General features: G+C 54.5%; 59 protein-coding genes and 1 pseudogene (2 of these 60 running past the window's edge). 29 read left to right on the top strand and 31 right to left on the bottom strand.

Features of this window, described 5'->3' with window-relative positions; genetic code table 11:
- Positions 1–485 carry the 5' portion of a serine protease gene (locus tag N438_RS03960; RefSeq protein WP_012968314.1) on the bottom strand. Its footprint begins 328 nt before the window's first position, so the window shows 485 of its 813 coding nt (coding positions 1–485); it begins with the start codon at positions 483–485; its stop codon lies beyond the left edge, outside the window.
- A 626-nt stretch (positions 486–1,111) separates the two neighbouring features.
- Between N438_RS03960 and N438_RS27775 the strand changes: the two genes are divergently transcribed.
- Positions 1,112–1,249: a hypothetical protein gene (locus N438_RS27775; RefSeq protein ID WP_153690771.1), complete on the top strand. Its 138-nt coding sequence runs from the start codon at positions 1,112–1,114 to the stop codon at positions 1,247–1,249.
- Between the two features lie 173 nt (positions 1,250–1,422).
- Here N438_RS27775 and asr read toward each other — a convergent pair whose 3' ends face one another.
- Positions 1,423–1,842: an acid resistance repetitive basic protein Asr gene (gene asr, locus N438_RS03955; protein ID WP_043875352.1), complete on the bottom strand. Its 420-nt coding sequence runs from the start codon at positions 1,840–1,842 to the stop codon at positions 1,423–1,425.
- A gap of 175 nt (positions 1,843–2,017) precedes the next feature.
- The gene (locus N438_RS03950; protein ID WP_116696095.1) at positions 2,018–3,505 is read right to left on the bottom strand and encodes a carboxypeptidase M32; all 1,488 of its coding nucleotides are present in this window, start codon (positions 3,503–3,505) and stop codon (positions 2,018–2,020) included.
- 216 nt (positions 3,506–3,721) lie between these two features.
- Here N438_RS03950 and N438_RS28690 point away from each other — a divergent pair, with 216 nt between their 5' ends.
- Positions 3,722–3,814: a hypothetical protein gene (locus tag N438_RS28690; protein ID WP_004206050.1), complete on the top strand. Its 93-nt coding sequence runs from the start codon at positions 3,722–3,724 to the stop codon at positions 3,812–3,814.
- A gap of 30 nt (positions 3,815–3,844) precedes the next feature.
- On the opposite strand, the gene N438_RS03945 is transcribed toward N438_RS28690, so the two are convergent.
- The gene (locus tag N438_RS03945) at positions 3,845–5,095 is read right to left on the bottom strand and encodes an MFS transporter (protein ID WP_116696094.1); all 1,251 of its coding nucleotides are present in this window, start codon (positions 5,093–5,095) and stop codon (positions 3,845–3,847) included.
- A gap of 130 nt (positions 5,096–5,225) precedes the next feature.
- Here N438_RS03945 and N438_RS03940 point away from each other — a divergent pair, with 130 nt between their 5' ends.
- From N438_RS03940 to bioD, 3 genes are all read left to right on the top strand, one after another.
- A complete protein-coding gene (locus N438_RS03940) occupies positions 5,226–6,128 on the top strand; it encodes a LysR family transcriptional regulator (protein ID WP_008805022.1) in 903 nt (300 codons plus the stop codon).
- 124 nt (positions 6,129–6,252) lie between these two features.
- A complete protein-coding gene (mlc, locus tag N438_RS03935; RefSeq protein ID WP_032691385.1) occupies positions 6,253–7,473 on the top strand; it encodes a sugar metabolism global transcriptional regulator Mlc in 1,221 nt (406 codons plus the stop codon).
- A gap of 127 nt (positions 7,474–7,600) precedes the next feature.
- The gene (gene bioD, locus N438_RS03930; protein WP_012541855.1) at positions 7,601–8,296 is read left to right on the top strand and encodes a dethiobiotin synthase; all 696 of its coding nucleotides are present in this window, start codon (positions 7,601–7,603) and stop codon (positions 8,294–8,296) included.
- Here the strand turns inward: bioD and clcB are convergent.
- From clcB to N438_RS03900, 6 genes are all read right to left on the bottom strand, one after another.
- The gene (clcB, locus tag N438_RS03925; protein ID WP_012968309.1) at positions 8,249–9,544 is read right to left on the bottom strand and encodes a voltage-gated ClC-type chloride channel ClcB; all 1,296 of its coding nucleotides are present in this window, start codon (positions 9,542–9,544) and stop codon (positions 8,249–8,251) included. The genes bioD and clcB overlap by 48 nt on opposite strands.
- A gap of 133 nt (positions 9,545–9,677) precedes the next feature.
- On the bottom strand, positions 9,678–10,286 hold the full coding sequence (gene dmsD, locus N438_RS03920; RefSeq protein WP_008805018.1) for a Tat proofreading chaperone DmsD: 609 nt from the start codon (positions 10,284–10,286) through the stop codon (positions 9,678–9,680).
- 41 nt (positions 10,287–10,327) lie between these two features.
- Complete coding sequence (locus N438_RS03915; protein WP_032732946.1) at positions 10,328–11,185, bottom strand: dimethyl sulfoxide reductase anchor subunit family protein; 858 nt, start codon at positions 11,183–11,185, stop codon at positions 10,328–10,330.
- Between the two features lies 1 nt (position 11,186).
- Positions 11,187–11,804: a DMSO/selenate family reductase complex B subunit gene (locus N438_RS03910; RefSeq protein WP_008805016.1), complete on the bottom strand. Its 618-nt coding sequence runs from the start codon at positions 11,802–11,804 to the stop codon at positions 11,187–11,189.
- A gap of 10 nt (positions 11,805–11,814) precedes the next feature.
- Positions 11,815–14,250: a selenate/tellurate reductase subunit YnfE gene (ynfE, locus tag N438_RS03905; protein ID WP_023297555.1), complete on the bottom strand. Its 2,436-nt coding sequence runs from the start codon at positions 14,248–14,250 to the stop codon at positions 11,815–11,817.
- A gap of 150 nt (positions 14,251–14,400) precedes the next feature.
- Positions 14,401–14,670: a DUF1161 domain-containing protein gene (locus N438_RS03900; protein WP_008805014.1), complete on the bottom strand. Its 270-nt coding sequence runs from the start codon at positions 14,668–14,670 to the stop codon at positions 14,401–14,403.
- Between the two features lie 101 nt (positions 14,671–14,771).
- On the opposite strand from N438_RS03900, the gene N438_RS03895 reads away from it, so the two are divergent.
- A complete protein-coding gene (locus N438_RS03895) occupies positions 14,772–15,482 on the top strand; it encodes a YnfC family lipoprotein (RefSeq protein WP_008805013.1) in 711 nt (236 codons plus the stop codon).
- Here N438_RS03895 and speG read toward each other — a convergent pair.
- A complete protein-coding gene (gene speG, locus N438_RS03890) occupies positions 15,476–16,036 on the bottom strand; it encodes a spermidine N1-acetyltransferase (protein WP_008805012.1) in 561 nt (186 codons plus the stop codon). The two genes, N438_RS03895 and speG, sit on opposite strands and share 7 nt — an antisense overlap.
- A 78-nt stretch (positions 16,037–16,114) precedes the next feature.
- Positions 16,115–16,456 carry a DUF1283 family protein gene (locus tag N438_RS03885; protein ID WP_004206035.1) on the bottom strand — a complete coding sequence of 114 codons (342 nt, stop codon included), beginning with the start codon at positions 16,454–16,456 and terminating at the stop codon, positions 16,115–16,117.
- 108 nt (positions 16,457–16,564) lie between these two features.
- Between N438_RS03885 and N438_RS03880 the strand changes: the two genes are divergently transcribed.
- The 4 genes from N438_RS03880 to N438_RS03865 all read left to right on the top strand — a co-directional run bounded on the left by N438_RS03880 (position 16,565) and on the right by N438_RS03865 (position 20,773).
- Positions 16,565–16,927, top strand: a complete 363-nt coding sequence (locus N438_RS03880) for a YnfA family protein (protein ID WP_162493261.1) — start codon at positions 16,565–16,567, stop codon at positions 16,925–16,927.
- A gap of 114 nt (positions 16,928–17,041) precedes the next feature.
- Complete coding sequence (locus tag N438_RS03875; RefSeq protein WP_023322553.1) at positions 17,042–18,325, top strand: MFS transporter; 1,284 nt, start codon at positions 17,042–17,044, stop codon at positions 18,323–18,325.
- 287 nt (positions 18,326–18,612) lie between these two features.
- Positions 18,613–20,076 (top strand): fructuronate reductase, encoded by a 1,464-nt coding sequence (locus N438_RS03870; RefSeq protein WP_023322555.1) that lies wholly within the window; start codon positions 18,613–18,615, stop codon positions 20,074–20,076.
- 265 nt (positions 20,077–20,341) lie between these two features.
- Positions 20,342–20,773 carry a universal stress protein gene (locus tag N438_RS03865; RefSeq protein ID WP_008805007.1) on the top strand — a complete coding sequence of 144 codons (432 nt, stop codon included), beginning with the start codon at positions 20,342–20,344 and terminating at the stop codon, positions 20,771–20,773.
- 50 nt (positions 20,774–20,823) lie between these two features.
- On the opposite strand, the gene N438_RS03860 is transcribed toward N438_RS03865, so the two are convergent.
- Both N438_RS03860 and ydfG read right to left on the bottom strand, forming a co-directional pair.
- A complete protein-coding gene (locus tag N438_RS03860) occupies positions 20,824–21,510 on the bottom strand; it encodes a GntR family transcriptional regulator (RefSeq protein ID WP_008805006.1) in 687 nt (228 codons plus the stop codon).
- A 91-nt stretch (positions 21,511–21,601) separates the two neighbouring features.
- Complete coding sequence (ydfG, locus tag N438_RS03855; protein ID WP_008805005.1) at positions 21,602–22,351, bottom strand: bifunctional NADP-dependent 3-hydroxy acid dehydrogenase/3-hydroxypropionate dehydrogenase YdfG; 750 nt, start codon at positions 22,349–22,351, stop codon at positions 21,602–21,604.
- Positions 22,352–22,481: 130 nt separating this feature from the next.
- Between ydfG and dcp the strand changes: the two genes are divergently transcribed.
- From dcp to N438_RS03830, 5 genes are all read left to right on the top strand, one after another.
- A complete protein-coding gene (dcp, locus tag N438_RS03850; RefSeq protein WP_116696093.1) occupies positions 22,482–24,527 on the top strand; it encodes a peptidyl-dipeptidase Dcp in 2,046 nt (681 codons plus the stop codon).
- Positions 24,528–25,009: 482 nt separating this feature from the next.
- A complete protein-coding gene (locus tag N438_RS03845; RefSeq protein ID WP_016160970.1) occupies positions 25,010–25,906 on the top strand; it encodes an SLATT domain-containing protein in 897 nt (298 codons plus the stop codon).
- Between the two features lie 17 nt (positions 25,907–25,923).
- Positions 25,924–27,435: an alkaline phosphatase D family protein gene (locus tag N438_RS03840; protein ID WP_116696092.1), complete on the top strand. Its 1,512-nt coding sequence runs from the start codon at positions 25,924–25,926 to the stop codon at positions 27,433–27,435.
- 19 nt (positions 27,436–27,454) lie between these two features.
- Positions 27,455–28,378 (top strand): alpha/beta hydrolase, encoded by a 924-nt coding sequence (locus tag N438_RS03835; protein WP_012968299.1) that lies wholly within the window; start codon positions 27,455–27,457, stop codon positions 28,376–28,378.
- Positions 28,379–28,858: 480 nt separating this feature from the next.
- A complete protein-coding gene (locus N438_RS03830) occupies positions 28,859–30,553 on the top strand; it encodes a thiamine pyrophosphate-binding protein (protein WP_049156991.1) in 1,695 nt (564 codons plus the stop codon).
- On the opposite strand, the gene N438_RS03825 is transcribed toward N438_RS03830, so the two are convergent.
- The 3 genes from N438_RS03825 to N438_RS03815 form a co-directional block, all read right to left on the bottom strand.
- Positions 30,550–31,470 carry a LysR family transcriptional regulator gene (locus N438_RS03825; protein ID WP_116696091.1) on the bottom strand — a complete coding sequence of 307 codons (921 nt, stop codon included), beginning with the start codon at positions 31,468–31,470 and terminating at the stop codon, positions 30,550–30,552. The genes N438_RS03830 and N438_RS03825 overlap by 4 nt on opposite strands.
- Positions 31,471–31,537: 67 nt before the next feature.
- Complete coding sequence (locus N438_RS03820; protein WP_023322564.1) at positions 31,538–32,170, bottom strand: histidine phosphatase family protein; 633 nt, start codon at positions 32,168–32,170, stop codon at positions 31,538–31,540.
- Between the two features lie 292 nt (positions 32,171–32,462).
- Positions 32,463–32,867, bottom strand: a complete 405-nt coding sequence (locus N438_RS03815; protein ID WP_023322565.1) for a carboxymuconolactone decarboxylase family protein — start codon at positions 32,865–32,867, stop codon at positions 32,463–32,465.
- Positions 32,868–32,968: 101 nt separating this feature from the next.
- On the opposite strand from N438_RS03815, the gene N438_RS03810 reads away from it, so the two are divergent.
- Both N438_RS03810 and N438_RS03805 read left to right on the top strand, forming a co-directional pair.
- Positions 32,969–33,880 carry a LysR family transcriptional regulator gene (locus N438_RS03810; RefSeq protein WP_032733467.1) on the top strand — a complete coding sequence of 304 codons (912 nt, stop codon included), beginning with the start codon at positions 32,969–32,971 and terminating at the stop codon, positions 33,878–33,880.
- A 271-nt stretch (positions 33,881–34,151) separates the two neighbouring features.
- The gene (locus tag N438_RS03805) at positions 34,152–34,535 is read left to right on the top strand and encodes a hypothetical protein (RefSeq protein ID WP_116696090.1); all 384 of its coding nucleotides are present in this window, start codon (positions 34,152–34,154) and stop codon (positions 34,533–34,535) included.
- 23 nt (positions 34,536–34,558) lie between these two features.
- On the opposite strand, the gene N438_RS27445 is transcribed toward N438_RS03805, so the two are convergent.
- Positions 34,559–34,780 (bottom strand): hypothetical protein, encoded by a 222-nt coding sequence (locus N438_RS27445; protein WP_133246596.1) that lies wholly within the window; start codon positions 34,778–34,780, stop codon positions 34,559–34,561.
- Positions 34,781–34,926: 146 nt separating this feature from the next.
- Here N438_RS27445 and N438_RS03800 point away from each other — a divergent pair, with 146 nt between their 5' ends.
- The 3 genes from N438_RS03800 (at position 34,927) to N438_RS03790 (ending at position 36,983) form a co-directional block, all read left to right on the top strand.
- Positions 34,927–35,508 (top strand): cytochrome b/b6 domain-containing protein, encoded by a 582-nt coding sequence (locus N438_RS03800; protein WP_008804998.1) that lies wholly within the window; start codon positions 34,927–34,929, stop codon positions 35,506–35,508.
- Positions 35,509–35,561: 53 nt separating this feature from the next.
- A complete protein-coding gene (locus tag N438_RS03795) occupies positions 35,562–36,251 on the top strand; it encodes a VIT family protein (protein ID WP_012541806.1) in 690 nt (229 codons plus the stop codon).
- Positions 36,252–36,395: 144 nt separating this feature from the next.
- On the top strand, positions 36,396–36,983 hold the full coding sequence (locus N438_RS03790) for a LysE family translocator (protein ID WP_012968292.1): 588 nt from the start codon (positions 36,396–36,398) through the stop codon (positions 36,981–36,983).
- 10 nt (positions 36,984–36,993) lie between these two features.
- Here N438_RS03790 and N438_RS03785 read toward each other — a convergent pair whose 3' ends face one another.
- A complete protein-coding gene (locus N438_RS03785) occupies positions 36,994–37,887 on the bottom strand; it encodes a LysR family transcriptional regulator (protein WP_049156981.1) in 894 nt (297 codons plus the stop codon).
- 219 nt (positions 37,888–38,106) lie between these two features.
- Here N438_RS03785 and N438_RS03780 point away from each other — a divergent pair, with 219 nt between their 5' ends.
- Positions 38,107–38,652, top strand: coding sequence for a GNAT family N-acetyltransferase (locus tag N438_RS03780; RefSeq protein ID WP_038422502.1), 546 nt, complete (start codon positions 38,107–38,109; stop codon positions 38,650–38,652).
- Between the two features lie 467 nt (positions 38,653–39,119).
- On the opposite strand, the gene N438_RS03775 is transcribed toward N438_RS03780, so the two are convergent.
- Together N438_RS03775 and N438_RS28955 are read right to left on the bottom strand one after the other, a co-directional pair.
- On the bottom strand, positions 39,120–39,749 hold the full coding sequence (locus tag N438_RS03775) for a helix-turn-helix transcriptional regulator (RefSeq protein WP_012541798.1): 630 nt from the start codon (positions 39,747–39,749) through the stop codon (positions 39,120–39,122).
- 428 nt (positions 39,750–40,177) lie between these two features.
- A complete protein-coding gene (locus N438_RS28955) occupies positions 40,178–40,273 on the bottom strand; it encodes a YnaM/YnfT family protein (RefSeq protein ID WP_272481883.1) in 96 nt (31 codons plus the stop codon).
- Between N438_RS28955 and N438_RS27765 the strand changes: the two are divergent.
- The 3 genes and pseudogenes from N438_RS27765 to N438_RS03760 form a co-directional block, all read left to right on the top strand.
- A pseudogene (locus N438_RS27765) lies at positions 40,233–40,325 on the top strand (hypothetical protein); the annotation flags it as partial. The gene N438_RS28955 and the pseudogene N438_RS27765 overlap by 41 nt on opposite strands.
- Before the next feature lie 453 nt (positions 40,326–40,778).
- On the top strand, positions 40,779–41,252 hold the full coding sequence (locus N438_RS03765; RefSeq protein ID WP_008804992.1) for an Hsp20 family protein: 474 nt from the start codon (positions 40,779–40,781) through the stop codon (positions 41,250–41,252).
- 167 nt (positions 41,253–41,419) lie between these two features.
- Positions 41,420–41,932 (top strand): 2-oxo-tetronate isomerase, encoded by a 513-nt coding sequence (locus N438_RS03760; protein ID WP_032739867.1) that lies wholly within the window; start codon positions 41,420–41,422, stop codon positions 41,930–41,932.
- Positions 41,933–41,952: 20 nt separating this feature from the next.
- Here N438_RS03760 and N438_RS03755 read toward each other — a convergent pair whose 3' ends face one another.
- The gene (locus N438_RS03755) at positions 41,953–43,170 is read right to left on the bottom strand and encodes a diguanylate phosphodiesterase (RefSeq protein ID WP_023322569.1); all 1,218 of its coding nucleotides are present in this window, start codon (positions 43,168–43,170) and stop codon (positions 41,953–41,955) included.
- A 338-nt stretch (positions 43,171–43,508) separates the two neighbouring features.
- On the opposite strand from N438_RS03755, the gene N438_RS03750 reads away from it, so the two are divergent.
- Complete coding sequence (locus N438_RS03750; RefSeq protein WP_071787621.1) at positions 43,509–43,691, top strand: small membrane protein; 183 nt, start codon at positions 43,509–43,511, stop codon at positions 43,689–43,691.
- A gap of 28 nt (positions 43,692–43,719) precedes the next feature.
- On the opposite strand, the gene kbvR is transcribed toward N438_RS03750, so the two are convergent.
- On the bottom strand, positions 43,720–44,331 hold the full coding sequence (kbvR, locus tag N438_RS03745; protein ID WP_008804989.1) for a LuxR family transcriptional regulator KbvR: 612 nt from the start codon (positions 44,329–44,331) through the stop codon (positions 43,720–43,722).
- A 310-nt stretch (positions 44,332–44,641) separates the two neighbouring features.
- Between kbvR and N438_RS03740 the strand changes: the two genes are divergently transcribed.
- Entirely contained in the window at positions 44,642–45,541 is a 900-nt protein-coding gene (locus N438_RS03740; RefSeq protein WP_022065600.1) for a helix-turn-helix domain-containing protein, read from the top strand.
- Between the two features lie 55 nt (positions 45,542–45,596).
- Here N438_RS03740 and N438_RS03735 read toward each other — a convergent pair whose 3' ends face one another.
- From N438_RS03735 to ltnD, 5 genes are read right to left on the bottom strand one after another with little or no spacing between them, the layout of a single operon-like run.
- A complete protein-coding gene (locus N438_RS03735) occupies positions 45,597–46,961 on the bottom strand; it encodes a GntP family transporter (RefSeq protein ID WP_008804987.1) in 1,365 nt (454 codons plus the stop codon).
- A 57-nt stretch (positions 46,962–47,018) separates the two neighbouring features.
- Complete coding sequence (locus N438_RS03730) at positions 47,019–47,801, bottom strand: HPr family phosphocarrier protein (RefSeq protein WP_040968490.1); 783 nt, start codon at positions 47,799–47,801, stop codon at positions 47,019–47,021.
- A 4-nt stretch (positions 47,802–47,805) separates the two neighbouring features.
- Positions 47,806–48,426 carry an aldolase gene (locus N438_RS03725; RefSeq protein WP_012541792.1) on the bottom strand — a complete coding sequence of 207 codons (621 nt, stop codon included), beginning with the start codon at positions 48,424–48,426 and terminating at the stop codon, positions 47,806–47,808.
- Complete coding sequence (otnK, locus tag N438_RS03720) at positions 48,419–49,684, bottom strand: 3-oxo-tetronate kinase (RefSeq protein WP_116696089.1); 1,266 nt, start codon at positions 49,682–49,684, stop codon at positions 48,419–48,421. Before otnK ends, N438_RS03725 begins: the two co-directional genes overlap by 8 nt.
- A gap of 11 nt (positions 49,685–49,695) precedes the next feature.
- Positions 49,696–50,598, bottom strand: a complete 903-nt coding sequence (ltnD, locus tag N438_RS03715; RefSeq protein WP_008804983.1) for an L-threonate dehydrogenase — start codon at positions 50,596–50,598, stop codon at positions 49,696–49,698.
- Between the two features lie 260 nt (positions 50,599–50,858).
- On the opposite strand from ltnD, the gene N438_RS03710 reads away from it, so the two are divergent.
- Complete coding sequence (locus N438_RS03710; RefSeq protein WP_008804982.1) at positions 50,859–51,620, top strand: DeoR/GlpR family DNA-binding transcription regulator; 762 nt, start codon at positions 50,859–50,861, stop codon at positions 51,618–51,620.
- Positions 51,621–51,637: 17 nt separating this feature from the next.
- On the opposite strand, the gene N438_RS03705 is transcribed toward N438_RS03710, so the two are convergent.
- Complete coding sequence (locus tag N438_RS03705; protein WP_023340103.1) at positions 51,638–52,498, bottom strand: class A beta-lactamase LEN-2; 861 nt, start codon at positions 52,496–52,498, stop codon at positions 51,638–51,640.
- A 294-nt stretch (positions 52,499–52,792) separates the two neighbouring features.
- Here N438_RS03705 and N438_RS03700 point away from each other — a divergent pair, with 294 nt between their 5' ends.
- Both N438_RS03700 and N438_RS03695 read left to right on the top strand, forming a co-directional pair.
- A complete protein-coding gene (locus N438_RS03700) occupies positions 52,793–53,053 on the top strand; it encodes a hypothetical protein (protein WP_008804980.1) in 261 nt (86 codons plus the stop codon).
- Between the two features lie 86 nt (positions 53,054–53,139).
- On the top strand, positions 53,140–54,228 hold the full coding sequence (locus tag N438_RS03695; RefSeq protein WP_023322574.1) for an AAA family ATPase: 1,089 nt from the start codon (positions 53,140–53,142) through the stop codon (positions 54,226–54,228).
- 30 nt (positions 54,229–54,258) lie between these two features.
- Here N438_RS03695 and N438_RS03690 read toward each other — a convergent pair whose 3' ends face one another.
- Together N438_RS03690 and N438_RS03685 are read right to left on the bottom strand one after the other, a co-directional pair.
- Positions 54,259–55,524: an MFS transporter gene (locus N438_RS03690; protein ID WP_008804978.1), complete on the bottom strand. Its 1,266-nt coding sequence runs from the start codon at positions 55,522–55,524 to the stop codon at positions 54,259–54,261.
- Positions 55,525–55,578: 54 nt separating this feature from the next.
- Positions 55,579–55,622, bottom strand: the final stretch of a protein-coding gene (locus N438_RS03685; RefSeq protein ID WP_116696088.1) for a beta-galactosidase. Its footprint extends 3,064 nt past the window's final position; only the last 44 of its 3,108 coding nucleotides appear in the window; its start codon lies off the right edge, out of view; its stop codon occupies positions 55,579–55,581.

Here is a 55,622-nt window from a genome sequence, read left to right as displayed (position 1 = left end):
GGGAAGAGTGGGATCGGCGTGATGCCCGAGGGAGCATAGCGCAGTACGATCAGGCCAAAATCTGACGGCGCCGCGGCGGAGGGCACGATCCAGCCATCGCCATCGGCCTTCAGGCGCTTACCTAAGGCCGGATCCACTCGCCCTTCAATGCCGTGAATTTCATATACCCAGCCGCCCTTGCGCGAAATAAAGCGCAGAGCAACCGCTTTGTCCGGTTTGCCGCGCGGAGGCGTCAACAGACAGTGGCCAGCGGTCAGCGCCAGGTGAGGGGAGATAAGCGTCGCTGTGCACAGATTGCCGCTGGCGGTTTCCAGTTGGCCGATCGCATCCCACGGGCTTTCCTCGGGGTGGCTCACCGCTTTTCGGTCATCATGGCCGAAAAACAGCGTCTTAATATCTTTGGCGCTCAGTCCGCTATCATCGGCATGTGCGCCCAGAGGTAACAGATAAAATGAACACAGCAATAACAGAACGTCTCTACGCATATCACTCTCTGGGGAGGCTATGATGTCTATTGACAGTAGCAGGAGATTTAAGTTTTTGAAAGTAAACAATAATTCTAATCAGACCAAACCGCTGCCATCAGGCGAGGCGGGCTGACGCTGCCGCTGGCAAAACCGTCTGATTTCAAACGGTTAATGCCAGCTGATTGCTTTAGCTATTTCCGCAGAAAGCGACGTCCGACGCAACAAAATTCGTGTATCAGAACGTACTGAACCCGGCGAATAATTCATCAGTCTGGCATTGAGATTATTCCTGGTTTGCCAGCGATTCGCTGAAAAATAATGCGCTTACCCGCCAAAACTTCACCAGAATTCGCACTTCTTTACGCCTCTCGTAATTATTTTCAATGCGAAACATTTTCTCACCGAAAACGTTGTTACCGTCACTCCGCCGTTGAGTAAATAGAGAGGTAATACCGGCGATGATAGCCTGAATTCTATTTCCCCGACGTTGGGAGGGTATATGTCTAAAAAAGGTATTCGCGCACTGGTTTATGTTTCCCTGGTCTCAGTCGCTATCTGGGGCGCGACCGGTTATCTGGTGATGGAAGCGGTGCGCGTACTGTGAAGCGTCTGGTCACCGCGAGGTGGCCGGCGCGCGCTAGTTTATGACTACAGTGTCTGGCGTCTTCGGGCGCCGGGCATTTTTTGTGCCGCAGGAATTTCAGGGTAATGAGACGCGGGAAGGTGTCGTCAGCGATCGCCGTACGGTATTTATTATTCTGCAAAGCCAGCAGAAGCAGTAAATGAGAGCGTGGCGGAAATGATTAATAGAGGAAAAAGCGGGTAGCAACCACTGCGCAAATGATTAACAGGATCAGGATGAGCTCGAAACGATAGCGCCGCAGCATAGTGCTCTCCAGAAAAAACGGCGCTGAAACAGCGCCGATTATTAAGAAGGTTAGTTCACCGGGAGGAATTATGCTGCCGGCTGTGCAGCAGGTTTAGCGGCCTGGTGTTTAGTGGTTTTGTGGTGTTTTTTTGCAGCCTGCGCTTTCTGTGCTACCGGTTTAGCCGCAGCTTTGTGGTGCTTTTTAGCCGCCTGAGCTTTCTGCGGAGCAGCGGGTTTAGCTTCTACTTTTTTGTGTTTTTTAGCGGCCTGGGCTTTCTGGGCAGCGGCTGGTTTAGCTTCTGCTTTTTTGTGTTTTTTGGCAGCCTGAGCTTTCTGCTCTGCAGCTGGTTTTGCCGCGGCTTTGTGGTGTTTTTTGTGATGGGTGGTCTTGGCAGCAGTGCTGTGGGTAGCAGCCGGTGCCTGAGTGGTGCTTACTGCGTCAGCAGCGAAAGCGGCGGAAGAGAGACCCATAGCAGCGGCAACGACCAGAGCTAATACTTTTTTCATTCTGATATCCTCGAAAAGTTTTCTTAATTTCAACCCCACTGCGGGGCCGGTGAAATCACTATATGCTTGTCTTTTCGAGCTTTCCGTGAGTGTTTGGTATCGGCGTGTAACCGAATGTACAACACGCCTGGCCGTGGGGAGTGGAAGGACGCGCCGGGTAGCCCGGCGCGTACGATCACAGATAGCGGGCGGTAAGGTGTTCGCGGAAGTAGCGGCTGTTGAGATCCTCGCCGGTGGCCTGCTGGATCAGCTGCGAGGTGGAGAAGCGGCTGCCATGCTGCCAGATATTCTGCCGCAGCCAGTCGAACAGGGCGCTGAAATCGCCCTCCGCAATATCGCGGTCTAACGTCGGCAGCGCGCGCCGGGCGGCGGCCATCAGCTGGGCGGCATACATCGCACCCAGCGTATAGGAAGGGAAATAGCCGAATCCGCCGTCGGTCCAGTGAATATCCTGCATGCAGCCGTCCCGGTAGTTGCCGGTGGTCGACAGCCCCAGCCAGTGCTGCATCTTCTCGTCCCACAGCGCCGGGATATCATCTACTTCAATCTCGCTGTCAATCAGCGCGCGTTCAATTTCATAACGCAGGATCACATGCGCCGGGTAGCTGACCTCATCGGCATCGACGCGAATAAAGCCCGGTTTCACCCGCTGATTCCAGGCGACAAAGTTGTCGCTGCTAAAGGCTGGTTGATCGCCAAAACGCTCACGCACCGCCGGTAACAGGCGGTTGAGGAAAGGCTCGCTACGTCCCAGCTGCATTTCAAAAAACAGGCTCTGCGACTCGTGGATAGCGGTGGAGCGAGCGAGTCCTACCGGCTGGTCGACCCACGGGCGAGGCAGATTCTGTTCATAGCGGGCGTGGCCGGTTTCGTGGATCACGCCGAACAGGGCGCTGAGCAGGTCGTTTTCGTTGTAGCGGGTGGTGATGCGCACATCCTGGGGGACGCCGCCGCAGAACGGGTGAGCGCTGATGTCGAGGCGCCCGCCGTCGAAGTCAAAGCCGAGGATGCGCATGGCCTGCAGGCCCAGCTCGCGCTGAGCGGCAATCGGGAAAGGCCCCTGCGGGGCGAGTAATGTCTGCGTCGCTTGCTTAGCGACCGCTTGCCGCAGCAGGGAAGGCAGCCAGGACTTGAGGTCGGCAAACAGGCTATCCAGCCGGGCGCTGGTCATATCTGGTTCGAAAATATCGAGCAGCGCGTCGTAGCGTGAGCCGCCTCTGGCATCGGCGCGGATCTGCGCTTCCTGACGGCTCAGCCTGACCACCTCGCGAAGATTGTCGGCAAAGCCAGCCCAGTCGTTAGCGGGACGCTGACTACGCCAGGCATGCTCACAGCGGCTGCCGGCAAGAGATTTTGCCTCCACCAGGCTCTCCGGCAGCAGCGCGGCCTGATCGTACTGACGCTGCATCTCCCGCAGATTGGCCTGCTCGACGTCGTTGAGGTCCTGCTGGCGGGCTTCCTGCAGCCATTGGCCCACTTTTTTATCGGTCAGGATCTGATGCTGCAGCACGCCGAGCTCCGCCAGCGCTTCGCCCCGGGCGGCGCTGCCACCCGGAGGCATCATCGCAAACATATCCCAGCCAGCGATGGCGGAGAGATGCGAAAAGCGCGACAGGCGCTGAAAGGTACGAGTAAGCTGCTGATAAGGCGTATTTTCAGTCATAGTGGCGTTCGGTCCGTGACAGGTGAATGAACAGGTTATCGGTATCCTTCTACACTATCCTGATACGCCCGGCGGGTCGAGCGTTGCGCACAGGGGAAGGGAAAGACACATGGCGGGAGAATAAGCTCACCTCTGTGATCGGTGTGACAGAAAACGGTAACATATCGGTACTAAACTGTGATCGATTACACAGGTCTGGAGGTTCGGGGGTGGTTTATGAATCCGTTCACCTGGCTGTTTATTGCACTGCTGTCCGTTGATGCCGTCAGAGAGTTGATGGGCTTGTCTTCCATTATGGGCATGTGGTGAACCGTGGCCCGCAGGCCACGTCACACGCGACTATTTCAGTCGTTGATGTAAGCAGGTGCCGGTCAACAGCGCGGCAAGGAGCAGCAGCGCGATAAACCCACCGACGCCGTTCCAGCCGTAGTGATGCCAGAATACCCCGCCTAACGTCCCGGCAAGACTTGAACCCAAATAATAGCTGAACAGATACAGCGATGACGCCTGACCGCGGGCGCGGCGGGCGCGTGGGCCAATCCAGCTGCTGGCGACGGAATGCGCGGCGAAGAAGCCAGCGGAAAACAGCAGCATACCGATGAAAATAAGCCACAGGGAAGAAAAGAGCGTCAGCAGCAGGCCGCAGAGCATGACAACGGTAAAGCCGAGCATCACCGGTCCGCGGCCAAAGCGTACGGTCATGGCCCCTGCCTTCGGTGAACTCCAGGTCCCGGTGAGATAAGCCACCGACAGCAGGCCTACCACCGCCTGGCTTAGCGACCACGGCGACATCATCAGCCGGTAGCCAATATAATTAAACAGGGTGACAAAAGCGCCCATCAGCAGAAAACCTTCGACGAACAGCAGCGGCAGACCGCGGTCGCGCCAGTGCAGACGAAAGTTGATCAGCAAGTTTTTCGGTCGCAGCGAGGTCGAGCGGAAATGGCGCGACTCGGGCAGAATGCGCCAGAACATGATGGCCGCGGCCAGCGCGAAGCCACTGATCACCGCCAGCGCCACGCGCCAGCCGAAGAAATCGGTAAAGACCCCGGTCAGCAAGCGGCCGCTCATGCCGCCGATGGAGTTGCCGCTGATATATAACCCCATCGAAAAGGCGACGAAACTGGGGTGGATCTCCTCACTCAGATAGGTCATGCCGACCGCCGCCACGCCGCTCAGCGACAGGCCGATCAGGGCACGCATAATGAGGATGCCGTGCCAGCTGGTCATCATGGTCGACAGCAGCGAGCAGCAGGCGGCCAGCAGCAGGGCGGTGACCATCACCGGCTTGCGCCCGATGGCGTCGGATAGCGGGCCGGTAAACAACAGGCCCACCGCCAGCATCGCCGTGGAAATGGAGAGTGAAATACTGCTGCTGGCCGGGGATACGCCGAACTCGTTCGACAGCACCGGCAGGATCGGTTGCACGCAGTAGAGCAGGGCAAAGGTGGCCAGACCGGCGGAGAATAGCGCGAGGGTGACGCGCATAAATTGCGGGGTGCCGCGCTTAATAAACTGATCCGGGCGGGATACACCAGCGACGCTGACCTCGCCCGCCGGCACGGTGTCAACGGTTGTTGTACGACTCACAGAGAATTCCTTGCGTAGAAGTTGCTGCTTACCAACAGAATGTTGTGACCATTCAGCTCACATTTTTAGGGTATGAAAATGTAAATATTCTGTCTAATATATTAATAATCTCAAATAAGACGTTTTAAATATGAATATCGAGTTGCGTCATCTGCGCTATTTTGTCGCCGTCGCGGAGGAATTACATTTTGGCCGGGCCGCAGCGCGACTGAATATTTCTCAACCGCCGTTAAGCCAGCAAATTCAGATCCTCGAGCAGCAGACCGGCGCCCGCCTGTTCGCGCGCACCAATCGCAGCGTCAGTCTGACGGCGGCCGGAAAGCAGTTTCTCGCCGATAGCCGACAAATTCTTGCCCAGGTGGATGACGCGGCCGCCCGCGCTGCGCGTCTGCATCACGGTGAAACCGGCGAACTGCGTATCGGCTTTACCTCCTCGGCCCCCTTTATCAAGGCGGTATCCGATACGTTGTCGATGTTTCGTCAGCGCTACCCGGATGTGCATATTTTGACCCGCGAGACCAACACCCGCGAACAGATTGTGCCACTGAGCGAGGGGGCTCTCGATCTGGGGCTCCTGCGCAATACCCAACTGCCGGACACCCTGGCGTGGGAGCGGGTGCTGCGCGAGCCATTGCTGGCGATGGTCCCTGCCGACCATCCGCTGGCCCGCCAGCCCTCGGTCAGCCTGGCGGCGCTGGCGCGCGAACCCTTCGTCTTTTTCGACCCGCACGTGGGTACCGGCCTGTATGACGATATCCTCGGCTTGCTGCGTCGTTACGGCCATACGCCGGTGATTGCCCAGGAGGTGGGGGAGGCGATGACCATTATTGGTCTGGTGGCCGCCGGACTGGGGGTGTCTATCCTGCCGGCCTCCTTTCAGCGCGTACAGCTCAGTGAAATGCGCTGGCTGCCGATCGACGAACAGGATGCGGTGTCGGAGATGTGGCTGGTGTGGTCGAAACATCATGAACAGGGAGCGCTGGCAAAACGCTTTCGCGAGTCGCTGCTGGCCTGGAAAACCGAGCACAATTGAGGCGAAAAGAGGCTGGAAATGTGCGGTAAATCACAAGGCTAAGTAAAAATTTGACGTTCACCATCGAAGTGCTTCACCATAGCCGAAAGTTTATTTCGAAGCGCGAAAATAAAGGGAGTCAATGGTGGTAGCGGATAGTCAACCAGGCCATATCGATCAAATTAAGCAGACCAATGCGGGCGCCGTGTATCGCCTGATTGATCAGCTCGGCCCGGTATCGCGTATCGACCTCTCCCGATTTGCGCAACTGGCTCCCGCCAGCATCACCAAGATTGTCCGCGAGATGCTGGAAGCGCATCTGGTGCAGGAGACGGAGATCCAGGAGCCCGGCAGCCGTGGCCGCCCGGCGGTGGGGTTGATGGTAGAAACCGAGGCCTGGCACTATCTTGCGGTGCGCATCAGCCGCGGCGAAATCCACCTTTCGCTGCGTGATTTAAGCAGTCAGCTGGTGGTGGAGGATCAGCTGGAGCTGGCCCTTACCGACAGCACGCCGTTTCTGACCCGTATTATTGATCATATCGATCGGTTCTTTATTCGCCACCAGAAGAAGCTGGAACGGCTCACCTCCATCGCCATGACGATGCCGGGTATTATTGATACCGAAAATGGCATTATTCATCGCATGCCGTTTTATGAGGATGTCAAAGATGTGCCGCTGGGCGATGTGCTGGCCAACCATACCGGGGTGCCGGTCTACATTCAGCATGACATCAGCGCCTGGACTATGGCGGAATCGTTGTTCGGCGCCTCGCGCGGCGCCCGGGATGTCATTCAGGTGGTCATCGATCATAACGTCGGCGCCGGGGTTATCACCGACGGACGCCTGCTGCATGCTGGCAGCAGCAGCCTGGTGGAGATCGGCCATACTCAGGTCGATCCCTACGGCAAGCGCTGCTACTGCGGCAACCATGGCTGTCTGGAAACCATTGCCAGCGTAGAGAGCGTGCTGGAGCTGGCGCAGATGCGCATGGCCCAGTCGATGAGCTCGCTGCTGCACCAGCGTCCGCTGAGCGTGGAGTGGCTGTGCCAGGCCGCGCTGCAGGGCGATCTGCTGGCCAGAGACATTATCAGCGGCGTGGGTAACCACGTCGGCCGGATTCTGGCGATCATGGTCAATCTGTTTAACCCGCAGAAAATTCTGATTGGCTCGCCGTTTAATCTGGCGGCAGATATCCTTTTTCCGGCAATTTCCAGCTGCATTCGGCAACAATCGCTCCCGGCCTACAGCCAGCATATCGCGGTTGAAAGCACCCAATTTTCCAATCGTGGCACGATGGCTGGCGCGGCGCTGGTCAAGGATGCGCTCTATAACGGATCCTTACTCATACGACTGTTACAGGGTTAACATTTTTTCATAGTCACACCAAAAATTGCGCTATCTCAAGCCGACCTCTGGCGGCATCACGTAGACTTTGCCCACTGTTGATTATTTCTCTCCCGTATATTTCATCGACAAAACTGTGGGGTTAGTGATGTTTAAGCGTTTCTTTATTACAGGTACAGACACCTCTGTCGGGAAGACAGTGGTTTCCCGTGCGCTGTTGCAGGCACTTGCTGCCAGAGGCAAAAGCGTGGCCGGGTACAAGCCTGTGGCGAAGGGCAGCAAAGAGACGCCAGACGGTTTGCGTAACAAAGACGCGCTGGTGCTGCAGAGCGTCTCCACGCTGGCGTTGCCGTATGAGGCTGTCAATCCCATAGCGTTAAGTGAAGACGAAAGCAGCGTGGCGCACAGCTGCCCGATCAACTACGGTTTGCTGTCGGATGGTTTGCAGCGACTGGCCGGTCAGGTCGATCACGTGGTGGTTGAAGGCACCGGCGGCTGGCGCAGCCTGATGAACGACCTGCGACCGCTCTCCGAATGGGTGGTACAGGAGCAGCTCCCGGTGCTGATGGTGGTGGGGATCCAGGAGGGGTGTATCAACCATGCGCTGCTGACGGCCCAGGCGATCGCCAATGACGGGCTGCCGCTGATCGGCTGGGTGGCCAACCGCATCAACCCCGGTCTCGCGCACTACGCTGAAATCATCGATGTCCTCAGTAAGAAGCTGCCGGCGCCGCTGATTGGCGAGCTGCCGTACCTGCCGCGCGCCGAACAGCGTGAGCTGAGCCGCTACGTCGACTTAGACATGCTCGGCAACGTGATGGCGATAGATCGAATCCCGGCGTAACGTCCGCGACAGCACCGACGCCACCACGCAGGTGATCAGCAGGCCGGGCAGCAGCGCATACTGCCCGGTCATCTCACAAATCATCAGGGTCGACATGATTGGCGCATGGGTGGTGGCAGCCAGAAACGCCGCCATGCCGGTCAGACCGATCATCATAGCCATCTCTTCATTCCCCGGTAGCCATAGCCCGCTGACGCTGGCAAAGAGCATGCCCATCGCCAGGCCGACAAACAGCGTGGGGGTAAAGACCCCGCCCGGCGCGCCGGAGCCGCTGCTGGCCAGCACCGCCAGCAGTTTGCACAGGAAAACGCCGGCCAGCAGTACGCCGGACGGCGGCATCTGCAAATAGCTTTGCACCACGCTGTAGCCGTTGCCCCACACCGTCGGGGTGATGAGCGATAAGCCGCCGACAATCAGCCCCCCCAGCGCCAGCTGCCACGGCGGCGTCAGTTTCAGTTTGACGAACCCGCGGTGGCTGTAGTCCATCAGCCAGATAAACAGCGGGCCGCACAGCCCGGCCAGCAGGCCAGTCGCCAGCATTAAACCATAGTGCAGCGCGCTGAGGTTCTGCTGCAGGACGACGTGGTACAGCGGCGCGGCGCCGCCGTTGAGAAACTGCGTCAACAGCAGGGCGATCACCGCCGAGATAACGACCGGCCCAAGCGAGGCCAGCATCAGCGTGCCAAAGAGAATTTCAGCAATAAACAGGCTGCCGGCCAGCGGGGCATGATAGGCGCTGGCCATCCCGGCAGCGGCGCCGCAGGCGACCCACAGCTTCCATTCAGTCTGCGGCGTGAAGCGGCGGGCGAACAGCGACGCCGCCAGCGCGGCCAGCAGGATCATGGCGCCTTCCCGGCCAATCGCGCTGCCGGTGACCACGACCAGCAATGACGCCAGCGATTTCACCAGGCTTGCCGGCGTATCGAAGCAACCGTCGCCGGTCTCCAGGGCTTCCATATAATCGGTGGCGGCATGCGGGCGCGCGATGCTGCGTCGCTGCCACAGCCAGAGAAGTGCCCCTGCCGTCAGGCCGCCCAGCGCGGGGGTAATCAGTCGCCGCCACGCCGGCAGCGACTGCGCCGCGTTGACCAGGCTCCCGCTGTCATTGCCGAGAAACAGCGTTTCCAGCACCACCATCGCATGGCGAAACAGCGCCACCGCCAGGGCGGCGAGAAGGCCAATCAGGGTGGCGATCAGCAGGCGGCGAAACATCACCTGCACATCAGGATAGGGGTGAAGACGGTGCATCAGTCACGGCGAGGTTCGGAAAACATGGTCTTATTTTGATAGGGAATAACCTTAGATGCAAAAGCGATAAGTGCGGGTGAGGGGCTGGGAAGCGGCGAAATAAAACCGCGCCGGATACCGGCGCGGTGAAGGGTTAACGATAGAGCGCTTTTTCCGCCACGGCGATCGGCAGATTCTCCTGCCACTGCGCCAGCGTTGCCTGCGCCAGCTGACCCAGCGCCTGGTAGAAGGGGTGGGCGGCATGGTCGACAAAGACGCTCAGAAAGCGCCCGGACCACGGCAGCAGGTGCCAGGCCAGCAGCTGGGCAAACAACGCATCCTGCTCCGTCTCGCACAGCCACGCCGCCAGCAGCAGCAGGGTGCCGAAATGATCTTCCGGTTCGTTACGCTCGGCGTCCAGTGCGATGCCGTTCGTGCGCATCCACTCGCGCAGGGCCAGCGTGGAATCGCCAAACAGCACTGACTCTTTATCCAGCCAGACGGATCCCCATGGCGGCGCCGGCAGGGCCCACGGGCCGATAAACAGGCGTTGCCAGGCTTCCGGTAATGACTCTTCCGTCGACGCGGCAAAGGCTGACGCCAGCGGGGCGGTTACCGGGAAGGGCCACTGTTGCTGCCAGCTGCCGTCCTGGAAGGCGGCGACCAGCGGCGCAATGTGCGCGCTATTCGGCGCATAAGAGAACAGCGCGCCCAGGGTGCGAGCGCTTAACGCGACAGCGTCGCGGTTTGGGATCGGCATCATTACTTATTCCTTTCTGCGGCGCGCGCCAGCGCGCCGTCTCATTAACCGGCAACCGCCATACCGACGGTCATATGCAGACCATAAAACAGGCCGCGACCAATACATTCCGCGATCAAGACCAGCAGCAGGCCGATCAGCAGCCCCGTAGCGCGCGGCGGTTGGCGGCGGATCAGCGGACACAGCCAGCAGCCAAGACCGAGAGCCAGCAGTATCAGGCGTAACGCCTGGAGTGTGCCGTAATCTGGCAGCAGGGTGGCTGCCTGCTGGACTGAACTGTGAATGGTACTGAGTCCGGCGCTTTGCATGATGATAACGGCGGCGCCGATCGCCAGCGCGGCCACGCTGAGTCCGGCAAAAAACCAGCCGTTAAAGTCGACTTTCGCCAGCCGCAGCAGCAGGGCGGCGAACAGCGGCCCGCTGAGGAGCACCGTCAGGAAGAACGCGCTGGTAGTGTAGCCATTGTACCATGTTGGCACAGTATCGATTTGGTAAACCCGGGTCATCGCCAGAACAAACAGCAGGCCTAACAGCATGGCGATCACCAGCCAGGCTTTACCCAGCGCCGCCGGCATTTTGCCCACTACCGCCAGCAGCCACCAGAATCCTCCCACGGCGAAGAACAAGGCGCCGCTGGCGATTTCATTGCTCAGCGCCGAGGCGCCGACGCGGTTCAGCGAGTTAAACGCGCGCAGCGGCGAACCGAGATGCATCACCGAAGCCAGAAAACCAATGCCCATCAGCAGCCAGATAAAAAACATGCTGCGCACCAGCCGCTGCTGCGCTTCGCGTTGGTTTGTCAGCGATAGCCAGCCCAGCCCGCTGACGAGGGTCGCGCCGACCACGCATTGCCCCAGTACCGTAAACAGCACCAGCGGCCATTCATGCCATCCGCTTCCCATCTCACACCTCCTTTGGATTTGCCAGATAACCGGTGGTATCGCCACACGGACGGGCATTGGCGTTAGGTTTGATCACGATACTCGGCCTGGTAAAGTGCGCCGAGGGCAGCGGGGCCACTGCGGCCAGCTGGCCGTGCTTGGCGCGCAGCTCGGCAATCGGCCCGAAATCGAGCGCGCGCAGCGGGCAGGACTCGACGCAGATCGGCTTTTTCCCCTCGGCGACGCGCTCGTGACAGCCGTCGCACTTGGTCATATGACCTTTGTCGGCGTTGTACTGCGGGGCGCCGTACGGGCAGGCCATATGGCAGTAGCGGCAGCCAATGCACACCGCTTCGTTGACCACCACAAAACCATCGTCGCGCTTGTGCATCGCCCCACTTGGGCAGACCTTGGTGCAGGCCGGATCTTCGCAGTGGTTACAGGCGATGGAGAGGTAGTAGGCGAACACATTCTGCTGCCAGACGCCGTTGTCCTCCTGCCAGTCGCCGCCGGCATACTCATAGATGCGGCGGAAGCTGACCTCCGGGGTGAGATTCTTGTAGTCCTTACAGGCCAGTTCGCAGGTTTTACACCCGGTACAGCGAGCGGAATCGATAAAGAATCCATATTGCGTGCTCATGGTTTACTCCTTAAACCTTTTCGATGTCGACCAGGTTGGTATGCTGTGGATTCCCCTTCGCCAGCGGCGATGGGCGGTGGGTGGTCAGCGTATTCATGCAGGCGCCATGGTCGATCCGGTCTCCGGCCATATTCGCGTCGTGCCAGGCGCCCTGGCCCATCGCCGACACGCCCGGCATGATGCGTGGCGTCACTTTCGCCGGAAGACGGACTTCGCCGCGCTGATTAAAGACGCGCACCATATCGCCGTTTTTAATCCCGCGTTTTTCTGCGTCAAGCGGATTGAGCCACACTTCCTGGCGACAGGCCGCTTGTAATACATCGACGTTGCCGTAGCTGGAGTGGGTGCGCGCTTTATAGTGGAAACCAAACAGCTGCAGCGGATACTGGCTGCGCAGCGGATCGTCCCAGCCTTCAAATGTGGAGGCGTAGACCGGCAGCGGGCTGATAACTTCGTCTTTCTCCAGCTGCCAGTGGGCGGCAATCTCGGCGAGCCGGCTGGAGTAGATTTCAATTTTGCCGGACGGGGTTTTGAGCGGATGCGATTCAGGATCGCGGCGGAAGTCGCGATAGGCGACGAAGTGGCCGTTCGGATCTTTACGCTTGTAGATGCCCATCTGTTTCAGGTCGTCGTAGCCAGGTAGCGCGGGGTCTTTCGCCACCATTTTGGCATACAGATGCTGCAGCCACTGCGCCTGCGTGCGCCCCTCGGTAAAACGTTGATGCACGTCGTCGCCGAGCCGTTTCGCCACTTCACTTAAGATCCAGTAAATCGGTTTGCGTTCGAACTTCGCCGAGGTAGCAGGCTGGATAAAAATGAGATAGCCCATATTGCCGGCGTAGTCGTTGGGAATAATATCTTCCTGCTCAACGGTCATCAGATCGGGCAGCAGCAGGTCGGCGTATTTCGCCGACGAGGTCATAAAGTTGTCGATAACCACAATGGTCTCGCACTTGCTTTCGTCCTGCAGGATCTCGTGGGTCTTATTGATGTCGGAGTGCTGGTTGATGATGGTGTTGCCCGCGTAGTTCCACAGGAACTTGATCGGCACATCCAGCTTCTCTTTGCCGCGCACGCCGTCGCGGGTGGCGGTCATCTCCGGGCCTCGAGCGATGGCGTCGGTCCAGGTGAAGCAGGAGATGGCGGTCTTCACCGGATTTTCCAGCACCGGCAGACGTTCGATAGTGATGGTGTAGGTTGATTCGCGGGCGCCGCTGTTGCCGCCGTTGATGCCGACGTTGCCGGTTAAGATCGGCAGCATGGCGATCGCGCGGGCGGAGAGTTCGCCGTTGGCCTGGCGCTGCGGTCCCCAGCCCTGGCAAATATAAGCCGGTTTACTCATGCCGATTTCGCGCGCCAGCTTAATGATGCGATCGGCGGGGATGCCGGTAATACGCGAGGCCCACTGCGGCGTTTTGGCGACGCCGTCGTCACCCTCGCCAAGAATATACGCTTTGTAGTGGCCGTTTGCCGGCGCCCCGACCGGCAGCGTTTTCTCATCGTAGCCAACGCAGTATTTGTCGAGGAATGGCTGGTCGACGAGATCCTCGTTTATCAGCACCCAGGCGATACCGGCGACCAGCGCGGCGTCTGTGCCGGGACGAATAGGGATCCACTCATCTTCCCGACCGGCGGCGGTATCGGTGTAGCGCGGGTCGATAACGATCATCCGCGCGTTAGAGCGCTCGCGAGCCTGCTCCAGATACCAGGTAATGCCGCCGCCACTCATCCGGGTTTCCGCCGGGTTATTGCCGAACATCACCACCAGCTTGCTGTTTTCAATATCCGAAGTACTGTTGCCGTCGTTGCTGCCGTAGGTATAGGGCATCGCGCAGGCAATCTGTGCGGTGCTGTAGGTACCGTACTGGTTAAGCGAGCCGCCGTAGCAGTTCATCAGCCGCGCTACCGGCGACGCTGAAGGCGACGAACGGGTGATGTTGCCGCCGACGATCCCCGAAGAGTAGTTAATGTACACGGCTTCATTGCCATACTGGGCAACGGTGCTTTTCAGACGGTCAGCGAGGATATCCAGCGCCTCCTGCCAGCTGATGCGTTCAAATTTGCCTTCCCCGCGCTTGCCGATGCGCTTCATGGGATAGTTAAGGCGATCCGGATGATTGATGCGCCGACGAATAGAGCGCCCGCGCAGGCAGGCGCGGACCTGGTGGTCGCCGTAGCGGTCGTCGCCGGTATTATCCGTTTCGACGTAAACCACTTCATCATCCCGCACGTGCAGCCGCAGGGCGCAGCGGCTACCGCAGTTGACCGAACAGGCGCCCCAGACAATGCGGGTGTTGTCGCCGGTAGCCTGTTGTACTGCTGCCGCGGCGCTGCGCAGTGTAAAGGGCAGGGTAAGCCCGCCGGCGGCCAGCGCCAGAGAGCTGAGGGCTGTGGATTTGAGTAGCGCGCGTCGGGAGACGCCGCCGGGGGATTCCTGATTCGACATTGCTCACTCCATGATAGTTATGCTGTGCGGAGAAGGGCCGCCACGTCATTAACAGACGCAGGGGTGAGCGATAATACGTTATGGGTAGCCAGCAGATCTTATCCCTGGTCAATGCAGGGATAAGATCTTTCATTTGAAACCGAAGTGGGCTTACTGAGCGTCGTTTTCGGCGGGACTGTCGCTGTTACGCGTATAGGTGATTTTGAAGGTGTCATTGGCGCAATGACCGACCACCTGAACCCCGGGCTGGTCAGCCTGATCGTTTGGCACAATGGCCAGGCTGAAGGCGGTTTCCGGTACGCCATTGTTGATGATCTTCTGCTGGATGTCGCTTTTGACCCGTTCACATGAGTCGGGGGCTGCCAGCACGGTCGTGGAGCACAGCAGTAGTGCGGCGCCTGTCCAGAGGGATAGTTTCATCTTACACTCCTTATCGATGTTATCCAGAATTAAGCATAGCAGAACTGGTGTAAACAATTGTATTTGCTAATATGATCTGGTGTACACAAAAGGAATCGCCTGTGAAAAGATTGTATTGGCTGATCCCGGCAGCGCTGCTGCTGACGGCGTGCGACCGCCAAAGCGCCCCGGAAGCCTTCACCCCGGAGATGGCGAGTTTTTCCAATGAGTTTGAGTTCGATCCGCTGCGCGGGCCGGTGAAAGATTTTAGCCAGACGCTATTGGATGAACACGATGTGGTGGTCAAGAAGGTGAGCGCTCAGCTGTCAAAAGAGGGATGTTTCGATCTGCTGACCCTGGAAGATGTGGAGAACAATACCGGCGCCACGCTGCTGCTGGATGCCAACTATTACGTCGATGGGCGCACCCACGAGAAGCGACTGCGCCTGCAGGGCAAGTGTCAGCTGGCAGAGATGCCCGCCACGGGGGTGAGTTGGGAGACGGATGATAACGGTTTTATTATTCGCGCCCGTGGCAAAGAGACCACCGCCACCTACCGCTATGACAGCGATGGCTATCCGCTGGGAAAAACCACCACCGCCAAAGAAGAGCAATTTACCGTCGCTTCCACGCCGTCGAAAGATCCGCGCAAGAAAATGGACTACACCGCCATCAGCACCTTCAACGAACGCACGCTGGGCACGGTACGCCAGACCTGCGACTACGATCGCCACGACAATCCGCTGAGCTGTGAGCTGCAGGTGATTGATGAAAGCGTGCAGCCGCCGCTGACACGCCATTACACCATCAAGAACCGCATTGATTATTACTGAGCCGTCGGCTTCAGCAGGGCCGGTCCTGGGGTTTTGTGTTCGGCCAGATACTGGTGCTGGAACAGACACATGCGAATGGTGTTGCGGTACTCGCCGTTAATGAAAAACTCATGGATGAGTTCACCCTCGACGATAAAGCCGAGCTTGCGGTAAATATGGATCGCTTTTTCATTCTCTTTATCGACAATCAAATACAGCTTATACAGATTAAGAACCGTAAAACCGTAGTCCATGGCCAGCCGCGCCGCGCGAGTGGCAAGGCCTTTTCCCTGGAAGTCCGGTGAGATAATGATCTGGAACTCGGCCCGCCGATGAACATGGTTGATTTCAACCAGCTCTACCAGCCCGGCTTTATCGCCATTGCATTCGATGACAAAGCGACGCTCGCTTTGATCGTGGATATGTTTGTCGTACAGATCGGAGAGCTCAACGAAGGCCTCGTATGGCTCTTCAAACCAGTAGCGCATGACGCTGGCGTTGTTATCGAGCTGGTGGACAAAGCGCAAATCTTCCCGTTCGAGGGGGCGGAGTTTGACGTGTAGCGCGTCGGTCATGGGTAATCCTGTGGTTAAAGCTGAACAGCGCGTTATGAAAGGCGGCGCCCGCAGGCGCCAGCGTTGACAGGAAGCGGATCAGGGATTGATTGCCCGGCCGGTGCGGCGGTCAAGGCAGCGCAGGGTGTTCGGCTCCCAGTAGGCATTGACGTTGGCGCTCTTCTGGCAGTTATCCTGCGCGTCGAAGGCGACATCGGTTTTGTCCCACTCTTTTTCCGCCCGCTTATTGACCTTCTGGCGCAGGCTGCGGGTGTCGTTCCATTGCTCTTTTTCCATCGACGCCTGCTGACGGCTTTGCGCGCTGTCGCCAGATTCAATCACCAGCCGGTCGGTGGCGGCGAAGGAGCTGGAGGTATAGACCACGGCGCTCAACGCCAGAATGGCGGTCAGGCACCAGCGTTTGTTCAGTGTCATGTTCATCACGATTTCCTTTAAGTGATGGGTTAACCCTCAGGTTAAGTTTACTACAGCTCTTTTGCCGGGCATAGCCGACAAAACAGCCTAGGGAAAGGGCTATTATCGCGTAGAATAGTTCAACGCTTTGTCTCATTTACGAATCTTTTAATGCTCAAAACAACGCTCCTGTTCTTTGCCACCGCCCTGTGCGAAATCATCGGCTGCTATCTGCCGTGGCTATGGTTAAAGCGCGGGGCCACGCCGCTGCTGTTGATCCCCACCGGCCTGGCGCTGGCGCTGTTCGTCTGGCTCCTGACGCTCCATCCTGCCGCCAGCGGGCGGGTCTATGCCGCCTACGGTGGGGTGTACGTCTGTACCGCCTTGCTCTGGCTGCGGGTCGTGGATGGCGTCAAGCTCAGCCATTACGACTGGGCCGGGGCGATCATCGCCCTGTGCGGCATGCTGATCATCGTAGCGGGCTGGGGGCGGGCCTGAGCTCGCCTTGTGTGATCGCTGCCACTTTTTTAAACCTTAATTCTTGTATGGTAGTCGACCTGTTGCCTTACTTATCAGACATCCTCTTTTGTTATGACTCTGTAAGGAACAACGATGGCTATCGAGACACTTGCCGCCCGGACGGGGGCGACGCCGCTGCGTATCCGTCGGGTGCAGAAGATCACCCTGACGCTGCTGTTTATCGCCGGTATCGTCAACTTTCTTGACCGCTCTTCGCTGAGCGTCGCCGGGGAGGCGATACGCGCCGACCTGGGACTCAGCGCCACCGAGTTTGGGGTGCTGCTCTCCGCCTTTTCGCTCTCCTACGGCTTCGCACAATTGCCGTCGGGAATATTGCTGGATCGCGTTGGACCGCGCATTGTGCTCGGCGCCGGACTGATTTTCTGGTCCGCAATGCAGGCCCTGACCGGGATGGTCAATTCGTTCTCGCATTTTATTCTGCTGCGCATTGGCCTCGGGATTGGTGAAGCGCCATTTATGCCCGCCGGTGTGAAATCAATCAATGACTGGTATGCGCAAAGAGAGCGCGGTACGGCGGTGGGGATATTTAACTCCTCGACGGTGCTGGGGCAGGCCATTGCGCCACCGGCTCTGGTTATTATGCAACTGGCCTGGGGCTGGCGAACGATGTTTGTGGTGATTGGCTTAGCCGGTATCGTGGTCGGTCTGTGCTGGTATGTGGGCTACCGAAATCGCCGGCACTTCACCCTGCAGGAAGAGGAGCAGCAGTATCTGGCCAGCGAGGAGGTGGCCCGCCCGGCGCTGAAATTTAGCGAATGGCTGGCTCTGTTTAAACGGCGCACCACCTGGGGGATGATTCTGGGCTTTTCCGGTGTGAACTACACCGGCTGGCTGTATATCGCCTGGTTGCCCGGCTATTTGCAGGCACAGCAGGGGTTAAGCCTGGCCCGTACCGGCTGGGTGGCGGCGATCCCGTTCCTTGCGGCGGCGGTGGGGATGTGGGTCAATGGCCTGGTGGTCGATGCCCTGGCGCGCAGAGGTTACGATCTGGCGAAAACCCGGAAAACGGCGATCGTGATCGGTCTGGTGCTGTCGGCCCTGGGCACCCTGCTGGTGGTGCAATCCTCCACGCCGACCCAGGCGGTGGCTTTTATCTCCATGGCGCTGTTTTGCGTCCATTTTGCCGGGACGTCGGCCTGGGGGCTGGTGCAGGTATTGGTGGCAGAGCATAAAGTGGCTTCGGTGGCAGCGATCCAGAACTTTGGCAGCTTTGTGTTTGCCTCCTTTGCGCCGATCGTCACCGGGTGGGTGGTGGATACCACCCATTCTTTTAATCTGGCGCTGGTGATCGCCGCCGGCGTGACCTTCACCGGGGCGTTGTGCTACTTCTTTATCGTTAAAACCCGTATCGACTAACAGCCAGACCGGACTCCCGGTTAAATGACAGGCCCGCAGGGACGCGTGGCCGGTGTGTCATTCGTCGACTTCTTTTATTCCCTCGCGGCGACTGTTTCCCCATTCCATCAGCGATGATTTTGTGACGGTTCACTCCCGGCAGCGAACCGGCCATATCTTCTTGTATGGTAGTTGACAGAAATCAAAGATGTTATACCAATTGCGTGCGATGGTTGGGACACAAAGGCATTCTCCTCGAGAGTTCTCCCCGAGAATGGTTGATGAGACACATAACAACGAGAGTCATCATGGAAAACACCCTTTTAACCGCCAACGCCATGCTGCCAGGCTACGATCGCAGCGCGCTGATCCCCCGTATCGTGCACCTTGGTTTTGGCGCATTCCACCGCGCCCATCAGGCGGTATATGCCGATATTCTTGCCAGTGAACATGGCAGCGACTGGGGCTATACCGAAGTCAATCTCATCGGCGGCGAGCAGCAGATCGCCGACCTCCGCCAGCAGGATCGGCTGTACACTGTGGCCGAAATGTCCGCCGACGCCTGGACCGCACGCGTGGTTGGGGTGGTGAAGCAGGCGCTGCACGCCCAGGTTGATGGCCTCGAAGCGGTGCTGGCGGCGATGTGTGAGCCTCAGGTAGCCATTGTCTCCCTGACCATTACCGAGAAAGGTTATTGTCATTCGCCGGCCAGCGGCGAGCTGCAGCTCGATCACCCGCTGATCGTCGCCGATCTGCACAACCCACACCAGCCAAAATCGGCGCCGGGCGTGGTGGTGGAGGCTCTGGCTCGCCGTCGGGCGGCAGGCTTGCCGGCTTTTACCGTGATGTCCTGCGACAACATGCCGGAAAACGGTCACGTGATGCGCAATGTCGTCTGCGCCTACGCCCGGGCGCTGGACGCGGAGCTGGCGGCCTGGATTGAACAGAACGTCACCTTCCCATCGACCATGGTGGACCGCATTGTCCCGGCCGTTACCGCGGAAACCCTCGATAAAATTGAGCAACTGACCGGCGTGCGCGACCCGGCCGGGGTGGCCTGCGAACCTTTCCGTCAGTGGGTGATTGAGGATAACTTTGTTGCCGGACGTCCGCAGTGGGAAAAAGCGGGAGCGGAACTGGTCGCCGATGTGGTGCCTTTTGAAGAGATGAAGCTGAGGATGCTCAACGGTAGCCACTCGTTCCTGGCGTACCTGGGCTATCTGGCCGGTTATCAGCACATCAACGACTGTATGCAGGATGATAACTACCGCCGCGCGGCGCTGGCGCTGATGCTGGACGAACAGGCGCCGACGCTGAAAGTGCAGGGGGTGGATCTTCCGCGCTATGCCAGTCTGCTAATTGACCGCTACTGCAATCCAGCGCTGAAGCACCGTACCTGGCAGATAGCCATGGACGGCAGCCAGAAGTTGCCGCAGCGCATGCTGGACTCCGTACGCTGGCATCTGGCGCACCAGCAAGATTTCACGCTGCTGGCGCTCGGTGTGGCGGGCTGGATGCGCTATGTCGGTGGCGTTGACGATGCCGGCCAGCCGATTGAGATTTGCGATCCGCTGTTGCCGGTTATCCAACAGGCGGTGGCGGCCAGCGCCGAGGGTGAAGCGCGAGTGAAAGCGCTGCTGGGTATTGAGGCGATCTTCGGCCTGGCGTTGCCGCAGGAGCCCCGTTTCGTCTCGGCGGTTACCCGCGCCTATCTGGCGCTGCAGCGGCTGGGGGCCAAAGCCACTGTCGCCGCGTGGGCTGCCGAGCAATAATCCGCTTCCGGTGTCGGCCTCGTCGTCGACACCGGCTATTTTGTTATCTCTGCCACCTTCCGCTGATATTTCTTTTTTTGCTGTCGATCGGTTTTGGCGCGCTGAAAAGATGATCGAACGCAATGTCTATACATAACTCTATATTTCCCTGATTTACTAAAGATAATTAGCTGTTATTTTTCCGAATAATGGCTGGTAATTTACTGCCATAATGGCATAGTTAAGTCATTGAAAAAGAACTTTCTCTGGAAAAGGAGTACGGGCCATGTATAAAAAAATTTTATTGCCTGTTGATGTCTTTGAAATGGATTTAAGCGATAAAGCTGTGCGTCACGCGGAATTCCTCGCCACTGCAGAAAACGGTGAGATCACATTGCTCAACGTTCTGCCGAACAGCAGTCGTTCACTATTACGCGGCTTTACGGCGGATATTCGTAAATTCGAAGCCTATATGAAAGAAGAGTCGGAGAAAAAGATGCGCGAGGTGGCGCGACTGTTCGACATTCCGATGTCGCGGATCCATACCCGGGTGGTCTTTGGTAACGTGCGCGACGAAATTCTGGCTATCAGTAATAACGAAGAGTTCGATGTGATAGTGGTTGGATCCCGCAAACCGGGCATCTCCACCCATCTGCTGGGCTCCAACGCCGAGTCGATTCTGCGCTACGCCAAAACGCCGGTGCTGGTCGTCCGTTAATCCCCTCATGACGACGGCTGCGTCAGCCACGCTGGGCAGCCGTCTGACCATTAATCTTCGCTAAACCAGTCGCGGTTCTCCTGGCGGATCAGTAACACGGACTCGCTGATTTCATGCAGATGGACATTCATTGCCTGCTCTACTGCCTCCGCGTCGCGTTTTTCCAGCGCGGTGAAAATCTCATGGTGCTGACGCAGGAGCATCTCCGGTGAGGTGATATGGTCCAGGCTCATGTAGCGCACGCGGTCGATGGCGGCTTTAATATTTTCCACCGTATCCCACGCCAACTGACAATCGGCAATGATCGACAGCTTCTGGTGAAACTCATCATCAAGCAGGAAAAAGTCGTTTGATTGTTGTCTGTCGACGGCAATACGCTGCTGATGGAGATTCTGCTCCAGCTGATAAACCTGCTCATCGTTAATCATGCCGGCGGCGCGGCGGACCACCGCGCACTCAATCGCCTGGCGGACAAAGCAACCATTGCGCACCTGCGACAAGGAAATTTTATTGACGTAGCTGCCGCGCTGGGGACGTATCTGGATAAGCCCATTTTCCGCCAGCTTGATGAAGGCCTCGCGCACCGGCTGACGCGACACATCGAAACGCACGGAGACTTCTTTCTCAGACAGCGGTGTGCCAGGCGGGATCAGGCAGTGAACGATATCCCGGCGGAGGATGCGATAAATTTGCTGATTAACGGGTTGCGTCGGATTCAGTTGCGATTCTGCGGCCATTGATGGTTACTTTTTAAGGGATTATGCGCACTATTTTACGCGTTTTTTGCGGTTCCGCCCATACCCGGCCCGCAGGCCGGGTGGCTGACGGTTAGCCCTGGCGGTGAACGCTGAGTCCGGCAAAACTCTGGCTCACCGGCATCATCTCCAGGGTGTTGATGTTGACGTGCTTCGGCAGGGTGGCCACCCACCAGACCGCCTCGGTCACATCTTCCGGCGTCAGGGCTTCGGTGTTCTCATAAGTTTTCCCGGCCTTGGCGTCATCACCTTTAAAGCGGACGTTGGAAAACTCGGTGCCACCCACCAGGCCCGGCTCGATGTCGGTGACGCGCACGGCGGTGCCGTGCAGGTCGGTGCGTAGATTCAGACTGAACTGACGGACGAAGGCTTTGGTCGCCCCATAGACGTTGCCCCCGGCATAAGGCCAGCTACCTGCCGTGGAGCCGATGTTAATGATATGCCCGCGATTGCGCTCCACCATACCCGGCAGGACCGCGCGGGTCATGTACACCAGCCCTTTATTATTGGTGTCGATCATATCTTCCCAGTCTTCCACGCTGGCGCGGTGCGCCGGTTCCAGACCCAGCGCCAGACCGGCGTTATTCACCAGGACGTCAATCGCCTGCCACTCGGCGGGCAGATCGGCAATCAGCGTCTCAATGGCGGCGCGGTTGCGGACGTCAAGCTGGGCGATATAAAGGTTGTCACCGAGGTCGTCTTTCAGCGTCTTCAGGCGCTCTTCACGACGTCCGGTGGCAATCACTTTATGGCCGTTAGCGACGAAACGGCGAGTAATACTTTCACCAAAACCGGCGGTGGCACCGGTAACCATGATAATCATCTTACTGTTCCTCAACGCTTTTTGTGTTTTCATACCATAGCACGCACAGACGGCGACCGGTAACGGAAATCATTGCGACCCCTTAAGGAGAAGCCTAATCTTACAGGATTAGCCTGTGCAGGAGAGAAAGATGTCTGAACAAAATCCCTTTTTTAGCGTCAGTTTGCTGCCTTACCAGGCACCCCCGTTTGATCTCATCCAGGACTACCACTATCGCCCGGCGTTTGATGAGGGTGTCCGGCAGCAGCGCGCGGAGATCCGCGCGATAATCGACAACCCGGAGCCGGCGAATTTTGCCAACACTCTTGAGGCCCTTGAACAGAGCGGACAGCTGCTGGCGCGAGTGACGCGGGTCTTTTTCGCCATGGCTGGCGCCCACACCAACCCGTTCATTCAGTCTCTGGATGAAGAATTTTCCGCTGAGCTCGCCGAGCTGGGGAATGACATCTGGCTTAACGAGGCCTTATTTCAGCGAGTGAACAGCGTCTATGAGCAGCGTGACGCGCTGGCGTTAGACAGCGAATCTCATCGTCTCCTGACCCTCACCTGGCAACGTTTTGTCCATGCCGGGGCGACGCTGGCGCCAGCGCAGAAGGCGGTGCTACGCACGCTGAACACCGAAGCGGCGACCCTGCAAAGTCAGTTCCAGCAGCGGCTGCTGGGGGCGGCCAAAAACGGTGGACTGGTGGTTGATTACCGACATCAACTGGATGGCCTGGCGGATGAGGAGATAGCGGCGGCCGCCGACGCGGCGCGGGAAAAAGGGCTCAGTGACCGCTGGCTGCTGACGCTGACCAATACCACCCAGCAGCCGCCGCTGCTCTCTTTGCGCGACCGACAGACGCGGGAGAATCTCTTTGCCGCCGGCTGGACGCGCAATCAGCAGGGCGATGAGCATGATACACGTCGCCTGGTGCTGCGACTGGCGGCGATCCGCGCGCAGCAGGCGGAACTGCTGGGCGCGGCCGATTACGCCAGCTGGGCGCTGACCGATCAAATGGCCGCCTCTCCGGCGGAGGCATTAACTTTTATGCGCCGGATCGCGCCGGCTGCGCGGGCGCGGGCTGAACGAGAGCTGGCTGACATCCAGCAGGTGATTGATAACGAGGGCGGGGCGTTTCGCGCCGCAGCATGGGACTGGCTCTATTACAGCGAACAGGTGCGGCGAGCTGCCTTTGCCATTGATGATGCGCAGCTTAAACCCTATTTTGCTCTCGAGCGCGTGCTGCAGGATGGCGTCTTCTGGACGGCCACGCAGCTCTTTGGCCTCCGCTTTGTCGAGCGCTTCGATATCCCCGTCTATCACCCGGATGTTCGGGTCTGGGAGATCTTCGATCACAACGGAGAAGGGATGGCGCTGTTTTACGGTGACTACTACGCACGCGACTCAAAAAGCGGCGGCGCCTGGATGGATGTGTTTGTCGAACAGTCTACCCTGCGGGAGCAGCGACCGGTTATCTACAATGTCTGCAACTACGCCCGGCCGCAGGCAGGGCAGAGCGCGCTGTTGTCGTGGGATGAGGTGATCACTCTGTTCCATGAGTTTGGCCATACCCTGCATGGGCTGTTCGCCAGCCAGCGTTACGCCAGTCTCTCCGGAACCAATACCCCGCGCGATTTTGTCGAATTTCCTTCGCAGATCTTCGAACACTGGGCCAGCCAGCCGCAGGTGTTTGCCCACTACGCGAAGCACTACCAGTCCGGGGAGCCGATGCCGGAGGCGCTACGCGACAATATGTTGCGTGCGGCAACCTTCAATAAAGGGTACGACATGAGCGAGCTGTTGGCTGCTGCGTTACTCGATATGCGCTGGCATAGCCTGTCGACCTCGGCAATACCGGAGGACGTGGATGGGTTTGAGCAGAAGATATTGCAGGAAGAACACCTGGATCTGGCGGCCGTTCCGCCGCGCTATCGCAGCAGCTATTTCTCCCATATCTTTGGCGGCGGCTATGCGGCAGGCTATTACGCCTATCTGTGGACCCAGATGCTGGCCGACGACGGCTATCAGTGGTTCGTGGAGCAGGGCGGTTTGACCCGTGAGAACGGTCAGTGCTTCCGGGAAGCGATTCTGTCGCGCGGCAATAGCACTGATTTAGCTGAACTTTATCGCCAGTGGCGCGGGCACGATCCACAGATTGAGCCGATGCTGGAAAACCGTGGGCTAAGTGCGTAGGGTCATTTCGGGCTGACACGATAACCGGGCGCGATGCCCGGTTTTTTTCGACTTTTCATTCAGGGTACCTGGCTACTCGCTGTAACGACCGGCAACGCTATGGCGGCGATTTAAGGGGGGAGGACTGAAAAGTGTCTACCCAGAATCTCCCGACCACAATTATCAGGTCTTTTTAATGCTGCCTGAAGTAATTATTCATCATTTTCAACCACGTCCAGCAATAAACGTAGAATTAAAATTTTAATTTCCAGAGAACTTGATATTCTCCGGGAGAGAATTAACACTCTTTATTGTAACTGGGAGTGATTATTTAAAGCTGTCGCAGTGTGCACTTAACTATGAGGTGCTTCGGGGCAATTGCTGCCTATTATTTTGCGTTGACAGAACGTCCTGCTTATTATTTTTTACACCGTCTCATTCTACAGGTTCACATTTTTGTAGGTTGTGCTGTGATCCTTTTCTTTTCTGTAAGGAAAAAGAATATGTCATATGCTGCCTGTGTTAAAAATATCTATCCGCTGGCAAATATCAACGCACTGACACCAGCACAAAAGGTTGAAGAATTATATCGTTATGCAAATGGATACAAAGAAGGACTTTGCCTATGGTATTGGCGAGGTATTACCAGGAAAAGAAGAGCGGCATTTTCATTGCTAATTATAGTGTTCATTCTGGTGATATTAGCCACATTTATACAAACGGTAGTGGTTAATTATTATCAGGGAGATGCAGAAAAACAGTTCTTTTTTAGCCAGCTAGCCTTTGGTTTATTCGCACTATCCATAGTTTTCCTTTTAATTGACAAGGTGTTCGGTTGGACGAGTGGTTGGGTTAGATATATTAAGACTGTGCACGACATTGAAATGAGCCATAGCGATTTCACATCAAAATGGATATCTAACAATTGTTTGAATGAACATGATTTTAACACATGTTACAAAAATGCTCTTCAACTGGTAAAGGAATTTATTCAATCAGTAGATGATTTTCAGAAGCGTGAAACGGATGAATGGTCAATGCAGTTTGGTGATAGTTTGAACCAGCTAGGAGCAATGCTTAAAGCAAACCAGAAAGAGAGCAGTAAAAGTACACCAGTACAAAATGGAAATAACCAGCAAGAAAAATTGGATGGGATGCTATTGTCAGGTGCTGTTAATATTTGCGTTACTAATTCATCATCAACAAAACTAATTAAAGTTTCTATAAAAAAAGGAATAAACACCATCAATGAGAAGGATTTTATTGCAGGTTGCTGGGGCGTAATTGATATTTCACCGGGTATTTATTTGCTTGAGGTTTTTGATGGTTTAAATTTGCTTGTTTCACAAGCGATAAAAATAACTTCGGGGGAAGTGTTAAGGGTCGATTTTTCTATCTAACCACGAGTGGGGGAATTATGAATATCATTCTCGGTCCAGTATTGAGTCTCAGAAAAGTGAATGTTAATTATTTTCATGTTTCTGCACTTATTGTTGTGCCCAAAGATTACAACGAAATTGATTGCTCACTGAGTCATGGTGTTGTTGAGCAGGTTGTGAAAATAGCTAGTGTGCCATTTTGCAATCCTATTTGGGATGTAATAAGGCTGGATTTTAATATCCCATTATTAGATGTGCCGCAAACAATTAACTATACAATCGAAAATAATAAATGGCAGTTTGGGCTACCCGCGGTAGGGCAAAGCCCGGCTATTGCTTATGTATCATGTAATGGCTTTTCAGATGCTAAAAAGATGAAAGATGTTGGTTATATCACAGATCGTTGGAATGATCTTTACACCACACATCAATCAAGACCCTATCATATTCTTATTATGGGTGGCGATCAGGTATATACTGATGGGTTATGGCAGCAAGTTAAGTCAATTTTTGAGTGGAATGTCAGCTTTGCTCTTGATCGCTGGCATAAGCCCTTCACGAAAATGATGAAAGAAGAACTAGATTTATTTTTATGTAATATTTATTTTAACGCCTGGAGTTCATCCGAAATAACAAATGCCATGTCGGCAATCCCAAGCATTATGATATGGGACGACCATGATATTTTTGATGGTTGGGGGTCCTATCCAACAAAATTACATAATAGTTACATTTATCAGGGGATATTTGCCTTGGCAGAGCAATATTTCCGCGTGTTCCAACTACAGTTAGCTGCGACGAGTGATGAGAAACACCCATCAGCGATACCTGGATGTACAAACTACAATCTTGGTTTTTCTTCCATTGGAAAAATATCTATTCTGGTGGCAGATTTGCGCAAAGAGCGACAGCCGGAACCGATGCAAATTATGTCGGAGTACAACTGGACATTATTTTATCAGTATCTTAATGCTCTTCCCGAAAATGGTCATGTGTTGCTGCAATCCAGTATTCCTGTGGCCTATCTTAATCTGAACAATCTTGCCAAATTACTCAAAGTTCTACCTGGACGAAATGAACTGGAAGATGATTTACGTGATCACTGGCGGGATGAAGCTCACCGGGGGGAAAGGATTCGCCTGGTGCACAATTTACTTGATTTTTCCCGGGTTCACAAAAGTCGTGTCACCATCCTTTCTGGAGACGTGCATGTTGCTGCAAGTGCCGTCATTGAATCCTCACGCTATCCTAATTCAGGTTTTGCTACGAGAGTAAACCAACTGATCTCTACCGGTGTTGTTCATCCTGCCCCGCCGGCTATCGCTCGTTATATGCTGGAATGTAATGCTGATAAAGTCGACATTATCGACTCAGGTATAACGGCAACTATGTTACCCATCGCATCAGATGGTGGTTACTTAATCGGTGAAAGAAACTGGCTGGCTATTGAACCAGACGATAAGAACCGTTTATGGGCAAACTGGCATGTTGAATTTGCCAAACAATTAACAACCAGGGTCATACATCCTTATGGGGATGAGATAAACTAACTGGTTTCTGGAGGTGTGTATGTTATTTATAACCAATCGTTCTCCGCAAGGATCATTTGTTACAACCCCAGGACGCGATTTTATATTTGATCTGTTAGATAATACGCCTTCAGCCTCGGTATATTATTGCCAGCGGGATAGATTAAACAACAAGGACATCGAGTTGGGAAGCGATAATTTTCTGCAGGCAATAGAGACATCACAAGTTAAATCAATTTTGTTCTATCTGCATGGATTCAGGAACTTGCCCGAGGACGTCTTCACGGCCGCTCAGTTAGTGCAAAATCTCTGTGATACCCTTGCCCCCTTTAAAATCATGGTTATCCCTTTAATCTGGCCCTGTTGTGGCGAGAAAGGAATCATCCAACGTTATTATGATGATCGTGATGCAGCAAACGATAGCGGAAGTTCATTTTCACGTGTTATTCAAAGGATTGTTGACTGGGGAAGAGGGCGTAAAACAGCCTGTAAAAGTATAAATCTGCTGGCGCATTCGATGGGGAATCGGGTGCTATGCGCGACGCTGAATAACTGGTATCAGTCTTCAGTAGAACGGAGGCGTTTATTTGATTTTAGTTTCATGGTTGCACCCGATCTGGAAAGTAACGCACTGGAAACTAATGAACCAGCCGAAGTAATTTGCGAGGTCACTCGTGATGTAATTCTCTATCATGCGAGAGATGATCTTGCTCTTAAAGCAAGCAAAATAGTCAATTTTAACGCATTACCACGATTAGGGAGTTTAGGGCCTGCCTATATGACACGTATTCCTAATAATGTGACGGTAATTAATTGCGGGAGTGTCAATCAACCTGCTGATAGCCTCATTGGTCATAGTTATTTTGAGTCATTAGCGGATGATGCGACCAAGCCCAGTCTTGTGATTCAGCATATTATTAATTGCATGATAAAAGGTGAGATCATTCAGAACCCTTTTTCTTGACAGAAGAAACATATGCTTTCAGCCCAGGCGGGTTGCCTGGGCAGTATCATGATGTCTGGATGACGCAAAAGTGAAACAAAGTGATATTTTCAGCATAGATAGTAATAGCGTCCTCCAATTTTTTATAAGGTAAATATAATCCATTAGTAAATAATTTCAGGCTTCAGCCAGTCTTCATCGTACCTTTTTAAGGTGCTTATTTTTGTTTTTCAGTTCTTTCATACGTCTCATCATCGCTGTATCCATCCCACTAAATATTGCCCGCCATTTATAAAAACAGGTCCTGTGCAAACGGAGCGTGGAGCCAGCGCTTCGACGCAGAACACTTTCCATTTCCTAACAGACAGCGCATGACTTCCCATACCTAAAAGGGTATGGCTGGGCATCAATATAGTATTGGAAAGGGTGTTATGCCTGTTATTAAGATTGAATCACCCGCCAGACAGGGCGAAGGAATACGCAGACAGAGGTGATCAGTCTATGAGTAATGCAATAACTAAAGTCCAGAATGCCAATGCACGCCGCGGCGGTGATGTATTGTTAGAAGTTCTGGAAAGTGAAGGGGTGGAATATGTGTTTGGTAATCCGGGTACCACCGAACTGCCGTTTATGGATGCACTGTTAAGAAAACCGTCAATTCAGTACGTGTTAGCTCTGCAGGAAGCGAGTGCAGTCGCCATGGCGGACGGTTATGCGCAGGCAGCAAAAAAACCAGGCTTTCTGAATCTGCATACCGCCGGTGGTTTAGGCCACGGCATGGGAAATCTGTTGAATGCAAAATGCTCACAGACACCACTGGTGGTGACGGCGGGGCAGCAGGATTCACGCCACACGACAACCGACCCATTATTGTTGGGTGATCTGGTCGGTATGGGTAAAACGTTCGCAAAATGGTCACAGGAGGTTACCCACGTTGACCAGCTACCGGTATTAGTTCGCCGGGCTTTCCACGATTCTGACGCTGCACCGAAAGGCTCCGTTTTCCTGTCGCTTCCGATGGATGTGATGGAGGCGATGAGTGCTATCGGCATCGGCGCGCCTTCTACTATCGACCGCAATGCAGTCGCGGGTTCGTTACCTTTGCTGGCGAGTAAGCTGGCGGCATTTACTCCGGGTAGCGTCGCACTGATTGCCGGCGACGAAATCTATCAAAGTGAAGCGGCCAATGAGGTTGTTGCTCTTGCTGAGATGCTTGCCGCTGACGTGTACGGTTCAACATGGCCGAACCGGATCCCCTACCCAACAGCACACCCTCTCTGGCGGGGCAATCTGTCCACGAAAGCAACGGAAATTAACCGAGCGTTAAGCCAGTACGATGCTATTTTTGCCCTTGGCGGTAAGTCGCTTATCACTATTCTTTATACCGAAGGTCAGGCAGTGCCGGAGCAGTGCAAAGTGTTCCAGTTATCAGCTGATGCAGGCGACCTGGGACGCACCTACAGTAGTGAACTCTCAGTGGTTGGCGATATTAAATCATCGTTAAAGGTGCTACTTCCTGAACTGGAGAAAGCCACGGCAAACCATCGCCGTGATTATCAACGCCGTTTTGAAAAGGCGATTAATGAGTTTAAATTGAGCAAAGAAAGTCTGCTCGGGCAGGTTCAGGAACAACAATCTGCTACGGTAATTACGCCGCTGGTGGCGGCGTTTGAGGCAGCAAGGGCGATCGGACCTGATGTGGCCATTGTTGACGAGGCGATTGCCACCAGCGGCTCGCTTCGCAAGTCTCTCAACAGTCACCGCGCGGATCAATATGCCTTTTTACGCGGCGGTGGCCTGGGATGGGGGATGCCCGCGGCGGTGGGCTATTCACTCGGTTTGGGAAAAGCGCCTGTGGTGTGTTTTGTGGGAGACGGCGCGGCGATGTACTCCCCTCAGGCTCTCTGGACGGCCGCACACGAAAAACTGCCAGTCACCTTTATTGTCATGAATAACACGGAATATAACGTATTGAAAAACTTCATGCGTTCACAGGCGGATTATACGTCGGCCCAAACAGATCGCTTCATCGCAATGGATTTGGTTAATCCGGCAGTGGATTATCAGGCACTGGGTGCCTCGATGGGGCTGGAGACCAGAAAAGTTATCCGTGCCGGCGATATCGGCCCGGCCGTTGAGGCCGCACTGGCGAGTGGCAAGCCTAACGTGATCGAAATCATCATCAGTAAAAGTTAATCGTTAATCCGTCCAGACTGTGCCGCATCCAGTTTATCCCTGATACTGCGGCACAGGTTCACAAAACCCGGTAAAGCCGGATTAGTGTTCTTTGCCGACCACATCAGCATATTCTCCACCATATTCGGATTTTCCAGCTTCCGGTAAACCACACCGCGTAATTGAGCATTCTCCATACTGGCGGGAATAAGCGCGACACCAACACCATGGGCCACAAAATTCATCACAGTCTGCTGCACGGAGGCTTCCAGACCTATTTGCGGACTAAATCCAGCTTTGAGGCACTGATGAAGGATGGAATCATAGAGCATCGGCGCGCTCTCGCGCGGAACCGTGATGAACGGGTCATCACAGAGTGATTCAAGCCTGAAATGCTCGTGTTGAACCTGGGGGTGGTTGGCAGGAAGGGCGGCGATGAGCGGCTCACGCAAGAGCACCAGTGAATGAATCCCCGGCGTGGCCGTCTCGGAGAAGCTGATTGCCGCGTCCAATCTGCCATCTTGTAATGCGGCGTGTAAATCAGAGGGGATCCTCTCCTGAAAATGCAATTCCACGTCGGAACAGGTATTCCTGTGCTGCATCGCAACATGCGGCACAACGCTATAGCTGGCATACATTGTTGCGCCTAATTTCAGAACCCCTTTCTGCCCTGATTCTATTGCCCGTACGTTATTACAGGCCTGCTCCAGCATTGCCAGCATCGCGCGACAGTCCAGCAGAAATTGCTCCCCGGCAAGGGTTAAACTGACACCTTTAGCGGCCCGGTTAAATAGCTTTGCACCGAGGATAGTTTCCAGCTGGGCTATTTGCCGGCTTAAGGGAGGCTGCGAAATATTAAGTTTACTGGCGGCTTTGCCAATGTTTCCGGTTTCAGCAACAGTGCAAAAGTTAATCAACTGATTAAGGGTTGGTTTCATAAGCATTCCTGAAGCGGGTTCATACCTTCCAGGGTATCACTTGTTTGCCGCAGAGGGGCATATGAAATTAAGCGTTCTGGCGCTCGAGTTGAAGCAGGTGTGTGGCAATTCCCCATCTGATTGCCAGGCATTTCCCATCCCGGAAATCGAACACCGAGTAACTTGCATTAGGGTGAGCGTACCGCGAAAAGTTATCAATAGTCCCTTCTTTAAGCACCGCCAGCACGCCCTGGCTGACTTGCCCGTGCGTGACAATACAGACGCGCTGATGTTCTGTGGTTTCTTGTAAGTTGTGTATGAAACCTGTTACTCGTCGGGTTGCTTGTGCTAATGACTCTCCTTGTGGTGGGCAATACTCGGCATCATGTGTGAATAACGCATGCGCATCGTGGGGACGTTGTTGCATGAGCTGTGACGTTAACATACCTTCGAACTGGCCAAAGGCCTGTTCTTTGAGGGCCGGCTCAGCTATCAATGGGCAACGAAAATGGTCAGCCAGGCGCTGTCCCATTTGCCAGGCACGACCAAGCGGAGACGTGTAAACGCAGTCTACCCGGTAATCACTCGCTGCAAACGCGGCAAGTAAAGCTGATGTTTGGCGCTCCCCGCGGGGGGTTAACGCACTGTCACTCTGTCCCTGAATTATTCCTTTTATATTCCACTCTGTTTCCGCGTGTCGCACAAGTATCACTTGCATCATTAAATGGCCATGTATGTTGTTGATTTAAATTCTACCGTTTAGACAAATCCCTTTAATAGCGTGGGATTTTTAGCGCTGGACGAAGACAGGTTCTGCCTCCCCGCTTTCCTTGTATCTGACAGCATGTAGTGATGAGATACCGTCTCTGAAATCGAGTTAGCCATCCCATTCCCTTAATCAGTGACGCCTGGTTAGGAATGTGATGCGGACAATCCAAAAAACGCGCCAGGCAATGACCCGAGCCAGCACGCTTGTCAAATGGGATGGCTAGAATGGCAAACAGCGATTGTCTTCAGGACATTTTCGCTTCGACGTTTAACTCAGCATTTATAATATCGCGTATATTGACGAGTGCATTGCGCACCGCGGCGCCTCCTGCATAAAACAGTAATTGCAGGACAACCTCGATGATTTCTTCTCTGGTTGCCCCTGCATTTAGCGCTGCCTGAGCGTGTGCCCTCAATTGTGGAACCGTATGACCCAGAGTGACGCAGGAAGCAATGACAACCATCTCCCGCGTTTTAGCATCCAGCCCCGGGCGTGCAAGGATGCCTCCCATAGCCCATTCGATCGAGATATCAGTAAAATCAGGGCACAAATCGGCCATGTCCTTTCGTAGTTCTTCTCCTGCGCCATTTCCATACAGCTCATTAAACAATCTCATTCCTTGCTCACGGAGCTCTGTATTGGTCATCATTTTTAACCCTCCTGCACTAAGTGAAAACAGATTAAAACCCGCTGGTGAAATTTGATAAACAGCGTTATGTTTTTATCTTTAACAAGCCAGGCTTGATAATAGTGAATAAACTGGAAAGTATGGCGGTGTTTGTCCGCGTCGTGGACAGGGGCAGCTTTAGCGCTGTTGCTGAAGAGATGCGAATCAGCGGAACCATGGTTGGGCTGCATATCAAAGCGTTAGAGGAACATCTCGGCGTTCGCTTACTTAATCGCACAACGCGTCGGCAAAGTCTGACCGATTTTGGTCAGGGTTATTATCAGAGTTGCCGCCGGATATTAGCTGATATTGAAGATAGCGAGTCACAGGCATTTGCTCTTCACCAGAAGCCACGTGGAAAACTGAGAGTAGGTTGCCCAGTCTCCTTTGGTGTCCATGCGCTTTCGCCTGTTACTGCTCAGTTTCTTATTGAATGGACTGATATGGCAGTAGACCTGGTGCTGAGCGATAAATCGATGGATATGGCAGATGAAGGTTTAGATGTCATGATTAAGATTGGTGAGCTCCTGCATGTTAATACACTTGTTGCCCGTTCGATAGCGCCATATCGCTCAGTCATGTGTGCATCTCCGGCCTATATAAAACGGGCAGGGGAACCCATAACACCTGAAGAGTTATGCCATCATCGATGTCTTGGGTTTGCCCATCCCATTGCAGCGAATGAATGGACACTTCAGAGGGAAGGCAAACCTGTCAGAGCTCCGGTAAACATCACGATGACCTGTAACAATGGGGAAGCATTGCGAAGGGCAGCATTGAATGGATTGGGAATTATTATGCAACCCGAGATCCTGTTGGCTGAAGATTTGCAACATGGCCGACTGCTGCCTCTGATGTCTGAATTTCAACCATTAGCTAAGCCAGTGCATATATTGACCTTTGCAAACCGTCAACAGTTACCAAAAATCCGTTTATACGTTGATTTTTTATTGAAAAATTTCAGTGCATCACTCTACGCATTGAACCTTGAATAAATAATGAATTGTACGCGGCTACGGCTGACCGAATGCCGCATCGGTGGCAGAGAGGCACCATCTGACGTTGATAATACGTAATAATTCGCCTTTGTCCCGAACGTGCGTCCCTTTTTAATCTTGACTTTGCATAAGATTGCTCGGTATGTTTCTCATCGTAGTGTATTATGCCAGATAAAAAAAGCCGTCTTAGCGTGGGTTATATCGTTAAAATGATATATTCGCGCTAATGATTTTTATCCAGGGAAGCAATGAATAAGGAAGTGCGCGAGTGTCTGATTGGAATATTATTGTGCTGTCTCTATTTTCAGCGACGTACCTGCCTTTGTTCTGGTTCGTAGGCATGCGGATAGCCTCTGAGGACATTCTCAGAAAGAGTAAATTTTACGAAGTGGATCCAAATGTTTTAGTCCCTGGATGGGCGAAGACATGCACGACGGTATTCTGTGTTTTGCACTACTGCCTGTTCCTCATTCCGCTGACTATGGTTGACTGGTTACATGGCTTGGCTGCATTTGGCGCAGGAATTCTGTTGCTTGTGTTTCTCCCTTTATTCAGGAAAAGCTATATGCCTGTTTTTAAAGCACACGCTGTGCGCGTTCACAGGAGAGACCCTTCAACAGGTCGATTATTAATTCGTGTGTTGAAGGCTTAGACTTTTGGTTGAAGATGCTCTGTTTAGCCTTTATTCATATTACGTAAGTCTTCAAGCAAACCAGGTCCGTCCGGTAACCAACCCAGATGAGTCTGGGTAGCTTTGCCTGAAGCACCAGGATCAACATGAGCCAGTGCCAAACGAACCACGATAATGTTTACCCATTGAGGCAGCGTCTTCTTCTGTCGCTCCACGAGGAAATAAGGCGGAGGAGACAGGCACATCAGTTTCACGAGTAAGTCCATGGATGCTATTAGCTGCTGAGATAGCCGGTATGGTTTGCCTTTTATTCATACATCATTCAGTGCACTTCAACATCAAGGCGTTAAGGTTGCGTTAACAAACAGACGCAATACTGATGTGGCCGATCCCCTTATAAAATGGCCAAATGATGAACGAACAACTTCGCAATGCGCTTCCGCACAAAGACACCCCTTTTTTCCGCATGCTGCATATTATTGTCGCCACCCTGATTCTGCTGCAGATCATTAGTTCTAATCTCACCGAAAGTGAGGCGCTTCGCGACGTAACTCTGACCGGAGTCGTGACATGGTTCCATGTTATCTCTGGATTCGCGCTGATGGTTCTTGGTGTAGTGATGCTGGTATGGATGCTTAAACAACGTGGGTTTCGTTACTATTTTGCCTGGTCGTCCCTTGATTTTCGCGGTGTAGTTGAAGACATTAAAATGCTAATGACATTTCGTCTTCCTGAAGCACATGCCGGTGGCATAGCGGCGATGATCCAGGGGCTTGGCGTACTTGCTTTGTTGGCGGTCGCACTCTGTGGAGGGCTCTGGTTTGTACTGGACACCGCGCCAGGGACGTCAACGGCGCTGGCAGAAGCGGTCCTGCATTTGCATAAATTTCTGACGGTGTTCATTGAAACCTATTTCTGGGCGCATGGTGCGATGGGATTGCTGCATATCTTCCTCACCTTTCGCAGTCAAAAGAAACATCCCGTTGTTGGATAAGGTTCTGGTCTCTCGCTAATCCCGATGAGGGTGCGTATTAAAAGGAAAAAGGCATGCATCTTGAACGACACAGCATTGAAAGCGTCGGTTGGTTAAGGGCGGCGGTCCTGGGAGCGAATGACGGGATTGTCTCAACCGCCAGCCTGGTGCTCGGCGTGGCGTCTGCAAATACCAGCCCTTCGGGCGTGTTGCTGGCCGGTGTCGCCGGGCTGGTTGCGGGAGCCATGTCGATGGCAACAGGGGAATATGTTTCGGTATCATCCCAGGCGGATACGGAAACCGCCGCGCTTGCCGAGGAAAAAAGTGAGCTGGACGCAGATTATCAGGGAGAGGTTCGGGAGCTGACGTCTCTTTATATCCAACGCGGAGTGGAGCCTGCGCTTGCCCGCCAGGTTGCAGAACAGCTCATGGCCAAAGACGCCCTGGAGGCTCATGCCCGCGAAGAGTTGGGATTAACGGATACTCATTCTGCGCGACCTTTGCAGGCGGCCATTTTTTCGGCCGTGAGTTTTTCAGCCGGGGCGGGGTTACCCTTGATCGTTGCAGTGCTATCGCCAGCAAAACTGACTGTTATCGCGATTTTCCTATCCACTCTCTGTTCACTGGCTGCTCTTGGCTATTTCTCTTCCGTGGTGAGTAACGCACCGCCTGTCAGAGCTATCAGCAGAATTACGTTCTGGAGCACGCTGGCCATGCTTTTTTCGATGGGGATTGGGCGCATAGCCGGGCAGGTACTGCTGTAAAATTGCTAAATTATCAAACACACCTTTAGAGAATGAGCTATTTAATCTAACGTCCATATCGGGGTAGTCTTTAAATATAGCGAAATAACTTGTTATATAAATCTCGCTACAACGATATCTTTCATTGGCAACGTGGACGAAAAAATGGTTTTGATGGCTACTATGTTTCTGTATTCTCTGGCTCTGTCGTTTTCGCCTGGGCCAGTCAATATGGTCATTATCTCTTCAGGTGTTATGCATGGCTTTAGAAAAACATTCGCCTTCGTATCCGGTGCGACTCTGGGTTTCACCCTGTTGCTTATCTTTGTTAGTTTTGGGTTATACACAGTCATTGCCTCGCACCCATCATTTTTTAAATACCTGAATGTTCTCGGCTCTATTTTTATACTGTATCAGGGCTATAAAATTGCCACATCACAACCTGATTGGTCATTAAAAAAGGGAAATGCACCCGGATTTGTTCAGGGAGTGTTAATGCAATGGTTCAACCCAAAAGCCTGGGCTGCCTGTACCTCTGGAACTACCTTGTTTTCTGAGCCATCAACCAGTCTGCCCCTAATACTGTTCATTATTATTTACTTTTTTATCTGTTATATCTCATTATCAATTTGGGCAATATTCGGTGATAAAATGTCAACATTTCTTCAGGGAAGGGCACAAATGCGTATCTTTAATTTATTGATGGGCGGGTTTTTATGCGTTATCGCATGTTATATGCTCTACCCACAATGATTTTAGCTGTTCAAAGCTTATGTTGTTCCATAGCGTTATAAATGTAATTAATTAGTTTATAGGCGGCGCTGCTGGTTGATATATTGGCGGGCCAAATGGCATAAACTTTTAGCGGCTCTAATGACCAGTCAGGAAGTACTTCATGCATCTCCCCGAGTTTAACATCATTTTCGCAGAGGAAACGGGGAGGTACGGCAAGCCCTATGTTCTGTTTGGCAAGAACATAGGCAGCTTCAATGTTATCAACGCATACCATAGGAGCATATTTAATGACCGCCAGTTCGCCATTTTTATGCCTGAACTCTCGAATGTTCTCTCTCATTGTTAACCCAATCCACGGCAGGGATCCCAGCTCAACGGGATGCTTAATGGGGTGGTACTGCATGAGCAAGTCCTTAGACGCCACCAGTTGTCGTGGTAGAACAAATAGGTGTCTTGCTTTGAGTGAACTGTCCGGGAGTTCGCCAATACGGAAGGCGACATCAATGCTATCAGCGATGATGTCCTCGCGCAGATCACTATAAGAAATACTCAGGGAAATATCCGGATTTTCTTTAATAAAATTCGCCAGATGGCGGGTGAATGGACCGTTTAAAAAAACAGCAGGGAGGGAAATGCGCAGCTTGCCGACGGTAGAGATAGAGCGTTGTTTAAATTCAATGACGCCCTTTTCATACAGCTCCAGCATCGATCTGGCGGTCTCCAGCAAACTGATGCCATCCTGGGTTAGAGAAATCTTCCGCGTATTTCTGTACAGCAGGGCGCTATTGAGGTTTTTCTCAAGTCTGGATAAATGTGTGCTTGCTGTTGCGGTCGTCAGGCCTAACGCTGCGGCGCCACCTGAGATAGAACCTCGTTCTACAATTTTGGCAAATACTATCAGGTAGCGGATGTCATCGATCATTTACAGTCCTGTGTTCACTCAGTAATGCTGGGCGTGGAGCCAGCAAAAGCGTTAATCCATCATAGAATTAACATATCCTATTTTCATCATCGGCAGCATAATTTTTCAAATGCTTCTCAACGCTGGCTAACCGGTTCCCCGGTATGGAGATTTGTGCTTCAATGGGCAGGCAGAAATCCTCGAAGCATCATCGGTAATATTCCCCGTCAGGAGGTAAGTTTGCACATTGATACCCATCGTTTGCATCTTCGCCCGGTCATGGCTTCCGATGTCGACGATCTGTACCGAATTTATGGCGATCCCGCGACCAATACCTTCAACCCCGCAGGACCGTACCCGAATATAGACTATGCGGAAGTCGTCCTGCGGCGCTGGCTCGCGCACTGGCAAACGCACGGGTTCGGAAACTGGGCAATATCAATGCGCAATACCCCTGAACACATCATTGGCTTTGGTGGCGTCAGTCTACGCAGTTATAACGATGTCACCATTAACAATCTTGGATATCGGTTTTCTACTGAGGCATGGGGAAAAGGACTGGCCACCGAGTTTGCGATTGGCGCGATGAGATATGGTTTCGAGGTGCTTAAACTTGCGGAGATGTCAGCGGTTGTCCGGGCTAACCATCTGGCTTCGCAGAAAGTTCTCGAGAAAGCCGGGATGAGGTACATTAACGATATTGCTGATATAAAAGATGCGCCGCCAAGCCTGCTTTATTCATTGACGTTAAACGAGTGGTTAAGCCAGATCAGTGGCTGTACATAACGTTTAGGTTAACCCTGGCGACGGTTAATGACGCGGTCGCCTTGGGGGTCTTTCCGGCAAAACCTGCTGGCTTGCCCACGAAGATACTCTTAGACATCCGCCCCCAATTTTATGCTGGTATTATGGGAGTAACCGCTGCGCGTCACGCCTGCTTTACCCCGTACAGCGATGTGCTTTTTATTAGCTAAATGCGCGCGTAATAATAAAAATAATTTCTTCAGCTTTATTCATTTTCAGAATTATCGCACAAGGTCTTACCTTAATCTGAAATGGCTAAGGGATAGTTGTTTTTGAAAACTTATACCCCGTATTATTTGATAATCATCTTTATCTCTGAAAAGGTCGTGTATGAGTAATTTTCTGCTATTAGCCCTGGCGGTGGTGTTATTGTTAACATCATTATTTTGTGGTCTGTCATATGTTAAAGACAGAAGGAAGCTTAAGATGCGTTTTAACAAAACCCGGCGTTAATGGGTTGCTATTGAGGATAGCGCAAGAGCGATGGCCGAGAATCGCGCCAGCTCTTGCTTAGTATCAATCTGGAATTTTTTCATGATGTTTATTTTGTGTGAAAAAACCGTCTTATGGCTGATGCCCAGCTCTTGCGCTATCTGTTGATTGTTCATTCCCGTTTTTATCGCATCGATAATATAAAGCTGCGATTTGGTCAATGTTAGTCGCGGGCATTTAAGGCAGCGTCTGCTGTCTTTTTCCGCCCCCCCAGCGACGGGTTTACTTAATGCCGTCAGGCGGTTTGCAATTTGCTTTTTAATGCTGCGGAGATCGGCGTTGATACTGATAAAACAGGCATCACGCAGACAAAGCGGCAAACGGTCAACCCGGGCACAGCTGTCGCTGGGGACAAAAACAAAGACAGGCGTCTGTTGCGGTATCTTCTTGAAGTACGGGTGACACAGGTAATGTTCACCGGTTTCCATTTCCGTAAAAAGCACATCAGTCTGGCTAATGATGTCAGATGAATATTCGTGAAGGGAAAAGGGCGTACAGATATTTTCTTCGATTGCGATCTCGATCAGTAGCTCGCAAATTCCCCGCTTCAGATAAATATTTTCAGTGTTAATTAAAAAATCAGGCATAGTGATGATGAACGCGAAATGGATTAAGGTTGATAAAATTCTTTGAAGCAAATTTGTTTTGCGAATATGGGCTTAGGATATTTCTAATAACAAACAAAAGCAATAAGTCCAAAATTGGACTTATTGCTGTGCGGATGATATAAGATTTTTAAAATCAGTGAGTTACGTATATTGGACGCATAGAAGTTGTCGGCAATTTGGCACAAACTGCTTAAATTGCTTATATTGCATGCGTTAATTCTGGTCTCAAATATATTAATCAAAGTAATTTATTCACTGTGTGAATTGCTATTTCAAAAATACGTTGTGCAGGCGCGGATCCTCGATGAGATCGCGCCTGAGCGAAGCCAGGGGTTGTCTTTGACAAAAAGGGAGCGAGGTATTGTCCCGCCGCTGCGGAGGGTGAACAGCAACGGCGTACAAAAGAATCAGTTATCGGGGTTGTTGGAAATGCCTTTCCAGACCATCCCCAGGCCGAGCAACATCGACGCGAAGAGGGCGAACAGGGTGGTGGAGATAAAAATACCGGTCATGGTGGTGCCTCAGAAAGTGCGTATGCAGGTTATTAGGCACGGGACGGAGAGAAAGGTTCCTTGCAGGGCTGACTATTTTTCCGTCAGGGTTTGCCGGCTGATGCCAGCAAGGTAATGGCTTGTCAGCGCGCCTCGGGCGGCGGAGCGAGCCGCTGGTGAGGAACGCGCTTATCACTGCAGTCGTAAAGGACAAAACGGACGGTGGGGGTGGTGGCACGGTCCGGGCGTTGACATCCCTTTGAACAAGTTATATATACATGTCGCTTCTGTTTATTGAATGTTAAACAGCATCAGTTATGGGACTCAGAAGCGCCACTGCCCCCGCCGTCGGGCGGGGGTCACTCTGCCACCCGGCCTGGTTATTTTTTCCTGTGGCGAGTGATAAAAAATTTTATTTTCGCTCTTGAAAAATGCACTGCAGATATTATTTTATATAGCGGACAAGCAATGCTTGCCTTTATGTTGAGCTTTTGAATGGATATTCAGGAGGTTAATTATGGCACTCAAAACCTTGTCAGCACTCCCTGTTTTCGCTGATTCTCTTTTTGCCGATCGTTTCAACCGCATTGACCGTCTTTTCAGCCAGTTAACTGGCGATACGCCGGTGGGCGCCTTGCCGGCCTATGATTTGCAGAAAATAGATGACAGTAATTTCCTGCTTAGCGTCAGCGTGCCCGGCTGGAAAGATGAGGAACTGGAAATAGAGACCGTCGGCGGTAATCTGCATATTACCGGCAAACGTGGAGAAACTGATTCCGGGACCGACGGTAGCCAGCGCTGGATATATAAAGGCATCCGCCGCGCTGATTTCCAGCTGAGTTTCTCGCTTCCTGAACATGCCCAGATTAATCAGGCACAGCTGGATAGTGGGATCTTAAAGGTGACTATCCATCAGGAGATCCCGGAAAGCGAAAAACCGCGCAAAATTGCCATTGAGAGTCACGGCCGGGTGATTGAACACAAGGTCTGATTCGGCGACAGTTCAGACGAGTATTCGCTAAGGCCCGCGCAGCGGGCCTTTATTTTTCCACCCGAACTGACGCGATCGGTCTACTGCCGACGAGAGAAATCGATATGCTATTCTTTTAACTGGCGCGATGCTGCTGTTATTCCTTTGATATTTTGTGAGGGGTCTGAATGACAGACGAGATGAGTTACGATGCAAAACCGACCTCAGCGCTAACGGCGGAAGTGGCTCAGATGCTGGTTGCTCGGGGCTGGCGGCTAACCACGGCAGAGTCCTGCACCGGGGGCAATCTGGCGGCGGCGCTCTGTGCTCAGGCGGATACCGCGGCGTTTTATGATACCGGCGTCGTCACTTTCAGCGATGAAGCCAAACGAAACGTGCTGCAGGTTCGTGCGGAAACCCTGGCGGTACACAGCGCCGTCAGCGAAGCGTGCGTCCAGGAGATGTCGGCCGGTATTCTGGCAATGGCTGACGCCGATATCGCCATCGCCATCAGCGGCTACGCGGGACCGGAGGGCGGGGAAGATGGTACCCCCGCCGGCACGGTATGGTTTGCCTGGAATTTTCGCGGCCAGACTGAAACCAAACGGATGTGCTTTGCCGGCGACTGTGAGACCGTGGTGGCGAAAGCGGTACGATATGCCCTGGCGGCACTGAGCGAAAAGCTTGCCCACTGGCAATGACGATGCCCGGGTGCGCGTCCTTACAGGTCCGTTGCCTGGCGCGCTACCGGCCAGCAGATCTCCCCGATGCCGTTAAGGCAGGGTCGGGAAAAGAGAAATCCCTGAAACAGGCGAATGCCTACCGACTGCAGCCAGCACCACTCCTCAATGGTTTCGACGCCCTCGGCGACCACGGTGATGCCGAGATCTTCACAGCAGCGCACGACCGAGGCGACAATCGCCTGTTTGGTGCCGCTAATATGAATATCGCGCACCAGCTCCGCATCCACTTTGATTTTATCAGGCTGAAAGCGGGTCAGGAGCGACAGACCGGAGTAACCGGCGCCAAAATCGTCGATGGCCAGTTTCATGCCGGCCACGCGCAGCGCTTTGAGTACTTTGCGGAACTGGTCGAAACAGGAGATAACCTCCGTCTCAGTCACCTCGATCAAGACCTGTTCTGGCCTGAGACCTGCCGCCAGCAGGTTGTCCATCAGCCAGCCAACGGCGTCAGGATGGTTATACAGCGAGCCCGGCAGCAGATTGACCGCCAGCTGCTGTTTGCCGAGTGGAAGGCGGGCGGCGAGAGAGAAGGCGAACGCTTTGCTCTCAAGGTCGAAACGGTAGCGATCTTCCGCTGCAATGGCGGCAAACATTTCCACGGGTGAGCCGCCGGTTGGGCTGCGGATCAGGGCTTCAAAGGAAGAGACCCGCCTTTTGGCCGGCTCGACGATGGCCTGCAGGGCGAACTGGCAGGGCTGATCCGTCAGGTTGCGCGGCGAGGCATTGCCCACTGCGGGAGTCATCGACCAGCGAGAAGGCTGCAGAGACTCGGGCAGGCAATAGCGCCCGCCGTCGGCGATAAAGGCGCTAATCAGTCTGAACATGCGGTCATTGATCGGCTCACTTTCACCAAAGGTGCTGAAGCGCAGGATCTCTTCTACCGCAGCATCATTCTCATGATAGCGGAGATCCACCATCCGCATACCGACGTCCCGAAAACGGCGATAGGCCGAGTAGTCGCGCATCAGCTCCACCACATCGCGATGTCGTGGGTCGAACTGTATTTTGCTGAATAACGACTCGAGGATCTCCTCATTTCCTTCCAGTACCTGGAAAAACTGCTGACCATTAAACAGCAGAATCCCGGTTATCCCGAGGGGCATATTTTTTCCGCTGGCGCGATGAATAAGGGCGTCAAGATCGGTCAGTGGCCGGGCTGGATCAACCTGGCTGCGGTAAATCAGGGTGGTTAGCATAGTCATTCCGTTCGCTGTGGCAGAGCGCGATGGCCTGTACAGAGCGTAAAAAGGGAGGTTTGGCTTTGTCCACAAGGAGGAAGCCCGCTTTTCTGACATTCAACCAACCGTGATGTCCGCTACGCGGAACGGGAGATTCACATGGTGATTCCTTTCACTCTACAGGGAATCGGATGTTTAGCTATCTTTTTCTCAATATCGTTGCTAAAAGACAATAACAGGCCATACATTTCTTCTAAAACTCGGGGGCGGAGACTGAACTTAGCGATTAAATAATGGCTGTCAGGAATTATCCTACCACGCTATGACGTGTTCTGGAAAAAAAGAAATGAGCTTGCATGGATAATATGAGGTCAATATTATCTATGCCAATCAAATTCTTTTTATTTTTCGAGGTTGTCATGGGTGATTTGCTTATTGTTTTATGTTTGATTTTTTGCCCCATTATTTCTTTGTGGAGCGGTATTTCCTATATTAAAGAGAGGCGCAAAAGACGTTATGTCTTCCGTTCCAGAAGATAATGAGTTAGCATAATAATATTTTATGAGGTTAACGTCTGGCGAGTATCTGGACAAGATTGTTGAATTGCTGTCGACTCTTTAAATGGAACTTATTCATAATGTTCTTTTTATGCGAATGGATCGTTTTGTGACTAATTTTAAGTACAGTGGCAACTTCATGCGGGCTCAGGCCAATGCTGAACGCGTAGATGACTTTGGTTTGCGCGTCGCTCAATGACTTACAGGGACAATTTATGCAGCGACGCAGACGATTAAAGGGAGAGCCATGCTGTTCCGTTAAGGGACGTTGAATTGCATGACCTATCACCTCCTTAAGAAGATGAACGGCGGTGTGCGGGTGTATAAATACCGCATGCTTAAAACAGTTGGGTAAGTGATCGATGACGGTAACCTCTTCATCATTCAGGAAAATAAAAAGTTGATAATTCTCTGTAGCGTGCTGTAAAAGTTCATGGCATAAGTACCATTCTCCCGCCACCATTTCCGTGAATATGACATCGGCTTGTGCAATCGACGCCGGCTTCCATTGCTGAGAAAACTGATAATGCGATCGCTCGCACGCCTGCATCGTTTCATTGACCAGTTCGGCAATCGCGACCCGCAGATAGTGATTTTTTATATTGAACAAAAAATTCGTCATATAACTTCCCTGTTGGGTATTAAAATGATATCAGGATAAATTAAAACATATAATGGCAATGCGCTGAATATTTTTAGACGAGATAATCTAAGGGATGTTTTACACTAATGCAATATTCGCTGGAGAAAGTGGGATAACGGCAGATGAGCATACGAAAGTTCCTAATAAACAAAACGTTAATCATATGTCTGTTAGGGTTTTTCACTGATAATTATTTTTTTATTTTTGCCGTGCATAAAAAGCTTAGTGCTGTCCGCCGCCTGTTGTTAAAATTAGAGGAGGATAAGACTACAGGAAGTATGCGGTATCTATGAAGCAGATGCTCTATTTAAAAATGCTGGCGTGGCTGGAAGATAATATCTACTGTAACCCGTCTATCGATGACCTGGCGCAGTATATGGGGTATTCGCGCCGGTTTGTCTATGAGGTGTTTTATCAGTATGGTCAGTTACCCATCGGGCAGTATATCCGGCTGCGGCGGTTGACCATCGCGGCGGTGAGTCTGCGATTAACACGGCAACCGATCGCCGCCATTGCCTGGCAGTTAAGCTATGATTCGCCGCAGACTTTTTCCCGGGAGTTTAAGAAGCGCTTCTCGCTCTCGCCACGGGAATACCGTTGCGCCGTGCACTGGGACACGGCTTTGCTGTTAAAGAAATTCGACCCGGAGGGTGAGAGCCTGCCTCAGGCCCGTTTCTGTTCACTGCCCGAGAGGGTCTATCGTGGCTCTCCAATGAAGTATGAGCTGCGCCTGTCGGATATGGTATTGCAAAGCACGTCGAAGACGGCTGTCAGACAAAAGGTTGACCGTTTTTTTACCGCTGGCGGTGGCCGTCTCTCTGTGTTATCCGATTATTATGCGGCGAGAAACAATGAGCTTAACGTCGAGGTTAACGCTTTTGTCGGTTGTCATCGGGAGCGAGGGGCGCTGCCCGCGCTGACGACGAACAGCACGTTGACGACAAGGCCTGGGTTGTATGTTGGCGTTGAATTCTATGGCAGTTGGGCGCGTTACGCCCGTTTATCCAGCGATCTGTATATGGAGTTGCTGCCAGCGCTGGGAGCAAGCCGCCGGGAGGGGGTCGACATTGAATGCTTTCTCGAGCGTCATACGGAAGGTGGGCCAGCGGCGGAAAGGCGCTATCGCGTACGCTATTTTATTCCGGTGACGCTGTCTGGTGAGGTGACAGCGCGGTCAGCGCCCGGCTAACTGACAAATGACAAATGACAAATAAAGGTGGCCCGGTGGCCACCTTTCACGAATATCACAACACAAACCACAGCAGCCAGGTGATCAGAAAGCCCGTCACCCCCATGATGGTCGTCAATACGGTCCAGGTTTTTAACCCGTCCGGCACCGAGAGCCCGAGATAGCGCGTGACGACCCAGAACCCGGCATCGTTGACGTGCGATAACCCGAGCGAGCCGAAGCAAGTCGCCAGCGTTACCAGCACCAGCTGAATCGGATCCAGCCCGATGACCGCCTGAGACAGCAGACCGGAGGTGGTGAGGATCGCCACGGTGGCCGATCCCTGCGAGGCCCGGAGTACCAGCGAGAGCAGGAAGGCGGCGGGCATCAGCGGCAGATGAATTGTCTCCAGCGCCTCGGCTAAGGCATTGCCGATGCCGGAGGCGACCAGTACGCCGCCAAAGGCGCCGCCGGCGCCGGCGACGAGGATCACATCCGCCGACGAGGGGATCGCGCTGCCGGTGACTTCGCCCAGCTTTTTCAGGCTCATCCGCCGACGGATGCCCAGCGTCCAGCTCGCCAGGCCCAGGGAGATCAGCAGGGCGACCGGCGGGGTACCAATGACGGTCATCAGCTGGCGAACCGCGTTTTCCGGCAGCAGCAGTGCCTGACACAGCGTCCCGGAAACAATCAGCATAATGGGCACCACGATCAGTCCACCGATAACCAGCGCATTCGGCGGCGGCAGACGGGTCTGCTGCGCGTTAACGGAGAGGTCCGGCACTTCAGCTGTTTGCTGCTGTTCCAGCACGTTAATCGACAGATGATAATGGCGCCGATTGATAAACCGGGCGACAAAATAACCCACGATACCAACGACTATCGATACTCCAATCCCCGCCAGCATCAGCCAGCCCACATCGCTATGCAGAATGCCTGCCGCGGCCGCTGCGCCAGGGTGGGTGGGCAGCGCGACGTGCACGGTTAACATCACTCCGGCCATCGGCAGGCCAAACTTCAGCGGCGACACGTGGGCGACTTTGCTGAAGCCGTAAATTAACGGAATGATGATGATAAAGCCGACTTCAAAAAAGACCGGCGTGCCGAGAATAAAAGCCACGATGGTTAAGGCGGCAATGGTCCGTTTTGCGCCCAGTACGCCGGTCAACGTTTTCGCCAGCGATTCGGCGCCGCCGGACATTTCAATCAGCACCCCCAGCATTGAGCCCAGAATAATAATGCTGGCGATGTGACCAAGCAGGCCGCCCATGCCTTTTTCAATGGTGGTAATAATTTTATCTGCCGGAATACCGGTGGCGAATGCCACCAGCAGGCTGACGATCAGGAGCGCCACAAAAGGATGCGCTTTCGCCTTGATCACCAACAGGAGCAACAGCACTACGCTGGCTAACGCAATAAGTAACAGCGCCGATGTCGACATAGGTTTGCCTCGGGTATTAACAGGTGTACAGAGAGTTATTTTTTTAGAAAACGGCGTTTATTTTTTCCGGTAGGGCGAGAACCACCCCAGCCCGGAAAGCGTGTCTGCTCGGGGGATATATTCGCAGCCGATCCAGCCGTCATAACCGGTTTTATCCAGTAGCGCATAGAGCCACGGATAGTTTATTTCGCCCTCATCCGGTTCATGACGGTCGGGCAGGGAGGCAATCTGAATATGGCGATACTGGCCGGCATATTCGGTAATGAGATGGCTTAAATTGCCGTCCACCTTCTGCGCGTGAAACAGATCTAACTGCACCGCGACGTTTGGCCTGTCGACCCGTTTCACCATCTCCAGCGTTTGATATTGGCTGTGGTAGAGATAGCCCGGTTTGGTCTGGGGATTCAGCGCTTCGATGAGTATCCGCTTGTCGTGGCGGGCAAAGCACTCCGCCGCGTAGCGCAGATTATCGATAAGCACGGCCTCGCAGGCTGCGCGATCCATCCCCGGCTGTACCACGCCGGCCATGATATGTACCTGCGGGCAATCCAGCTGGCAGGCATACTCCAGCGCCAGCTGGATCTGCTGGCGGGCCTCGGCGCTTCTGCCTGGCACCGCGGCGAGCCCCCATTCTCCGGCGTTGACGTCGCCGGGTGGGGTATTGAACAGCACCAGCTGCAGCTGGTTCTCCTGCAGGCGCTGTTTAATTTCTCCGGCGTCATACTCATAGGGAAACAGAAACTCCACGGCTTCAAAACCCGCGCGAGCAGCGGCGGCGAACCGGTCCAGGAACGGCAGTTCGGTAAACAGCATGGTTAAATTAGCAGCAAATTTTGGCATGGTTTTATCTCAGTTCATCCACTTCGTCAGTGGTCAGGTAGCGGATCTCACGGTTGCCGAGGGTAAATATCAGCCGCGCGGTCTCTTCCAGCTCTTCGGTATTGTTGGTGGCTTCGCGCAGCGATGAGCCGGTGACCACCGGACCGTGGTTGGCCAGTAAAAAGGCGTTATAGCGGGGCGCCAGACCGGCCAGCGCCTGGGCAATACGGTCATCGCCCGGCCGGTAGTAGGGAACCACCGGGACGTCGCCGACACGCATCACCACATAGGGGGTAAAGGGACGAATACAGTTGTGCGGATCGAGCCCCTGCAGGCAGGAGAGCGCGGTCAGATAGTGGCTGTGCAAGTGGACGATCGCCTTGCAGGCCGGGTTGTGCAAATAGACCGCCCGGTGAAAAGTGACCTCTTTCGACGGTTTGTCGCCGGAGATCCATTCACCTTGCAGCGTCACCACCGACAACCGCTGCGCCTGCAGTTCGCCGAGGCAGGAGCCGGTCGGCGTCGCCAGCAGATTGCCGTCCGGCAGCAGCAGCGACAGATTGCCGGCGGAGCCGGTGGCATAGCCGCGGCTAAACAACGAGGCGCCAATCTGCACCATTTCATCTCGCAGCTGTTGCTCAGTCATGACGAAACTCCTGCTGGGCACGGGCAAAGAAGTGGATATCGCCGAAGTTACCTGACTTCAGCGCCAGGGAGAGCGGCTGGCGGGTGTCACGCACCCAGGGCACGCCGGGGGAGATGGTCGGCCCAATATGGAACGCCTCGACCCCCAGCGTCTGCGCCACAATGCTCGATGTTTCCCCTCCGGCCACAATAAACCGGGTAAATCCTTTCGCCTTCAGGGCGGCGGCAAGGGCGGCAAACAGCTGTTCCACCCGTTCGCTGCTGGCCTTGTCGCCATACTGCGCCTGGATCCGCTGCAGCGTTTGCGGCTCGGTGGTGGCATAGATCATCGGCGCCAGCGGCGCATCGCGCTGCGCGTCCACCCAGTCAGTCAGCGTCCTGACGTAGCTCTCCAGATCGGTAAAACAGGCGCTTAAGTCGACGGCGCGGGCGGGGGCCTGTTCACGATAGGCCGCCACCTGGCTGTTGGTCATCACCGAGCAGGAGCCCGAGAGCACCACCGCCGGGCCGGCCAGCGGCATGCCCGCCTGAGCGCTTTCACCCCGGGCGCCATGGCGCTGTGCACAGTCGCGGGCGAGGCCGATGGCGAGACCGGAACCGCCGGAGACCAGCTTCATCTCTCGCAGCGCCACGCCCTGGGTGAGCAAATCCTGTTCACTGAGGGCGTCGAGCACCACATAGCGCACCGCCGGATCGCTGATTGTCGCCAGCGCGGTGGCGACCGCCTCCGGCCCCCGGGCGACAATCGGCCAGGCAATCAGCGCGGCTTTTCCGCGCCCCTGGCGCTCAATTAAGCGGCCCAGGTGCGCATCCTCCATCGGCGTCACCGGATGGTGGCGCATCCCGGACTCATTCAGCAGTTGCTCGCCGACAAACAGATACCCCTGATAGACCGTGCGGCCGTTCACCGGCAGCGCCGGGGAAATCACCGTCCGCGTCTCACCCAGCTCGGCCAGCAGGGCGTCCAGCACCGGGCCAATGTTGCCCTGCGCGGTGCTGTCGAACGTGGAACAGTACTTGAAGTAGAATTGCTGACAGCCCTGGGCCTGCAGCCAGCGCAGGGCGGCCAGCGACTGGCTGACGGCCATTTCCACCGCGCAGGAGCGGGTTTTCAGGCTGATGACCACCGCCTCGCTGGTCAGCGGAAGATCGCGGGTCGGCACGCCATTCAGTTGCACCGTCGGCATGCCGTTGCGCACGAGAAAGCTGGCGATATCCGTGGCGCCGGTGAAGTCATCGGCAATGACACCAAGCTGCATGTTATCTCTCCTCACTGTTTGTGGCCCGGCAGGGTGATGCCGTTGAAAATCTTGATCACCGCGCTGTCATCTTCCCGGCCGAATCCGGCATTGCTGGCGGAGGTGAACATATTTAGCGCGGTGGTGGCGAGCGGCAGCGGGAAGGTCAGCGCCCGGGCGGTGTCATTCACCAGACCGAGATCTTTGACAAAAATATCGACGGCGGATTTTGGCGAGTAATCGCCATCCAGGACGTGCTGCATGCGATTCTCAAACATCCAGGAATTACCCGCCGCGTGCGTCACCACGTCATACATCGTCTCCAGCGGGATCCCGGCGCGGGCGGCAAGCGCCATCGCTTCGGCGGCAACGGCGATATGCACCCCGGCCAGCAGCTGATGAATAATCTTTACCGTCGAGCCAAGGCCGATGTCGCTGCCGATGCGGTAGACTTTGCCGGCCACGGCGTCAAGTACCGGCGCGAGGCGGGCAAAGGCGGCATCGCTTCCGGAGGCCATCACCGTCATGTCGCCAGCGGCCGCTTTCACTGCGCCGCCCGATACCGGCGCGTCAAGCATCAATAGCTGGTATTCCGCCAGAGCCACGGCTATCGCCTGGGCATCGGCGGAGGCGATGGTGGACGACACCATCACGACGGTGCCGGGCTTCAGATGGGCGGCGAGGCCGGTTTCGCCGAACAGGATCCCCCGCACCTGGGCGGCATTGACCACCAGCAAGACGACCGCATCCAGGTCAGCGGCGAAAGGCACCGCGCTGGGGCCCGCGCCTTTGGCGCCCGCCGCCAGCAGTGCGCGACAGTTGTCGGGGTTGATGTCAACGCCCCAGGTGTTCAGGCCCGCCTGCAGGCAGGCGCGGGCGGCGCCCATGCCCATTGAACCCAGTCCAATCACGCAGACGTTAGTGTGTGCAGCCATGATGGTCTCCTTGTGAATATTCGTTAATTAATGTGATTTAATGATAGAATAAAGCGTTATCATGTGAATTTATGTGAGAGCTATCACGAATAACCCACATGAATATAAAAAATTCACAGGCGGAAAGAGGCTGCACAACGGCGATTCTTGCCCTAAAATAGCGTAAAAACAGCGGCAAAGCGCGATAACAACACAGGGTGTCGCCAGGTCCGCAGCCCGAGTGGTGACGCCTGGTGTGAAAAAATGGTAAGGGGAGAGCGGTGATTCCAATAGAACGACATCAGCGTATTTTAGCCCTGGTGGAGCAGCGTGGGGCGGTAAGCATTAATGAGCTGACGGAGATCCTCGGCGTGTCCCATATGACCATCCGTCGGGACGTCAGTAAACTGGAGGAACAGGGGCTGCTGGTCAGCGTCTCAGGCGGCGTGCGCGCCGTCAGCCGGCTGGCCACGGAACCCAGTCATCTGGTGAAAAGCACGCTGCAGAGCGAGGAGAAACAGGCGATTGGCGCGCTGGCGGCGAGTCACATCGCCAAAAACAGCTGTATCTATCTGGATGCCGGGACCACTACCCTGGCGCTGGCGCGGGCGATCCTCGACCGGGATGATCTGCAGGTGGTGACCAATGATTTTGAGATAACCCAACTGCTGATCGATGCCAGCCAGTGCGGCGTGATCCACACCGGCGGCACGCTGTGCCGGGAGAATCGCTCCTGCGTGGGCGAATCGGCGGCGCGAACGTTACGCCACCTGGCTATCGATACGGCCTTTATCTCCGCCAGCGGCTGGGACAGCCGCGGTATTTTCACCCCTGATGAGAACAAGGTTACCGTCAAGGAGACCGTCAGCCAGGTCAGCGCGAGAAGCATCCTGCTGTGCGACAGTTCGAAATACAATCAGGTGGCCACCTTTATGGCGTTACCCTTGACCCGGTTCACCACTATTATTACCGATCGGCATCTGTCCGATGCCGCCGCCAGTCATATCGCCCGGCACGCCTGCGAGGTGCTGCGGGCCGGCTAACGCACGGTACCGCCGGGTTAGCGTTGCCAGTGCTCGATCAGCGCTGCGCCGATCCCGGCGATATGTTGATTACGCTCGGCCATACTCGCCGGGGTATCCCGCAGATAGATCACCACAATGCGCTCCGGTTTGCCGTCCGGGCCGAGCAGGGCGACAATGCCGCGCGCACCCCGTTCGCCAGCCCCGGTTTTGTCGGCGATAAACCAGCCCGGCGGCAGCACGGCGCGGATCAGCGGGCCGGCAACCCGATCGTCCACCATCCACTGCAGGAGTTGCTGTTGCGAACGGGCGCTCAGATGCTGCGCGGTCAGTAGTTTGCGCAGCGTGGCGGCCATGCTGGCCGGGGTGGTGGTGTCGCGCGCGTCGCCGGGAAGCGCCTCATTCAGTGCCGTTTCCCAGCGGTCAAGACGGGTGACGTTGTCACCGATCTGGCGCAGAAAGGCAGTTAATCCCGCGGGGCCGCCGACGGTGGCCAGCAGCAGATTGCCAGCGCTGTTATCGCTCAGGGTGATGGCGGCGGCGCAGAGTTCGCCGATCGTCATCCCGTCGACAAGGTGTTTTTCGCTGACCGGGGAGTAGTCCACCAGATCCTGCTGGCGGTAGTGGATCCGCCGATCCAGTTGTTCGACCCCTGCATCCACCCGCGCCAGCACCGCGCCGCACAGCAGCACTTTAAAGGTGCTCACCATGGGAAAGCGTTCATCGGCGCGCCAGGCGGCCAGCGTGCGGCCGCTGGCCAGATCCATTTCCACCATCCCCACGCGGCCCGACAGCTGGCTTTCGCTTTGTTTAATCTGCTCAAGCGGCTGTGGACCGGCGTCTACCGCCAGTGGCAGGGTGGCTAACAGGGAGATAACACACAGGCGAACATAACGCATAACCGCAAGACTTCCTTGAGTGAGGGCCGATAAGGGCGAGCAAAGGGGCGACAAATAAGAATAACCCGGCGTTTTGCTGATTCACAATTCCTCTTTTTTCCTTCATCATTTGTCATCTTTTATTTCGAATAATCAATATTTAGCCCAGCCTCAGCACGCTATTTTTTGACTCAAGGCCGCGATGAACTATAAGAAAGTACGTAATGCCGCACTCAGGCTGGCGCCGTTTGTTGACGACAATGCCCGCCGGACTCCGCGGTTCGCCAATGATATACGCCATCCCGGGAGGAACTGGTGCACCCGATAATTAAGGTCATGCTGGTGGGAGGTAAGGCCGACGGGCTGTTGGTCAGCGTCGCCGATGACGCGACCGAGGTCTCGGTGACGCCTGCTCAGTACGGTGCCCCATCCGGGCAACCGCTGAGCTATCGTATTGTCAGTCAAACCATTGACGATGAACGCTATTATTTTGGCGTCTTCAGTGAAGCCCATCAGGATAGCGACAAGCTGACGCGGGTCGCCCTGACCCGTGGAATGAAAAAAATGTTCTGTTAAACCCTGCCCGAATGAGGGCGTGAGAGGGTATCCCTGGCGCCGCTCTGCTACTGTGGCAGCCTTCTATTTCCAGGGCAGGACCTATGATGATTCAGTACATCCGTATTCAAAACTTTCGCTCGGTCAGGGATATCGCGCTGGAGCTCGGGCCGCTGAACATTGTCTTCGGCCCCAACGGCTGCGGCAAATCCAATATTTATAACGCCATCCACCTGCTGACCGCCGCCGCTGACGGCAAGCTGTCGGGGTTTATCAGCGAAGAGGGCGGTCTGGAGAATATGATGTGGTCCGGGGAGCGTTCGCCCGTTGATCGTCATCCCCGGCGGTTGCAGATCGCCTGCCGGACCGACAGCTTCGATTATGAGCTGCAGATAGGTTTCCCGGAAAAATTGCCCTATCCGACGCAGTTCATGCTCGATCCCATCGTTAAAGAAGAGAATATCTGGCTGGCCGGCTACTCCCGCCGGCCTTCCTCCCGCGTACTGCAGCGTAAGAATCAGGCGGCGTTTCTCGTCGATGTGACGGGGGAGAAAAGTACGTTCACTGAGAGCATCTATGAAAACGAGTCGGTGTTCGGTCAGCTCGGCGAACCGCATCGTTTTCCCGAGGTGTCGCGAGTGCGGGAGACCCTGCGCCGCTGGCGGTTTTACCATGAGTTCGCCATCGGCCGCCATTCGCCGCTGCGTCAGCCGGCCGTGGGATACCGTTCGCCAGTGCTCGACAGCGATGGCCATAATCTGGCGGCCGCCTTTCAGACCATTGTCGAAATTGGCGCGGAAGAGATTTTGCACGAGATCCTCGCCGACGCCTTTCCTGGCTGCCAGTTTTACTGTGAAAACGAGCAGTCACGTTTCGCCCTGAAAATGCGTCGCGAGGGGATCCGCCGCCCGCTGCTGGCGGCGGAGATGTCTGACGGTACGCTGCGCTTTTTGTGCCTCGCCGTTGCGCTGCTCAGCCCGCGCCCGCCGGCCTTTCTGGCGATCAATGAACCGGAGAACAGCCTGCATCGCGACATGTTGCCCGCGCTGGCCCGGCTGATTATCGAGGCCTCGCGCTACAGCCAGATCTGGCTGACCAGCCACTCGGCAGAGCTGGCGGAGCTGATTGCCGCCGGGGCGCCTTGTCAGCGCTATGCCCTGGAGAATCGCGGCGGGGAGACGCGGATTGTCGAGTGAATCCCGTCGTCCCTGACGGGGGCGCCGGAGTCAGGCGGGGGTCTGCGTCCCCGCTGCAGGCAGCAGATTTTTCCCGCCCCGTAAGGTAAAGAACGAGAGCAGGGTGAAGCTCAGGGTGATACACCCGAGGATCAGATAAGCCTGATGGAAGCCGACGGTGTCGTACATCCGGCCGACCCAGGCGGAAAGCACCACCCCGGAAAGCTGTTTCGACAGGTTAAAGCCGATCAGAAACAGGGTGGCCGAGAGCCGCGGGTTAAAGGCGGAGGAGATATATTTAAAGGTCCCGACCAGCAGGAAGGGGATCTCAAACATATGCAGCATCTTGAGGATCACCACCTCCACCGCCGATGAGGCAAAAGACGACCCGAGAATACGCACCGACATGATCATCCCCGCGGTCAGCAGGGCGTTTTTGGCGCCGATGCGGTTAACGATGGCCGGGGCGCAGAACATAATTAGCGCGTTGAGCAGCTCGCCGCCGGTGGTAACAAAGCCAAACACTTCGGTCCCGCGCTGCGGGCTGGCGAAAAAGCTTTTGAAAAAGTTGGCGAACTGCTGGTCAAACACGTCATAGACGCTGGCGACGCCGATCACATAGACGATAAAGCCCCAGAAGCGCGGCATACGCAGCAGCTCTGCCGCCGTGCGCAGCGAAAAGGCCTGGCGATTGGCGCCCAGCGCCTCGATAACCTCGGCGCTGTTGCTGCTTTCCGGTCGCGACAACCAGAGCAGCAGACCGAGCACCAGCGCAAAACCGGAGGCGATCCAGAAGGTGATGTTGGGATCGATGCCGAACAGCACGCCGGTTATCGAGGCGCACAGCGCCCAGCCGACGCAGCCTGCGACCCGCACTTTGCCATATTCAAAGCGGTTGGCCCGGCTGACGCGCTCGATATAGGCTTCCACCGCCCCGGAGCCGCTGGAGAAAACAATCCCCAGATAGATCCCGCCCGCCAGCGCCCCGGCGATAATATTCATTTGCAGCAGCGGTGAAAAAACGAAAATAAAGAACGGAGCGAACAGAATTAACAGCACCGTAATAGTCCACAGCAGATGTTTGCGCAGGCCGAGCTTATCCGACATCAGGCCGAACACTGGCTGAAAAATAATGGCGAATAACGAAATAGACGAGAAAACGATCCCGGTTTCCGTTTTGGTTAAATGGTTAACGTCCGCCAGCCACACCGGAAAAAATGGAAAGTAGGCCGACATAATGAAATAGTAAAAGAAAAAGAACAGCAGGAAATAGACAAAATTATGCCGTTCTCGTGGCGCCAGTTCAGAGAATTTCATCACCATGATCCCTTGTTATTCTGTTTGTAGGGTGGGGGCTGTCGCCCCCACGGATTAAAGGCAACGCAATGAGACCTCGTACTGCCAGCGCGTTTGGC

This window comes from Klebsiella sp. GL120222-02, assembly GCF_003097195.1.
GTDB classification, from domain to species: Bacteria; Pseudomonadota; Gammaproteobacteria; order Enterobacterales; family Enterobacteriaceae; genus Klebsiella; species Klebsiella variicola.
This window is presented reverse-complemented; position numbering and strand designations above follow the sequence as displayed.

Excerpts from the sequence above, each read along its gene's own strand:
- N438_RS27775 (WP_153690771.1), top strand. The coding sequence starts at position 1,112 with ATGACTACAGTGTCTGGCGTCTTCGGGCGCCGGGCATTTTTTGTGCCG.
- asr (WP_043875352.1), bottom strand. The coding sequence starts at position 1,842 with ATGAAAAAAGTATTAGCTCTGGTCGTTGCCGCTGCTATGGGTCTCTCT.
- N438_RS03950 (WP_116696095.1), bottom strand. The coding sequence starts at position 3,505 with ATGACTGAAAATACGCCTTATCAGCAGCTTACTCGTACCTTTCAGCGC.
- N438_RS28690 (WP_004206050.1), top strand. The coding sequence starts at position 3,722 with ATGAATCCGTTCACCTGGCTGTTTATTGCACTGCTGTCCGTTGATGCC.
- N438_RS03940 (WP_008805022.1), top strand. The coding sequence starts at position 5,226 with ATGAATATCGAGTTGCGTCATCTGCGCTATTTTGTCGCCGTCGCGGAG.
- bioD (WP_012541855.1), top strand. The coding sequence starts at position 7,601 with ATGTTTAAGCGTTTCTTTATTACAGGTACAGACACCTCTGTCGGGAAG.
- clcB (WP_012968309.1), bottom strand. The coding sequence starts at position 9,544 with ATGCACCGTCTTCACCCCTATCCTGATGTGCAGGTGATGTTTCGCCGC.
- dmsD (WP_008805018.1), bottom strand. The coding sequence starts at position 10,286 with ATGATGCCGATCCCAAACCGCGACGCTGTCGCGTTAAGCGCTCGCACC.
- N438_RS03915 (WP_032732946.1), bottom strand. The coding sequence starts at position 11,185 with ATGGGAAGCGGATGGCATGAATGGCCGCTGGTGCTGTTTACGGTACTG.
- N438_RS03910 (WP_008805016.1), bottom strand. The coding sequence starts at position 11,804 with ATGAGCACGCAATATGGATTCTTTATCGATTCCGCTCGCTGTACCGGG.
- ynfE (WP_023297555.1), bottom strand. The coding sequence starts at position 14,250 with ATGTCGAATCAGGAATCCCCCGGCGGCGTCTCCCGACGCGCGCTACTC.
- N438_RS03900 (WP_008805014.1), bottom strand. The coding sequence starts at position 14,670 with ATGAAACTATCCCTCTGGACAGGCGCCGCACTACTGCTGTGCTCCACG.
- speG (WP_008805012.1), bottom strand. The coding sequence starts at position 16,036 with ATGACCGACGCGCTACACGTCAAACTCCGCCCCCTCGAACGGGAAGAT.
- N438_RS03885 (WP_004206035.1), bottom strand. The coding sequence starts at position 16,456 with ATGAACATGACACTGAACAAACGCTGGTGCCTGACCGCCATTCTGGCG.
- N438_RS03875 (WP_023322553.1), top strand. The coding sequence starts at position 17,042 with ATGGCTATCGAGACACTTGCCGCCCGGACGGGGGCGACGCCGCTGCGT.
- N438_RS03870 (WP_023322555.1), top strand. The coding sequence starts at position 18,613 with ATGGAAAACACCCTTTTAACCGCCAACGCCATGCTGCCAGGCTACGAT.
- N438_RS03865 (WP_008805007.1), top strand. The coding sequence starts at position 20,342 with ATGTATAAAAAAATTTTATTGCCTGTTGATGTCTTTGAAATGGATTTA.
- N438_RS03860 (WP_008805006.1), bottom strand. The coding sequence starts at position 21,510 with ATGGCCGCAGAATCGCAACTGAATCCGACGCAACCCGTTAATCAGCAA.
- ydfG (WP_008805005.1), bottom strand. The coding sequence starts at position 22,351 with ATGATTATCATGGTTACCGGTGCCACCGCCGGTTTTGGTGAAAGTATT.
- dcp (WP_116696093.1), top strand. The coding sequence starts at position 22,482 with ATGTCTGAACAAAATCCCTTTTTTAGCGTCAGTTTGCTGCCTTACCAG.
- N438_RS03845 (WP_016160970.1), top strand. The coding sequence starts at position 25,010 with ATGTCATATGCTGCCTGTGTTAAAAATATCTATCCGCTGGCAAATATC.
- N438_RS03840 (WP_116696092.1), top strand. The coding sequence starts at position 25,924 with ATGAATATCATTCTCGGTCCAGTATTGAGTCTCAGAAAAGTGAATGTT.
- N438_RS03835 (WP_012968299.1), top strand. The coding sequence starts at position 27,455 with ATGTTATTTATAACCAATCGTTCTCCGCAAGGATCATTTGTTACAACC.
- N438_RS03830 (WP_049156991.1), top strand. The coding sequence starts at position 28,859 with ATGAGTAATGCAATAACTAAAGTCCAGAATGCCAATGCACGCCGCGGC.
- N438_RS03825 (WP_116696091.1), bottom strand. The coding sequence starts at position 31,470 with ATGAAACCAACCCTTAATCAGTTGATTAACTTTTGCACTGTTGCTGAA.
- N438_RS03820 (WP_023322564.1), bottom strand. The coding sequence starts at position 32,170 with ATGATGCAAGTGATACTTGTGCGACACGCGGAAACAGAGTGGAATATA.
- N438_RS03815 (WP_023322565.1), bottom strand. The coding sequence starts at position 32,867 with ATGATGACCAATACAGAGCTCCGTGAGCAAGGAATGAGATTGTTTAAT.
- N438_RS27445 (WP_133246596.1), bottom strand. The coding sequence starts at position 34,780 with ATGGACTTACTCGTGAAACTGATGTGCCTGTCTCCTCCGCCTTATTTC.
- N438_RS03800 (WP_008804998.1), top strand. The coding sequence starts at position 34,927 with ATGAACGAACAACTTCGCAATGCGCTTCCGCACAAAGACACCCCTTTT.
- N438_RS03795 (WP_012541806.1), top strand. The coding sequence starts at position 35,562 with ATGCATCTTGAACGACACAGCATTGAAAGCGTCGGTTGGTTAAGGGCG.
- N438_RS03790 (WP_012968292.1), top strand. The coding sequence starts at position 36,396 with ATGGTTTTGATGGCTACTATGTTTCTGTATTCTCTGGCTCTGTCGTTT.
- N438_RS03785 (WP_049156981.1), bottom strand. The coding sequence starts at position 37,887 with ATGATCGATGACATCCGCTACCTGATAGTATTTGCCAAAATTGTAGAA.
- N438_RS03775 (WP_012541798.1), bottom strand. The coding sequence starts at position 39,749 with ATGCCTGATTTTTTAATTAACACTGAAAATATTTATCTGAAGCGGGGA.
- N438_RS03765 (WP_008804992.1), top strand. The coding sequence starts at position 40,779 with ATGGCACTCAAAACCTTGTCAGCACTCCCTGTTTTCGCTGATTCTCTT.
- N438_RS03760 (WP_032739867.1), top strand. The coding sequence starts at position 41,420 with ATGACAGACGAGATGAGTTACGATGCAAAACCGACCTCAGCGCTAACG.
- N438_RS03755 (WP_023322569.1), bottom strand. The coding sequence starts at position 43,170 with ATGCTAACCACCCTGATTTACCGCAGCCAGGTTGATCCAGCCCGGCCA.
- N438_RS03750 (WP_071787621.1), top strand. The coding sequence starts at position 43,509 with ATGGATAATATGAGGTCAATATTATCTATGCCAATCAAATTCTTTTTA.
- kbvR (WP_008804989.1), bottom strand. The coding sequence starts at position 44,331 with ATGACGAATTTTTTGTTCAATATAAAAAATCACTATCTGCGGGTCGCG.
- N438_RS03740 (WP_022065600.1), top strand. The coding sequence starts at position 44,642 with ATGAAGCAGATGCTCTATTTAAAAATGCTGGCGTGGCTGGAAGATAAT.
- N438_RS03735 (WP_008804987.1), bottom strand. The coding sequence starts at position 46,961 with ATGTCGACATCGGCGCTGTTACTTATTGCGTTAGCCAGCGTAGTGCTG.
- N438_RS03730 (WP_040968490.1), bottom strand. The coding sequence starts at position 47,801 with ATGCCAAAATTTGCTGCTAATTTAACCATGCTGTTTACCGAACTGCCG.
- N438_RS03725 (WP_012541792.1), bottom strand. The coding sequence starts at position 48,426 with ATGACTGAGCAACAGCTGCGAGATGAAATGGTGCAGATTGGCGCCTCG.
- otnK (WP_116696089.1), bottom strand. The coding sequence starts at position 49,684 with ATGCAGCTTGGTGTCATTGCCGATGACTTCACCGGCGCCACGGATATC.
- ltnD (WP_008804983.1), bottom strand. The coding sequence starts at position 50,598 with ATGGCTGCACACACTAACGTCTGCGTGATTGGACTGGGTTCAATGGGC.
- N438_RS03705 (WP_023340103.1), bottom strand. The coding sequence starts at position 52,498 with ATGCGTTATGTTCGCCTGTGTGTTATCTCCCTGTTAGCCACCCTGCCA.
- N438_RS03695 (WP_023322574.1), top strand. The coding sequence starts at position 53,140 with ATGATTCAGTACATCCGTATTCAAAACTTTCGCTCGGTCAGGGATATC.
- N438_RS03690 (WP_008804978.1), bottom strand. The coding sequence starts at position 55,524 with ATGAAATTCTCTGAACTGGCGCCACGAGAACGGCATAATTTTGTCTAT.